The organism is Acinetobacter tandoii DSM 14970 = CIP 107469, assembly GCF_000400735.1.
GTDB lineage: Bacteria > Pseudomonadota > Gammaproteobacteria > Pseudomonadales > Moraxellaceae > Acinetobacter > Acinetobacter tandoii.
On record NZ_KE007359.1, the window covers coordinates 1 to 57,671 of the forward strand.

The 57,671-nt window shown below is 40.2% G+C and carries 59 protein-coding genes, 5 tRNA genes, 1 rRNA gene and 1 pseudogene; 23 read left to right on the top strand and 43 right to left on the bottom strand.

Annotation, left to right across the window (positions count from 1 at the left end; translation table 11 throughout):
• Nucleotides 1-330: 330 nt before the first annotated feature.
• From I593_RS00125 to def, 6 genes are all read right to left on the bottom strand, one after another.
• Nucleotides 331-406 (bottom strand) — tRNA-Ala (locus I593_RS00125).
• A gap of 48 nt (nt 407-454) precedes the next feature.
• Nucleotides 455-531 (bottom strand) — tRNA-Ile (locus tag I593_RS00130).
• A 61-nt stretch (nt 532-592) separates the two neighbouring features.
• Nucleotides 593-2,129 (bottom strand): 16S ribosomal RNA (locus I593_RS00135).
• Between the two features lie 728 nt (nt 2,130-2,857).
• Nucleotides 2,858-4,873, bottom strand: coding sequence for a TonB-dependent copper receptor (locus I593_RS00140; protein ID WP_016165585.1), 2,016 nt, complete (start codon nt 4,871-4,873; stop codon nt 2,858-2,860).
• Nucleotides 4,874-4,941: 68 nt separating this feature from the next.
• Complete coding sequence (locus I593_RS00145) at nt 4,942-5,370, bottom strand: DUF2946 family protein (RefSeq protein WP_016165586.1); 429 nt, start codon at nt 5,368-5,370, stop codon at nt 4,942-4,944.
• Nucleotides 5,371-5,459: 89 nt separating this feature from the next.
• On the bottom strand, nt 5,460-5,993 hold the full coding sequence (gene def, locus I593_RS00150; RefSeq protein ID WP_016165587.1) for a peptide deformylase: 534 nt from the start codon (nt 5,991-5,993) through the stop codon (nt 5,460-5,462).
• Nucleotides 5,994-6,112: 119 nt separating this feature from the next.
• Here def and I593_RS00155 point away from each other — a divergent pair, with 119 nt between their 5' ends.
• The 3 genes from I593_RS00155 to I593_RS00165 are packed head-to-tail and all read left to right on the top strand — an operon-like array spanning nt 6,113 to nt 9,033.
• Entirely contained in the window at nt 6,113-7,267 is a 1,155-nt protein-coding gene (locus tag I593_RS00155; protein WP_016165588.1) for a LysM peptidoglycan-binding domain-containing protein, read from the top strand.
• Between the two features lie 12 nt (nt 7,268-7,279).
• Nucleotides 7,280-8,425: a DNA-processing protein DprA gene (gene dprA, locus I593_RS00160; protein WP_016165589.1), complete on the top strand. Its 1,146-nt coding sequence runs from the start codon at nt 7,280-7,282 to the stop codon at nt 8,423-8,425.
• Between the two features lie 38 nt (nt 8,426-8,463).
• Nucleotides 8,464-9,033 (top strand): L-threonylcarbamoyladenylate synthase type 1 TsaC, encoded by a 570-nt coding sequence (locus tag I593_RS00165; protein WP_016165590.1) that lies wholly within the window; start codon nt 8,464-8,466, stop codon nt 9,031-9,033.
• 391 nt (nt 9,034-9,424) lie between these two features.
• Here I593_RS00165 and I593_RS00170 read toward each other — a convergent pair whose 3' ends face one another.
• Complete coding sequence (locus tag I593_RS00170; RefSeq protein ID WP_016165591.1) at nt 9,425-10,354, bottom strand: DMT family transporter; 930 nt, start codon at nt 10,352-10,354, stop codon at nt 9,425-9,427.
• Nucleotides 10,355-10,489: 135 nt separating this feature from the next.
• On the opposite strand from I593_RS00170, the gene I593_RS00175 reads away from it, so the two are divergent.
• The 4 genes from I593_RS00175 (at nt 10,490) to I593_RS00190 (ending at nt 13,211) form a co-directional block, all read left to right on the top strand.
• A complete protein-coding gene (locus I593_RS00175; RefSeq protein ID WP_016165592.1) occupies nt 10,490-11,248 on the top strand; it encodes an AraC family transcriptional regulator in 759 nt (252 codons plus the stop codon).
• Nucleotides 11,249-11,354: 106 nt separating this feature from the next.
• Nucleotides 11,355-11,900 carry a glutathione peroxidase gene (locus tag I593_RS00180; protein ID WP_016165593.1) on the top strand — a complete coding sequence of 182 codons (546 nt, stop codon included), beginning with the start codon at nt 11,355-11,357 and terminating at the stop codon, nt 11,898-11,900.
• 171 nt (nt 11,901-12,071) lie between these two features.
• Nucleotides 12,072-12,488, top strand: coding sequence for an RcnB family protein (locus I593_RS00185; protein WP_016165594.1), 417 nt, complete (start codon nt 12,072-12,074; stop codon nt 12,486-12,488).
• 150 nt (nt 12,489-12,638) lie between these two features.
• Nucleotides 12,639-13,211: a hypothetical protein gene (locus I593_RS00190; protein ID WP_016165595.1), complete on the top strand. Its 573-nt coding sequence runs from the start codon at nt 12,639-12,641 to the stop codon at nt 13,209-13,211.
• A 54-nt stretch (nt 13,212-13,265) separates the two neighbouring features.
• Here the strand turns inward: I593_RS00190 and adhP are convergent, their stop codons facing one another.
• The 12 genes from adhP to I593_RS00250 all read right to left on the bottom strand — a co-directional run bounded on the left by adhP (nt 13,266) and on the right by I593_RS00250 (nt 23,105).
• Nucleotides 13,266-14,297, bottom strand: coding sequence for an alcohol dehydrogenase AdhP (adhP, locus tag I593_RS00195; protein WP_016165596.1), 1,032 nt, complete (start codon nt 14,295-14,297; stop codon nt 13,266-13,268).
• A gap of 226 nt (nt 14,298-14,523) precedes the next feature.
• Nucleotides 14,524-14,817, bottom strand: a complete 294-nt coding sequence (locus I593_RS00200; protein ID WP_016165597.1) for a hypothetical protein — start codon at nt 14,815-14,817, stop codon at nt 14,524-14,526.
• Nucleotides 14,818-14,895: 78 nt separating this feature from the next.
• The gene (locus I593_RS00205) at nt 14,896-15,315 is read right to left on the bottom strand and encodes a F0F1 ATP synthase subunit epsilon (RefSeq protein ID WP_016165598.1); all 420 of its coding nucleotides are present in this window, start codon (nt 15,313-15,315) and stop codon (nt 14,896-14,898) included.
• Nucleotides 15,316-15,341: 26 nt separating this feature from the next.
• Complete coding sequence (gene atpD / locus I593_RS00210; RefSeq protein ID WP_004684425.1) at nt 15,342-16,736, bottom strand: F0F1 ATP synthase subunit beta; 1,395 nt, start codon at nt 16,734-16,736, stop codon at nt 15,342-15,344.
• A gap of 26 nt (nt 16,737-16,762) precedes the next feature.
• A complete protein-coding gene (gene atpG, locus I593_RS00215; protein WP_016165599.1) occupies nt 16,763-17,632 on the bottom strand; it encodes a F0F1 ATP synthase subunit gamma in 870 nt (289 codons plus the stop codon).
• A gap of 88 nt (nt 17,633-17,720) precedes the next feature.
• Nucleotides 17,721-19,265: a F0F1 ATP synthase subunit alpha gene (gene atpA, locus I593_RS00220; RefSeq protein WP_016165600.1), complete on the bottom strand. Its 1,545-nt coding sequence runs from the start codon at nt 19,263-19,265 to the stop codon at nt 17,721-17,723.
• 62 nt (nt 19,266-19,327) lie between these two features.
• A complete protein-coding gene (locus I593_RS00225) occupies nt 19,328-19,864 on the bottom strand; it encodes a F0F1 ATP synthase subunit delta (protein WP_016165601.1) in 537 nt (178 codons plus the stop codon).
• A 12-nt stretch (nt 19,865-19,876) separates the two neighbouring features.
• Complete coding sequence (locus tag I593_RS00230) at nt 19,877-20,347, bottom strand: F0F1 ATP synthase subunit B (RefSeq protein WP_016165602.1); 471 nt, start codon at nt 20,345-20,347, stop codon at nt 19,877-19,879.
• 40 nt (nt 20,348-20,387) lie between these two features.
• Nucleotides 20,388-20,633 (bottom strand): F0F1 ATP synthase subunit C, encoded by a 246-nt coding sequence (gene atpE / locus I593_RS00235; protein WP_000424060.1) that lies wholly within the window; start codon nt 20,631-20,633, stop codon nt 20,388-20,390.
• A gap of 85 nt (nt 20,634-20,718) precedes the next feature.
• Nucleotides 20,719-21,594 (bottom strand): F0F1 ATP synthase subunit A, encoded by an 876-nt coding sequence (atpB, locus tag I593_RS00240; protein ID WP_016165603.1) that lies wholly within the window; start codon nt 21,592-21,594, stop codon nt 20,719-20,721.
• Between the two features lie 102 nt (nt 21,595-21,696).
• A complete protein-coding gene (locus I593_RS00245) occupies nt 21,697-22,095 on the bottom strand; it encodes an ATP synthase subunit I (RefSeq protein ID WP_016165604.1) in 399 nt (132 codons plus the stop codon).
• Between the two features lie 170 nt (nt 22,096-22,265).
• The gene (locus tag I593_RS00250) at nt 22,266-23,105 is read right to left on the bottom strand and encodes a metal ABC transporter solute-binding protein, Zn/Mn family (RefSeq protein WP_016165605.1); all 840 of its coding nucleotides are present in this window, start codon (nt 23,103-23,105) and stop codon (nt 22,266-22,268) included.
• A 138-nt stretch (nt 23,106-23,243) separates the two neighbouring features.
• On the opposite strand from I593_RS00250, the gene I593_RS00255 reads away from it, so the two are divergent.
• Genes I593_RS00255 through znuB form a run of 3 tightly spaced genes read left to right on the top strand, consistent with a single transcriptional unit; the run spans nt 23,244 to nt 25,309 of the window.
• Nucleotides 23,244-23,741, top strand: a complete 498-nt coding sequence (locus I593_RS00255) for a transcriptional repressor (RefSeq protein ID WP_016165606.1) — start codon at nt 23,244-23,246, stop codon at nt 23,739-23,741.
• A complete protein-coding gene (gene znuC / locus I593_RS00260) occupies nt 23,714-24,505 on the top strand; it encodes a zinc ABC transporter ATP-binding protein ZnuC (RefSeq protein WP_016165607.1) in 792 nt (263 codons plus the stop codon). The genes I593_RS00255 and znuC overlap by 28 nt, the downstream gene beginning before the upstream one ends.
• A gap of 3 nt (nt 24,506-24,508) precedes the next feature.
• Complete coding sequence (gene znuB, locus I593_RS00265; protein ID WP_016165608.1) at nt 24,509-25,309, top strand: zinc ABC transporter permease subunit ZnuB; 801 nt, start codon at nt 24,509-24,511, stop codon at nt 25,307-25,309.
• A 37-nt stretch (nt 25,310-25,346) separates the two neighbouring features.
• On the opposite strand, the gene I593_RS00270 is transcribed toward znuB, so the two are convergent.
• Nucleotides 25,347-25,970, bottom strand: coding sequence for a LysE family transporter (locus I593_RS00270; protein WP_016165609.1), 624 nt, complete (start codon nt 25,968-25,970; stop codon nt 25,347-25,349).
• A 164-nt stretch (nt 25,971-26,134) separates the two neighbouring features.
• On the opposite strand from I593_RS00270, the gene I593_RS00275 reads away from it, so the two are divergent.
• Nucleotides 26,135-27,055: a Dyp-type peroxidase gene (locus tag I593_RS00275; protein WP_016165610.1), complete on the top strand. Its 921-nt coding sequence runs from the start codon at nt 26,135-26,137 to the stop codon at nt 27,053-27,055.
• A 91-nt stretch (nt 27,056-27,146) separates the two neighbouring features.
• Here the strand turns inward: I593_RS00275 and I593_RS00280 are convergent, their stop codons facing one another.
• The 7 genes and pseudogenes from I593_RS00280 to I593_RS00310 all read right to left on the bottom strand — a co-directional run bounded on the left by I593_RS00280 (nt 27,147) and on the right by I593_RS00310 (nt 37,752).
• On the bottom strand, nt 27,147-28,016 hold the full coding sequence (locus I593_RS00280; protein ID WP_035309652.1) for an IS982 family transposase: 870 nt from the start codon (nt 28,014-28,016) through the stop codon (nt 27,147-27,149).
• 227 nt (nt 28,017-28,243) lie between these two features.
• Nucleotides 28,244-28,858 carry a hypothetical protein gene (locus I593_RS00285; RefSeq protein ID WP_016165612.1) on the bottom strand — a complete coding sequence of 205 codons (615 nt, stop codon included), beginning with the start codon at nt 28,856-28,858 and terminating at the stop codon, nt 28,244-28,246.
• Nucleotides 28,855-31,209 carry a hypothetical protein gene (locus I593_RS00290; protein WP_016165613.1) on the bottom strand — a complete coding sequence of 785 codons (2,355 nt, stop codon included), beginning with the start codon at nt 31,207-31,209 and terminating at the stop codon, nt 28,855-28,857. Before I593_RS00290 ends, I593_RS00285 begins: the two co-directional genes overlap by 4 nt.
• Nucleotides 31,210-31,212: 3 nt before the next feature.
• On the bottom strand, nt 31,213-31,839 hold the full coding sequence (locus I593_RS00295; protein WP_016165614.1) for a hypothetical protein: 627 nt from the start codon (nt 31,837-31,839) through the stop codon (nt 31,213-31,215).
• A complete protein-coding gene (locus I593_RS00300; protein ID WP_016165615.1) occupies nt 31,826-35,140 on the bottom strand; it encodes a type VI secretion system Vgr family protein in 3,315 nt (1,104 codons plus the stop codon). Before I593_RS00300 ends, I593_RS00295 begins: the two co-directional genes overlap by 14 nt.
• Nucleotides 35,141-35,336: 196 nt before the next feature.
• Nucleotides 35,337-37,037 carry an NAD-dependent malic enzyme gene (locus I593_RS00305; RefSeq protein ID WP_016165616.1) on the bottom strand — a complete coding sequence of 567 codons (1,701 nt, stop codon included), beginning with the start codon at nt 37,035-37,037 and terminating at the stop codon, nt 35,337-35,339.
• A 431-nt stretch (nt 37,038-37,468) separates the two neighbouring features.
• Nucleotides 37,469-37,752 (bottom strand): annotated as a pseudogene (locus I593_RS00310) (DUF2798 domain-containing protein).
• Between the two features lie 185 nt (nt 37,753-37,937).
• Here I593_RS00310 and argS point away from each other — a divergent pair.
• A complete protein-coding gene (argS, locus tag I593_RS00315; protein WP_016165618.1) occupies nt 37,938-39,728 on the top strand; it encodes an arginine--tRNA ligase in 1,791 nt (596 codons plus the stop codon).
• Between the two features lie 246 nt (nt 39,729-39,974).
• Nucleotides 39,975-40,589 (top strand): SPOR domain-containing protein, encoded by a 615-nt coding sequence (locus I593_RS00320; protein WP_016165619.1) that lies wholly within the window; start codon nt 39,975-39,977, stop codon nt 40,587-40,589.
• A 51-nt stretch (nt 40,590-40,640) separates the two neighbouring features.
• On the opposite strand, the gene I593_RS00325 is transcribed toward I593_RS00320, so the two are convergent.
• The 3 genes from I593_RS00325 to I593_RS00335 form a co-directional block, all read right to left on the bottom strand.
• Nucleotides 40,641-41,285 carry a glutathione S-transferase gene (locus I593_RS00325; protein ID WP_016165620.1) on the bottom strand — a complete coding sequence of 215 codons (645 nt, stop codon included), beginning with the start codon at nt 41,283-41,285 and terminating at the stop codon, nt 40,641-40,643.
• Between the two features lie 70 nt (nt 41,286-41,355).
• Nucleotides 41,356-41,754, bottom strand: coding sequence for an OsmC family protein (locus I593_RS00330; protein ID WP_016165621.1), 399 nt, complete (start codon nt 41,752-41,754; stop codon nt 41,356-41,358).
• A gap of 15 nt (nt 41,755-41,769) precedes the next feature.
• On the bottom strand, nt 41,770-42,717 hold the full coding sequence (locus I593_RS00335; protein WP_016165622.1) for a pirin family protein: 948 nt from the start codon (nt 42,715-42,717) through the stop codon (nt 41,770-41,772).
• Between the two features lie 303 nt (nt 42,718-43,020).
• Here I593_RS00335 and I593_RS00340 point away from each other — a divergent pair, with 303 nt between their 5' ends.
• Complete coding sequence (locus I593_RS00340; protein ID WP_016165623.1) at nt 43,021-44,301, top strand: GGDEF domain-containing protein; 1,281 nt, start codon at nt 43,021-43,023, stop codon at nt 44,299-44,301.
• A gap of 12 nt (nt 44,302-44,313) precedes the next feature.
• Here I593_RS00340 and I593_RS00345 read toward each other — a convergent pair whose 3' ends face one another.
• The 7 genes from I593_RS00345 to I593_RS00375 all read right to left on the bottom strand — a co-directional run bounded on the left by I593_RS00345 (nt 44,314) and on the right by I593_RS00375 (nt 49,428).
• Complete coding sequence (locus I593_RS00345; protein WP_016165624.1) at nt 44,314-44,640, bottom strand: DUF3861 domain-containing protein; 327 nt, start codon at nt 44,638-44,640, stop codon at nt 44,314-44,316.
• A gap of 32 nt (nt 44,641-44,672) precedes the next feature.
• Complete coding sequence (locus I593_RS19690; protein ID WP_016165625.1) at nt 44,673-45,074, bottom strand: Fur family transcriptional regulator; 402 nt, start codon at nt 45,072-45,074, stop codon at nt 44,673-44,675.
• Nucleotides 45,075-45,090: 16 nt separating this feature from the next.
• Nucleotides 45,091-45,621, bottom strand: coding sequence for a PadR family transcriptional regulator (locus I593_RS00355; RefSeq protein ID WP_016165626.1), 531 nt, complete (start codon nt 45,619-45,621; stop codon nt 45,091-45,093).
• Between the two features lie 146 nt (nt 45,622-45,767).
• Nucleotides 45,768-46,391, bottom strand: coding sequence for a hypothetical protein (locus I593_RS00360; protein WP_016165627.1), 624 nt, complete (start codon nt 46,389-46,391; stop codon nt 45,768-45,770).
• A complete protein-coding gene (locus I593_RS00365) occupies nt 46,363-47,247 on the bottom strand; it encodes a DNA cytosine methyltransferase (RefSeq protein WP_016165628.1) in 885 nt (294 codons plus the stop codon). The genes I593_RS00360 and I593_RS00365 overlap by 29 nt, the downstream gene beginning before the upstream one ends.
• Nucleotides 47,248-47,252: 5 nt before the next feature.
• Nucleotides 47,253-48,821: a glutamine-hydrolyzing GMP synthase gene (gene guaA / locus I593_RS00370; protein ID WP_016165629.1), complete on the bottom strand. Its 1,569-nt coding sequence runs from the start codon at nt 48,819-48,821 to the stop codon at nt 47,253-47,255.
• A 181-nt stretch (nt 48,822-49,002) separates the two neighbouring features.
• Nucleotides 49,003-49,428 (bottom strand): DoxX family protein, encoded by a 426-nt coding sequence (locus I593_RS00375; RefSeq protein ID WP_016165630.1) that lies wholly within the window; start codon nt 49,426-49,428, stop codon nt 49,003-49,005.
• Between the two features lie 190 nt (nt 49,429-49,618).
• Between I593_RS00375 and I593_RS00380 the strand changes: the two genes are divergently transcribed.
• Entirely contained in the window at nt 49,619-50,260 is a 642-nt protein-coding gene (locus I593_RS00380; protein ID WP_016165631.1) for a DedA family protein, read from the top strand.
• A gap of 3 nt (nt 50,261-50,263) precedes the next feature.
• Here I593_RS00380 and I593_RS00385 read toward each other — a convergent pair whose 3' ends face one another.
• From I593_RS00385 to I593_RS00405, 5 genes are all read right to left on the bottom strand, one after another.
• Nucleotides 50,264-50,854 (bottom strand): LysE family translocator, encoded by a 591-nt coding sequence (locus I593_RS00385; RefSeq protein WP_016165632.1) that lies wholly within the window; start codon nt 50,852-50,854, stop codon nt 50,264-50,266.
• Nucleotides 50,855-51,068: 214 nt separating this feature from the next.
• Entirely contained in the window at nt 51,069-51,461 is a 393-nt protein-coding gene (locus I593_RS00390) for a hypothetical protein (RefSeq protein ID WP_016165633.1), read from the bottom strand.
• Nucleotides 51,462-51,475: 14 nt separating this feature from the next.
• Nucleotides 51,476-52,315 carry a ParA family protein gene (locus I593_RS00395; protein WP_016165634.1) on the bottom strand — a complete coding sequence of 280 codons (840 nt, stop codon included), beginning with the start codon at nt 52,313-52,315 and terminating at the stop codon, nt 51,476-51,478.
• Between the two features lie 83 nt (nt 52,316-52,398).
• Nucleotides 52,399-52,788: a SirB2 family protein gene (locus I593_RS00400; RefSeq protein ID WP_016165635.1), complete on the bottom strand. Its 390-nt coding sequence runs from the start codon at nt 52,786-52,788 to the stop codon at nt 52,399-52,401.
• Between the two features lie 15 nt (nt 52,789-52,803).
• Nucleotides 52,804-53,112, bottom strand: a complete 309-nt coding sequence (locus I593_RS00405) for a BolA family protein (RefSeq protein ID WP_016165636.1) — start codon at nt 53,110-53,112, stop codon at nt 52,804-52,806.
• A gap of 199 nt (nt 53,113-53,311) precedes the next feature.
• On the opposite strand from I593_RS00405, the gene I593_RS00410 reads away from it, so the two are divergent.
• From I593_RS00410 to I593_RS00420, 3 genes are all read left to right on the top strand, one after another.
• Nucleotides 53,312-53,387: transfer RNA gene (locus I593_RS00410), tRNA-Gly, on the top strand.
• A 40-nt stretch (nt 53,388-53,427) separates the two neighbouring features.
• A tRNA-Gly gene (locus tag I593_RS00415) sits at nt 53,428-53,503 on the top strand.
• Nucleotides 53,504-53,543: 40 nt separating this feature from the next.
• Nucleotides 53,544-53,619, top strand: a tRNA-Gly gene (locus I593_RS00420).
• Nucleotides 53,620-53,999: 380 nt separating this feature from the next.
• On the opposite strand, the gene I593_RS00425 is transcribed toward I593_RS00420, so the two are convergent.
• A complete protein-coding gene (locus I593_RS00425) occupies nt 54,000-54,218 on the bottom strand; it encodes a helix-turn-helix domain-containing protein (protein WP_010588955.1) in 219 nt (72 codons plus the stop codon).
• 110 nt (nt 54,219-54,328) lie between these two features.
• Here I593_RS00425 and I593_RS00430 point away from each other — a divergent pair, with 110 nt between their 5' ends.
• The 5 genes from I593_RS00430 to I593_RS00450 all read left to right on the top strand — a co-directional run bounded on the left by I593_RS00430 (nt 54,329) and on the right by I593_RS00450 (nt 57,342).
• Nucleotides 54,329-54,544, top strand: coding sequence for a hypothetical protein (locus I593_RS00430; protein WP_004985715.1), 216 nt, complete (start codon nt 54,329-54,331; stop codon nt 54,542-54,544).
• Between the two features lie 13 nt (nt 54,545-54,557).
• Entirely contained in the window at nt 54,558-55,739 is a 1,182-nt protein-coding gene (locus I593_RS00435) for a site-specific integrase (RefSeq protein ID WP_004985718.1), read from the top strand.
• Nucleotides 55,732-55,980: a hypothetical protein gene (locus I593_RS00440; RefSeq protein ID WP_004985719.1), complete on the top strand. Its 249-nt coding sequence runs from the start codon at nt 55,732-55,734 to the stop codon at nt 55,978-55,980. The genes I593_RS00435 and I593_RS00440 overlap by 8 nt, the downstream gene beginning before the upstream one ends.
• A gap of 68 nt (nt 55,981-56,048) precedes the next feature.
• Complete coding sequence (locus I593_RS00445) at nt 56,049-56,585, top strand: DUF1376 domain-containing protein (protein ID WP_026039984.1); 537 nt, start codon at nt 56,049-56,051, stop codon at nt 56,583-56,585.
• Between the two features lie 10 nt (nt 56,586-56,595).
• Complete coding sequence (locus I593_RS00450; RefSeq protein WP_004985725.1) at nt 56,596-57,342, top strand: ATP-binding protein; 747 nt, start codon at nt 56,596-56,598, stop codon at nt 57,340-57,342.
• Nucleotides 57,343-57,671: the final 329 nt, after the last annotated feature.

Sequence of the window (57,671 nt, forward strand, 5' to 3'; positions counted from 1 at the left end):
TCATCTCTTACAGTTTGTTGTCCGTGCACTTAAGCACTGTACAGCTTCAATCTAAATTCATATACCAAAACGCTTGATTCAGTGTTTTTGCTAGTTCTCAATCAACTTAGATCAAAGAATTACTTCTTCTTTCTTTGTTATTGAGTGAACAATTTATTTCAGACTCAATTTTCTAATCTGTTAATGATTAACTACAGCCTCGTCAGCTTGCAGTAAACTGTGATAAATCACAGAAGTTAACAAGACGCGCATATTACGCTAACTTCTTATTAATTTCTATAATCTAAAACTTCGTTTGCTTGTTTCTTAGCTCATTGCAATGCAATGTGATGGTGGAGACTAGGAGAGTCGAACTCCTGACCTCCTGCGTGCAAAGCAGGCGCTCTACCAACTAAGCTAAGTCCCCAGCTTATCAATAAGTCAATGTTTCTGATCTTCCGTACTTCGTCAGTAGTGGTGGGTCTGACAAGACTTGAACTTGTGACCCCACGCTTATCAAGCGTGTGCTCTAACCAACTGAGCTACAGACCCTCAGATACATTGTCATGAAGAACAACTTGTTGTGGATTCTTACCAATCGTCAATCTTTCGTTAAGGAGGTGATCCAGCCGCAGGTTCCCCTACGGCTACCTTGTTACGACTTCACCCCAGTCATCGGCCACACCGTGGTAACCGCCCTCTTTGCAGTTAGGCTAGCTACTTCTGGTGCAACAAACTCCCATGGTGTGACGGGCGGTGTGTACAAGGCCCGGGAACGTATTCACCGCGGCATTCTGATCCGCGATTACTAGCGATTCCGACTTCATGGAGTCGAGTTGCAGACTCCAATCCGGACTACGATCGGCTTTTTGAGATTAGCATCCTATCGCTAGGTAGCAACCCTTTGTACCGACCATTGTAGCACGTGTGTAGCCCTGGTCGTAAGGGCCATGATGACTTGACGTCGTCCCCGCCTTCCTCCAGTTTGTCACTGGCAGTATCCTTAAAGTTCCCACCCGAAGTGCTGGCAAATAAGGAAAAGGGTTGCGCTCGTTGCGGGACTTAACCCAACATCTCACGACACGAGCTGACGACAGCCATGCAGCACCTGTATGTAAGTTCCCGAAGGCACCAATCCATCTCTGGAAAGTTCTTACTATGTCAAGACCAGGTAAGGTTCTTCGCGTTGCATCGAATTAAACCACATGCTCCACCGCTTGTGCGGGCCCCCGTCAATTCATTTGAGTTTTAGTCTTGCGACCGTACTCCCCAGGCGGTCTACTTATCGCGTTAGCTGCGCCACTAAAGCCTCAAAGGCCCCAACGGCTAGTAGACATCGTTTACGGCATGGACTACCAGGGTATCTAATCCTGTTTGCTCCCCATGCTTTCGTACCTCAGCGTCAGTATTAGGCCAGATGGCTGCCTTCGCCATCGGTATTCCTCCAGATCTCTACGCATTTCACCGCTACACCTGGAATTCTACCATCCTCTCCCATACTCTAGCTGACCAGTATCGAATGCAATTCCTAAGTTAAGCTCAGGGATTTCACATCCGACTTAATCAGCCGCCTACGCACGCTTTACGCCCAGTAAATCCGATTAACGCTCGCACCCTCTGTATTACCGCGGCTGCTGGCACAGAGTTAGCCGGTGCTTATTCTGCGAGTAACGTCCACTCATCAAGGGTATTAACCTTAAGAGCCTCCTCCTCGCTTAAAGTGCTTTACAACCAAAAGGCCTTCTTCACACACGCGGCATGGCTGGATCAGGCTTCCGCCCATTGTCCAATATTCCCCACTGCTGCCTCCCGTAGGAGTCTGGGCCGTGTCTCAGTCCCAGTGTGGCGGATCATCCTCTCAGACCCGCTACAGATCGTCGCCTTGGTAGGCCTTTACCCCACCAACTAGCTAATCCGACTTAGGCTCATCTATTAGCGCAAGGTCCGAAGATCCCCTGCTTTCCCCCGTAGGGCGTATGCGGTATTAGCATTCCTTTCGGAATGTTGTCCCCCACTAATAGGCAGATTCCTAAGCATTACTCACCCGTCCGCCGCTAAGCTAAGGTGCAAGGCCACCTCCCCCGCTCGACTTGCATGTGTTAAGCCTGCCGCCAGCGTTCAATCTGAGCCATGATCAAACTCTTCAGTTTAAAATCAATAGTGCTTTATTCTAAACACCAAATCTGGCTCATCAATTTTCTGACATTAATTTCTCAAATAAACTTCGAGTAATTTCTACCATCAATCAATGAAAATAATTTCGATCAATCAATCAGTAAAAATCCACACAAGTTGTTCTTCATAATCTCTTAATGATCTTCTCGATGATTCGTCATCATCAAGCTAGGTCGGCTATGTTACTCTGATTTATATCAAAGTCAACAGGTAATTTCGATATTTTTAAAACTCATCCAATCAATCTAAAAATTTAACCACTAAGCTAAATCCTTGTTAATCAACAAGTTTTTATCTGCATCACCGCCGATGGATGTGCATTCTACAGCATTTCAGATGTGTTGCAAGCATATTTCAAAATTAATTTTATCGTGTGCATATTTTTCAAACTATAAAAAACATATGCTATTGTTTTTTATATTTAATTTATTTTAATAAAAATTAATAGTTTTTATTCAGTGCTCTAAAGCACGCTAATTGAGCGCACCGTATTTAATTTAAGTTATTGTTTTAATTTTAAAATATTTTTTATTTATTTAAATTTATATATTTCTCTAGTTTAAATTGCTTCTTTAATCTTCAATTTATGTATATTTTCCACCCTAAATGTATATTTTTATATCATTTTCTAGTCATCCTATATTTCAAAAGCAAAACAACCACTCTTAGAAAAGAGTGGTTGTTGTTTATTTTAGGCTTTTCATTAGAACTTCATGCTAATGCGTGCCCAATAGTTTCGCCCGATATTATTAAATTGCTCAGTTGCAGCATAGCCAAAGCCTGAACTTCCTAATTTATTCAAATGTTCGGCATAGTTCTTGTCAAAGACATTGTCCACACCAACAGAAAGATCAACGCCTTTTTGCAGGTTATAGGTTCCATTTAAGGACAATGTGCCGAAGCCTTTACTGTCTTCCACATCATAGCCAATAATATTACCTTCGCGATAACTGGTCCGATCTTGTGCTGCAACCACACGCCACAATAAACCAAGATTATATTTGTCTTGAACATAACGTAAATTGAAACGCCCTTCTAGCGGCGCAATTTGCGGTAATGCGCGATGGTCTGTGGTATTTTCACCCCACGCATATATGGCACTGACATCGGCTTGAATCTGATCCGTCAATTGATAACTAATGCCTGCTTCTGCCCCTGCAATCGTCGCATCGACATTACGGCTTTTGGCTTCCAATTTTCCCATAGAACCCGTTGGTGTGTATGCCACCAAGATGTAATCTTGAATCAGCCCTGCATAAACCGAAGCCCATGATTTAAATGCACCCTGTTCATATTGATAGCCTGCATCAAACTGTGTGGTTTTTTCATTGTTTAAATGATCGAAGGTTGTCCCTGTTTGGTAATATTGGGTACTGAATAATTCCCAGTAATCTGGTACACGCTCAACATAGCCCAAACCTACATAGGTTTTCACCTGATCCTTAAGTTGACTTTCTAGGCGGACAAATCCACTCGGTAGCGTTTCTTTACGTTCCGTATCCATCTTCAGATTATCAATTTGAGTTTGATCAATACGCGCGCCCGTGACCAACTTATTCTGATCACTCAATTGATAGCTTAACTCACCAAAAGCACCATAAGATTCAAAATCCATGTCGGTCACTCTTGGTTTATCTTTATAAGTATTCATCATCCCTTTACGAGCGCTATGCTTATTATTCTGCGCATCAACACCAGAGACTAGACTCCAATTATCCCATTCTGTTGTTATTGCTACGCGAGAGTTTAATGTTCTTCGAGCTACATTCGATGCCATCGGCATTGACATACCATCAACAGGAGTGAATTTACGAAGACTAAAATTATCCATGACATGATCGTTATAGCTATAGTCCACTTGTGCTTCGATCTTCTGAATCACTTCATTGATATTTTTCTTTTCAACATGTAAACCTAGGCTTTCTCGCGCAAACTTGGAACCATCCATACTTCGCCCAGCATAGACTGCCTCTCCATCACTCTTACCGCCCTTCAGTTCCACCCACGTATCTTCATTCGGTGTCCAACCAAATGCCAGATCAGCATTCCATTTTTCCCAGTCCGATGGAACTGTATGTCCAGCACCATCTTGATAACTATCGGCAACTGAACGGTTGGCATTTAAACGTACATATTTAGTTTCATCACCCACAGCTGTTTCAATATTATGATCCAGACGTCCATAAGAACCCACCATGACACTGGCTTGCCCACGATAAGGTTTTTCGCTAGTCAATTTCTCGGGTTCACGTTCAAAAATGACCGTTGCCGCTGAACCTGTATGTGCATATTGCACCGTTTGCGGTCCCTTTATCACGGTAATCTTGTCATAACTTTCAGGTGAAATATAAGAGGTTGGATTATCCATACGACTAGGGCATGCACCCAAGTTTTCGGTGCCATCGGTTAATATTTTAATACGTGAACCGAACATACCACGGAAGGTCACATCGCCATTGGCCCCGCCATTTTTAATTTGATTAAAACCAACAATACTTTGTAAATAAGCAGCACCATCTACAGCTGGAATTGGCTGTGTCGGTTGTTTTGGATCTGCATGAACAATTAAGCCATTGGCATCATTGCCTTGCTGGGCGGTCACGACAATAGGAGTCAAAATTTGAGCAGGTTGTACTTCTGTACTATAAGCCGCGACTGAATAACACGCGACACAAATCGCAGCCGATAAAGGCTGTAACAAGAATTTAGGCTGAGCCATATCAATCTCTCTAAAAACATAAATAACACTGTGCCTAAGTCATAAGACCCAAGCGAAAGAAAGCGGATTTATGCCAAGAGTGGCGGTGCCCGTCCTTGTGGAATCAGAAAGAGTTGTTGTAGAACAAACCAAACATGCGCAAAGGCTTTCTGAAAAGCGATTAAACGCACTTGAATACGATCAAGTATTGGCTTTACATCAAGTTCAGGCGGCAAGACTAAATTGCCATATACGGTACAGTACTGACATTGATGATGGACATCATGATGATCATGTGCAGGTTGCTCTTGATGCTGCATGTGCATATGCGAATGCTGATCATGTACAACTGAAGTTTGAACGGCGTGTGCCGCCTGAGAAGGGAGTAATAATGCACGCGTAATGGTTTCACAGACCGGAGCAACTTGATATTGCTTCGGCAACAAAGGCTGTAGAAAAACAGCAATCTGTAAAAAAACTGCGACACATGCCAGCAGCAAACCACCACGGAAAAGCAAAAATAATCATCCTGCAATTTGTGCGGCGCCAGTATAACAAAACCCAATCGGAATTGGGTTCATACTTAAAGATGATTTTTAATGAGAAATTATCCGCGCTTGACTGCAACTTTCTCTTTTTGACGCTGACGCGTCACTTTTTCCACTTTTTCACGCGCACGCTGACGCTTGAGTGGTGATAAATAGTCAACAAATAATTTGCCGTTTAAGTGATCCATTTCATGCTGAATACAAACAGCGAGAAGTTCGTCTGCTTCAATTGTAAAGGACTGACCTTCAAGGTTAATTGCCTCAATTTTTACACGTGACGGACGCTCAACTTTGTCGTATATTTGAGGCACTGATAAACAGCCTTCTTCATAGGGCTGGGTTTCTTCAGTCAATGGGGTAATTTTGGGGTTAATGAACACCATAGGCTGATCTTTATGTTCAGATAGATCCATAACAATCAACTGAATATGGCGGTCGACTTGGGTAGCGGCTAAACCAATGCCTGGCGCTTCATACATGGTTTCAAACATATCTGCAGCTAACTGACGAATTTCATCAGTAACTTCTTCGACTGGTTGTGCAATGGTACGAAGACGGGGATCGGGGAAACTTAAAATAGGTAATAAGGCCATAAACATCCTCACTTATGCCATTGATCAAAAAACCAAATGAAGGAATGCTTGATCAAAAAAATGTGTGTAATATCGTTATTATAACGTAAATTACGTACATAATTTTAGGAATTATGATAATGAAAAAGGTTTTGAAGGGCATGCCATCTTTTAGTGCCTTGGGGTTTAAACAGCAATTGTTGGCACTGACTGTCGGTTTGGCGATCAGTGTTGGTTCTATCGCAGTGGTTGAAGCTGCACCAGCTCGTAATGTTAATCCACCTTCATTAAAAGCGGGTGCTCCACAAGTTTATGTAGTGAAAAAGGGGGACACCCTCTGGGATATTTCGGGGAAATTTTTAGATAAACCTTGGCGCTGGCCTGAAATTTGGGCCAGCAACCGTCACGTGAAAAATCCACATTGGATTTTCCCGGGTGACAAGCTACTCCTGTGTAGCTATCAGGGCAAGCCATTGATTGGTAAAGACGAAGGTGACGGCTGTGACGGCATTATCCGTCGATATGCTGGCGGCACCAAACTACAACCTCAGGTCCGCGTCGAATCCTTAAATGATGCTATTCCTGTAATTCCATTGGACAATATTAAACAATGGTTAGAACATTCAACGATTGTTGCTCCTGAGTCAGTGGACAATACACCTTATGTACTGGGTACTGCTGATCAACGCGTATTGGCAGCCAAAGGGCAAACCATCTATGCGCGTGGCAATGGCTTAGAAGTGGGCCAGCAATATGCAGTTTATCGCGAAGGCGACCCGTACACCCTCAGCAATGAAAAAGGCAAAAAGTATAATGCTGGACTTGAGCTGAATCAGGTGGCGACGGGCATAGCTGTTGCAAGTGAAAATGACATTACAACACTGGAACTCACAGATAGCTTTAATGCCGAAGTACGTCGTGGTGACCGTGTACTCCCTGTTTATGACCCAATGTTGCCTACCCTGTTCTATCCAACCATGGCTGAAGATGTAACGGCTGGAGGACAAATTGTTCGCGTGATGGGTTCTATTGGTACGGCTGCCCAACACAGCGTCGTGACAATAGATCGCGGTAGTTTTGAAGGCGTGCAAGTGGGCCATGTATTTAGCATCAACCAAAAAGGTGAACAGGTTCGAGACCCGAAAACCAAAGAAATGGTGCAATTGCCTGGACAAAAAATTGGTAACTTAATGGTGTTCAGAACTTTTGATCACTTTAGCTATGGCTATGTGCTTGACAGTTCCTTACCTATCAAAATCGGTGCTTATATTCAACCACCATTAATGGATGATTAATTCGGAGTTGCTATGCTGAAACCATTATCACAAGTGCAAATGGACACCATTACCTTGTGGTATTTGGTTCAGCACTCGCTCAGCAGTTTTTATAAACTAGAACAACACTTTGGTAGCATCCATAACGCAGTACAACCCCAAAATTTGCAAGATTGGTCAAAATTAGGTTTACATAAAAATCATATTCAACGTGCACAACAATTTTATACCCAGTCTGAACAAAGTAAGTTTCAGCACCTTATTCAAGAAATTGAGCGACATAGTGATTTCGTACTGAGTTATCACGATCCCGAATATCCACAACAATTGCTGCCTTATAGTGATAAACCCCCAATTCTATTTGGACAAGGACAACTTTCGCTGTTGATGCAGCCACAAATTGCCATTGTCGGCAGTCGTAAACCCAGTCCACATGGTCGCCAAATTGCCTATGATTTTTCGTATTATCTCAGTGAAAAGGGTTTTGTGATTAGCAGTGGCTTAGCACAAGGGATTGATGAGGCTGCACATCAAGGCGCTTTATCTCATCAACGTACACTGGCAGTCATGGGCACAGGACTCGATCAAACTTATCCCGCACAGCATCGGCAACTTCGCCAGCAAATTTTGCAGCATTCAGGTGCCATTATCAGTGAGTTTTTACCCCATACTCCGCCGCTACGACAACATTTTCCACGCCGAAATCGGATTGTCAGTGCCCTTTCTTTGGGAACTCTTGTGGCAGAAGCAGGTTTAAAAAGTGGTTCAATCTCAACAGCCACATTTGCAGCAGAACAAGGAAAATTAATTTTCGCAATTCCCGGACATATTTATAGTGAATTCCATCAAGGTTGCCATCAACTGATTCGCGAAGGCGCAATTTTGGTCAGCCATCCTGAACAAATTTTAGAAGACCTTGCTTTACCAACACAATGGCAAACACAGCAGCAATCCCAAAGCGACTCAACCTCACATTCTGTCCTTGCAAAGCCTGAGATTCCTGAGCATTTAATACCACTTTATAATCAACTGAACTGGACAGGATCTCCGCTAGACCATTTGGTCATTCATCTTAAGCAAGATACCGCGACATTGACTGCCCAGTTGATGGAATTGGAGCTTTTAGGTTTATGTATGCAACAATCTGGAGTGTATTTGCGTTGTCGTCCTAACCAATAAGGTTCAGAATAGGCCTTTGCTTAAATTAGGACAAGAAAATGATTACCACCTCTGTTGCCGAAGCTGCCGATAGTTTAAAACGCGGACAGGTCTTGGCATACCCAACAGAGGCAGTATGGGGATTAGGTTGTGATCCTTATAACGAAGCTGCATTTAATGAGATTTTGAAGTTAAAACAACGCCCTATTGAAAAAGGTGTCATCTTATTGGCTGGGCATATTTCCCAAGTTGAACACTTGCTGGCCAGACTCACTCAAGAGATGCGTGACACCGTGATCGCCTCTTGGAGTAACCGTAGCCCAACCGAGCGTGCTACCACTTGGTTACTGCCTGCGAGTGAAGACATCCCTGCCTGGATCAAAGGTAATCACCCCAAAGTTGCCATTCGCGTGACTACACATCCTTTATGTGTGGCGCTTTGCAATGCCTTTAATGGTTTTATTGTCTCGACCAGTGCAAACCCCGCAGGTCTTGAACCCGCACGTTCGCTGCAAGAAGCCCATAAATATTTTAATCATCATTTAACCTATTTAAACGGTGATTTAGGTTTAAGCCAAGAACCTAGTCGTATTTTAGATGCTGAAACGGGTCAAATTATTCGTGCATAAGCGAATAAAACAATCAATTTTATAGAAAATTTGGACAAAAAAAAGCTCAATCAAATAGGTTGATTGAGCATAAAAAGGATGTGTGTTAATCACATCCAGAGGGTTCGAAAATTTTGCGGAATGTTAGACTTAAAGTATTATTAAGAAATACTTAACTAATCATTCTTGATGTGAACATTATCTAATATTTCAAATCAAAATACAAACCCCTTATCTCCGCCATTTTTTTGATTAAATGCATGATTAAAATGTTAAATTTTCTCAAAAAGTCAAACTATCCTGCTATTTTTAAAATATTTTTAAATAAATAATCATTTGACAGTATGAAAATTTACACTTATAACTGGTAGTTTAGTCCAAAAAAAATAAATCAATAAAATTTACTGTTTGATTATTTATTAATCATACTGGTTGACTCTATTGTCTCAGATTGTACCTGCCGTGCTTTTATTTGTGCCATAACAATCCCCGTAATAATAATAATTCCCCCTATGGTGTGATGCATCGTCCACGCTTCATGCAACCAAAAATAAGCCAATATTGCTGTAAAAATGGGCATCAAATTCATAAAAATACTGGTCCGATTAGGTCCTAAACGCTCTACAGCAAGCATCCATACCCAAGGTGCAATCAGGGATGCAAATAGGCCCGCATACAAAACACTTGCGGTATTCTGCATATCCAAACGGTCTATGCCTAACCAAAGTACGAACGGCAAATGGTAAATCAGAGAAAATCCTATTTGAACGTATAGACTAATCATGAGTGGGACTTTCAGTTGCCATTTCTTTAAAAACACCCCGTAAAAAGCATAAAAGAACACGGCAATTATCATCAGCAAATCACCCCAGTGCCCACCTAAATGAAGTAAGGCTTGAAGTTGTCCTTGAGCAATCACATAGAGTAAACCCAGAAATGACACCAAGCTCCCCATGACAGCAAAACGATTAGGCACTTCTTTTAGAATAATGATGGAAACAAAAATGGTAAAAATTGGAATAAAGGCATTAATAATTCCCATGTTGGTCGCAGTGGTATAATGCGCAGCGCTATATGCTAACCCTTGATAGAGCAACATACCAAAGGCACTGAGTATTGCAAATTGCCTCCAATGTAATGCAACTAACTGACGCTGCTGCCACACTTTAGGCAGCATGACTGGCGTGAGGACAATAAAAGCCACCAACCAACGATAAAAACTAATGCTCACTGGAGAAATGTAATCCGCGACATAACGCGTCACTGCGATATTCAGCGACCAGATAAACACTGCAATTAAGGGCAGCATCACTGCCAATTTCACCCATTTGTTTTGCTGCATTTCCCCACTCATTTACAATATCTTGGATGACTATTGTGCTAAAAGTCTGAAATAATAGACATACGTTTTTTCAGACATTGATATGGCAGATTCAACCGTCCGACATCCATTCCTCCTTCATAATGGGCATCTTGCATGAAAAGTTATGCAGACACTGATTTATCTCAATTGATAGAAGTGCATGAATATTTTTATGCACAAAATGATGAAATTGCAGCGCATAGTTGCATATGGGGCGATTTTAATTTTAGTTTAAATGGTATTTTGGATTATGAAATTGAAGGAATACATCATTTATCGCCTCCAAATTACGGACTTTGGATTCCAGCCCATACTGCTCATGCTTGCATTGCGCGTGAGATACAACCTACCCATTATATTTGTATTCATCTCCATCCTGTGCTTTGTAACTACTTTCCCACAACGACAAAAGCCGTCGAAATCAGTCCTTTTCTCCGCCATTTAATTAAAGAGATTCTACGCCAAAAGCCCGCAACAACCGCTGTGGAATACGAACATTTACTTCAGGTTTTACTCGATCAACTGCGTACCGCACCTGCTTATGAGCACTACCTACCACAAACACAACACCGTGTTTTAAAGCCAATCTTACAGCAACTGTCCAATCCACAATGCTTCGCTAAAAGTTTGCAACAAATCCTCCATAAATTTCAGTTTACCGAAAGGCATTTACTCCGCTTAAGCCAACAGGAGCTACAACTCAGTCTCGCAGAATGGCGCAATCGGGCAAAAATTCTGTATGCGATTGATCAACTGCATGCAGGATCGACAGTTAAAAAACTGGCTTATGATTTGGGTTATCAACATAGTTCTAGTTTTATTGAATTCTTTAAGCGCTATACAGGACAAACACCCGCTCAATTACGTGAATAAACCAGCAGCTCCACGCTCTTTTTACCTCACTTGCAGGATTCAACTTGAAGTTGACGTGAATTCTCGTTACAACATCTACACCCGATAAAAATCAATGGATCTGTGTATGAACCAGTCTGTATATGACATTCCTGTAAAAACCATTCAGGGAGAGAACATCACCTTAAACCAATATCAAGGCAAAGTCCTTTTGATTGTCAATGTGGCATCAAAATGTGGCTTAACCCCGCAATATGAAGGTTTAGAAAAACTCTATCAGCAACAAAAAGATCAGGGCTTAGAAATTTTAGGCTTTCCTGCCAACAACTTTTTGGCACAAGAGCCTGGTAGCGATAGTGAAATTCAAGAATTCTGCTCACTCAACTACCAAATTGATTTCCCTTTATTTTCCAAAATTTCTGTCGCAGGCGAAGATAAACATCCACTCTATGAAACCTTAATCCATGCTATTCCTGAACGCATTGGTGAAGGCCCGTGGTGGAAAGATTTGGTCGATTATGGTCTCACCCCAAATGAACCACCTGAAGTGTTATGGAATTTTGAAAAATTTCTAGTGAACAAACAAGGACAAGTGGTGGCACGTTTTGCACCCGACATTACCGCAGATGATCCGCGTATTCTGGATGCCATTCAAACTGAGTTACAAAAATAATAAACCATTCTGAGCATCAAGCAGTCATTTATTGGCTGCTGATGCCTTAAAAGCCTTCTTAATTTCTTCATGATTTTAATATTTATACAACATTAAATTCAAACTAACTCAAAGACTTACTGCTTTAATAACAAGATCAGAACAAGATAGTAAGTTTAAGGTTGGTAGATCATGAATCGTTTAGTACAAGCTGTTGTTTTCTCTTTATCCACTGCATTAGTAGCTGCGCCCGCTTTTGCTGCTCCACAGAATTCACAAGATCACAAACAACACGCAACTCAGAATCACAATGATGCAAATCATCAAGGCATGCATCATGATTCTTCAAGCCATCATGCACAAGATCAACATAAACCCGCAAGCAATAATAAAACTGGGAATAAACAAATGACTCGCCCATCGGCGACATGGAAACCAGGCAATCCTGTTCCAGCACAATACCGTGGTCAGAGTTACAAAGTTGACCACAGCAAATACAAAAAATTAAATAAGCCAGGCAAAAATGAACAGTGGATCAAAGTGAATGGTGATTATGTCCTTACCAATGTGTTAAATCACAACATTATTAAAATTGTTCCAGGAATGTAAGGTTCCACATAGATCACAAGAGTGCTTTCAGCACTCTTTTTTATATCCAACCTTTTTGTTGTTGCTTTGCAGCCTGACTTTGGAAAATGAGGCTGCCATTTTATAATTCTGTTAAAGCAATTCAATGCTAGATTGAGACCATTCAAGATTATGAAAAAACTTCTGCAAGGTGCCTTACTTCCTTTTGGTATTTTTGTTGCTGCAATCAGCTTACTTGGCTGTAATCAGGCGACAGAACATGATACCCAAACAGCTAATTCCACTGACGTAGAAGAACACAGCACTTCTCATAATAATCCTGCGACCGAATTAAAAAATGGCAACATGATTTATGTGGTTCGTGATGTTGCCGACATGCAATTAAAAGCAGGTGACTACGTCCAACAGTTGAAGCAAACTCAAACTGACTTAGAGCAAGCTTTAGCAGATAAAGACCAGCAATCGCTCCAAACATCAGTCAATGCTTTACATCAACAACTCACTGACTTCAACCGTGCTTTAAATAGCTTAGATTTAAAAAGTCAGGAAGTTGACTCCATTCGACAAAACATCATGTCTACTAATCAACAAGTCCTCGATTTACCTTATTTAAATGGTAAAGTTGACCTTCAATCTGTCGATTTGCATAAAATTGAACAACAAATGACGTCGGTACAAACAGAAATGCTTAAATTGGCAAAAATGTTACTGTCACAACCCGACTTTAGTGAAAAATCATCATAAAAACATTAGAGGATTCATCTGTTATTTTTAATGAGATGAATCCTCAACCTATATTTAAAGACTAAAATCGATCACGATTCGACCATCAATCTTACCCTGCTCCATCCGCTCAAAGATATCATTGATATGTTCTAAAGGCTCTACATGAATATGTGCCTTTACTTTACCCCGTGCCGCAATATCTAAGGCTTCTTTCAAGTCTAGACGTGTCCCGACAATCGACCCCCGAACAGTAATCCCATCCAGAACCATATCAAAAATAGAGAGGTCAAACTTTCCAGGTGGTAAACCATTGAGCACCATGGTTCCGCCACGACGTACAATTGAAACTGCCTGTTCAAATGCTTTTGGTGATACCGCAGTCACTAAAACCCCGTGACACCCTTCACCCGTCGCTTGCAATACTGCATCTTTAACATTCACGTGCAGTACGTTCACCGCAACATCTGCGCCTAACTGTTTCGCCAGCTCAAGCTTTGTATCATCAACATCAATCGCCACCACATTAAAACCCATCGTTTTAGCATATTGCACTGCAACATGACCTAAGCCACCAATACCAGAAATTGCAACCCAATCCCCTGCTTTTGCCTCCGTCATTTTAAGCCCTTTATAGACCGTTACACCCGCACATAAAATCGGCGCTATGGCGAGTAAATCAACTCCCTCTGGGATGACGCCAACATAATTACCGTCAGCCAAACAATATTCGGCAAAGCTGCCATTAACGGAATACCCTGAATTTTGTTGCTGTTTACATAGGGTTTCCCAGCCTGCATAGCAATAATCGCAGTGTCCGCATGCCGAATAAAGCCAAGGAATGCCCACCACATCACCGACTTTTAAATGATGAATCCCTGCCCCTATCTCGACTACTTTACCTACACCTTCATGACCAGGAATAAAAGGGAGATTCGGCTTGATTGGCCAGTCCCCGTGCATGGCATGTAAATCGGTATGACAAACACCCGTTGCGATCATTTTGACCAACACTTTACCTTCACTTATTTTTGGAATTTCAATGTCTTGGATTTGTAAGGGTTGGTTAAATGCCGTAACGACTGCGGCTTTCATTGTATTTGCCATTTTCATTCTCCATATACTCATGTTTGAGTAAAATTCTTATGTAACAATCTCATTCAGGATTAACATAAAAACTGGAAATGAAAGGTAAGCATTTGGTGTGTTTTTTGATCAAAATTGCAGCGACCTACTGAATTAGCACAAAACCTGCATCTTTAGAAACCGTATAGATCATTCATGCGTTTAATCGATACGCATCACTATCAATAACGCTTATGTAAAACTAATTTTAACCCGCTCGCCATTGTTGAAAGGCTGTCTGCATTGCCTGTGTTTGTGCTGAAGACACCTGATGTTGATGTAAATAACTAAAATCACCACGGTAAACAGCATCCACTATAGTTTTGGCTAAAGCCACAATGCTTTCTCTACCTTGCAGTCGATAGGCGTGAATCTGTTCAGGAGTTAGAAAAATATCCCAACAAGAAACTACTGAACTCATGTCCACCGCAATTCCCAAATAGTATTGATGATCATCTTGATAAAGTTCCCAAAAATGTGGTTCTTGTTCTATCAGTTCCATGCGTTTTTACTGAGCAAAATTATTTTATAGCATAAAAAAAGCCACCTTTCGGTGGCTTTTTCAATCTTAAACCGTCTCTTATTGAGCGCGGTTTTTGATTTTGCGGATGGTTTCCAACTGAGCAGCAGTTTCTGCAAGAGCAGCCAAAGCAGCAGCCGAGTCCAAATCGCTCTTTTGATTGGCAAGCAATTGCTCAGCGTGTTTACGCGCTTCAAGAATTGCCGCTTCATCTAAGTTTTCTGCACGGACTGCAGTATCTGCAAGAACCGTAACAACATGCGGTTGAACTTCTAGAACACCACCAGATACATAGATTAACTCTTCTGTACCGTTTTCCAACAGAACGCGAATCGCACCCGGTTGAAGTAAAGTTACTAATGGCGCATGACCGGGCATAATACCCAATTCACCACCAGCACCTTTAGCAATTAGCATCGTTACCGTGCCAGAGTACAAAGACTCTTGAACACTTACAACATCACACTGCATAGTCGCCATGAGAATCTCCTAAATTAGGTAACTAATTAAAGTTTCTCAGCTTTAGCAATTACTTCGTCAATACCACCAACCATGTAGAACGCTTGTTCTGGAATGTGATCGTATTCACCAGCTAAAAGACCTTTAAAGCCACGAATCGTTTCTTTAAGCGGTACAAGTTTACCAGGAGCACCAGTAAACACTTCAGCTACGTGGAACGGTTGAGAGAAGAAACGTTGGATTTTACGCGCACGGTAAACAGTCAACTTATCTTCTTCAGCAAGCTCATCCATACCAAGAATCGCGATGATGTCTTTCAATTCTTTATAACGTTGAAGAACGTTTTGAACTGAACGAGCGATCTCGTAATGCTCAGCACCCACAACTAGTGGATCTAACTGACGTGAAGTTGAGTCAAGTGGATCGATCGCTGGGTAAATACCAGAAGATGCGATGTCACGGCTCAATACAACTGTTGCATCTAAGTGAGCAAACGTAGTTGCAGGCGATGGATCTGTTAAGTCATCGGCAGGTACGTATACCGCTTGGATTGACGTAATAGAACCAGACTTAGTCGATGTAATACGTTCTTGAAGAACACCCATCTCTTCTGCAAGTGTCGGTTGGTAACCTACTGCAGATGGCATACGACCTAGAAGTGCTGATACTTCAGTACCTGCTAGTGTATAACGATAGATGTTGTCGACGAACAATAATACGTCACGGCCTTTACCGTTTTCGTCTTTCTCGTCACGGAAGTACTCAGCCATGGTCAAACCAGTCAACGCTACGCGTAAACGGTTACCCGGTGGCTCGTTCATCTGACCGTAAACCATTGCTACTTTGTCAAGAACGTTTGAGTCTTTCATCTCGTGATAGAAGTCATTACCTTCACGAGTACGCTCACCAACACCAGCAAACACAGATAAACCTGAGTGAGCTTTCGCGATGTTGTTGATCAACTCCATCATGTTTACAGTTTTACCAACACCGGCACCACCGAACAAACCAACTTTACCACCTTTCGCAAACGGGCAAAGTAAGTCGATGACTTTAATACCAGTTTCTAAAAGGTCAGTAGACGCTGCTTGCTCAGCATAAGAAGGTGCTTGACGGTGAATTGGCAAACGCGCTTCAGTCGCAACCGGACCAGCTTCGTCGATTGGGCGACCAAGAACGTCCATGATACGACCTAGAGTCGCTGTACCTACTGGTACAGAGATCGGTGCGTTAGTATTCGTTACGTTCAAACCACGCTTAAGGCCTTCAGTAGAACCCATTGCAATAGTACGAACTACGCCATCACCAAGTTGTTGCTGAACTTCTAAAGTAGTTTCAGTGCCATCAACGTGGAGAGCGTCATAGATCTTAGGAACGCTGTTACGTTCAAACTCGACGTCGATAACCGCGCCGATGATCTGAATGATACGACCGCTACTCATTGCTGTCTCCTCAATTCAAAATAATGTTAAACGGCAGCGGCACCACCAACGATCTCAGAAATTTCCTGAGTAATCGCGGCTTGACGCAGCTTGTTATAAATAAGTTGTAGGCTCTTGATCAATTCACCTGCGTTGTCAGTTGCAGCTTTCATTGCAACCATACGAGCTGACTGCTCACACGCGATGTTTTCGATCACACCTTGGTATACCACAGACTCGATATAACGAACCAATAAGCCATTTAAAAGCTCTTCAGCTTCTGGCTCATAGATGTAGTCCCAACCGTATTGACGGTTAAGGGTCTTGTTTTCTTCAGCAGTCGCTAAAGGCACAAGTTGTTCGATCTTTTGATTTTGAGTCATGGCATTGACAAAGCCGTTTGATACGAGATAAATACGATCTAACTCGCCTTTATCAAACGCATCTAACATCACCTGTACAGAACCAGATAACTGTTCAAGGCTTGGTGTATCACCGACATTTGTCGTAGCACCGAGCACTTTACCGCCGTAGTTTTTAAAAAACGAAACCGCTTTTTGACCAATTAAAGCAAATTGAACTTCAATTGACTGCTCTTGTTGCTGTTGGACGTGTTTAACCACTTTTTTGAACAAGTTAATGTTCAAACCACCAGCAAGGCCGCGATCTGAAGACACAATGATATAGCCAACGCGCTTAACTGGGCGTTCAACCATATAACGGTGTTTGTATTCAGGGTTCGCTTGAACCAAATGAGCAATTACACGGTGCATATTTTCGGCATACGGACGGCCTTGAGCCATGCGCTCTTGCGCACGACGCATCTTAGAAGCTGCTACCATCTGCATCGCGCGAGTAATTTTCTGCGTGCTTTTGATACTAGCTACTTTGGCGCGAATTTCTTTTAAATTTGCCATACGCTTAACCTAGTATTCGAAGGCCCTTTCGAGCCCTCGAAGGTTGATCCGTGAACCAAACCAAAACTAAATCCAACTGAAGTTGAAATTAGTAAGTTTGAGTCGCTTTAAAGCTTTCAATACCTGCTTTGATTGCAGCTTCGATGTCCTTGTTGTAATCACCAGTAGCATCGATGTTTTGCATTAACGCAGCATGTTCTGAACGGAAGTAAGAAATTAATGCAGCATCAAAGTCTACGATTTTCTTCACTTCAACGTCAGCCATGTAGCCTTCGTTAGATGCATAAATTGAAACAGCTTGGTCAGCAATTGAGTAAGGAGCATATTGCTTTTGCTTCATTAACTCAGTTACACGTTGACCATGTTCGAGTTGCTTACGAGTTGCTTCATCAAGGTCAGAAGCGAACTGAGCAAACGCTGCCAATTCACGGTATTGCGCCAAAGCAGTACGGATACCACCAGACAATTTTTTGATGATCTTAGTTTGCGCTGAACCACCAACACGAGATACAGAGATACCCGCGTTCACAGCAGGACGAATACCTGCGTTGAATAATGATGTTTCAAGGAAGATCTGACCGTCAGTGATCGAAATTACGTTCGTTGGTACGAATGCAGATACGTCACCCGCTTGAGTTTCAATGATTGGTAATGCAGTTAATGAACCAGTTTGGCCTTTAACTTCACCTTTCGTGAATTGCTCAACATAGTCAGCTGAAACGCGCGAAGCACGCTCAAGAAGACGTGAGTGAAGATAGAATACGTCACCTGGGTACGCTTCACGACCTGGTGGACGACGTAATAACAATGAAATTTGACGGTAAGCAACAGCTTGCTTAGACAAATCATCATAAATGATCAGTGCATCTTCACCGCGGTCACGGAAGTATTCACCCATTGTACAGCCAGAATATGGAGCCAAGTACAACATTGCTGCTGGATCGGCTGCAGCTGCTGCTACAACAGTTGTATACGCCATAGCGCCAGTTTCTTCTAGCTTGCGTACAACGTTCGCGATGGTCGATTGCTTTTGACCAATTGCTACGTATACACATTTAATGCCAGAGTTTTTCTGAGCGATGATCGCATCGATCGCCATAGCTGTTTTACCAGTTTGACGGTCACCAATGATCAACTCACGCTGACCACGGCCTACTGGAATCATTGTATCTACTGATTTATAACCAGTTTGTACAGGTTCATCCACTGATTGACGCCAAATTACGCCTGGTGCTACTTTTTCAACAGCATCAGTTAATTTTGCATCAATTGGGCCTTTACCATCAATTGGGTTACCCAAAGCATCTACGACACGGCCTAAAAGTTCTGGACCAACCGGAACTTCTAATACACGACCTGTGCAACGTGCTTTTTGGCCTTCTTGAAGGCTTAAGTAGTTACCTAAAACAACGACGCCCACTGAATCCTGTTCTAGGTTCAGTGCCATACCGTATAAGCCGCCGTCGAATTCGATCATTTCACCGTACATTGCATCAGCAAGGCCGTGAATACGCACAATACCGTCGGAAACCATAACAATGGTTCCTTCGTTTTTAGCGGTCGCGCTGGTGTCCAGATCGCCGATACGCTGTTTAATGAGCGCACTGATCTCGGATGGATTCAGTTGTTGCATTGCGCTATACCTCAATCTTTATTAAGTTCAGTCTTCTAATACGCAGCTTTTTTCAAGCCTTATTACGCAAGAAGACGAGTCCGCATTTTTTCAAGCTTGTTAAGCGCAGAATCATCTATCACTTGGTCGCCTGCACGAATAACTACACCAGCAATAAGCTCTGGTTTAACTTCTACAGTTACATTTACTGCAGCTTCGAATTTTTTCTCTAAAGCATGTGCAAGTAATTGTTCTTGTACAGAAGTCATAGGGAATGCAGATTCAATCACTACATCCACCGTATTGTTATTCTGTGATTTGAGCTGTTCGTATTCTGCAGAAATTTCAGGAAGAAGAACCAAACGGCTATTTTCCGCAAGCAATGTCAAAAAGTTTGACACTGCCGCAGTTTGGTCTTCGCCTAATACTTTTGCAAAAAGACTTACCTGCTCAGCAGGAGTAAGCTCAGGGCGAGTTAAGAAAGCTGAAAATGCTTCGTCTTGCACCGCAGCACTGAGCAAGTTCAATGCAGATGACCAAGCGTCAGTTGCATTTTGCTCAGAAGCGTAAGCAAATGCTGCTTTAGCGTACGGGCGTGCCAACGTCAAGAGTTCAGCCATAATCCGCCTCTCTTAAAGTTTAGCAGCCAGCTGAGTCAGCATGGCATTGTGAGCTTCTGCATCAACTTGCTGGTTCAGGATTTTTTCTGCACCAGTAACTGCAAGAGCAGCAACTTGTTGACGTAATTCTTCGCGAGCAGCATTGATTTCAGTGTCAACAGCTTCTTTTGCTTGTTGACGAATACGCTCACCTTCAGCCGCAGCTTGAGTACGCGCTTCTTCTACCAATTGTGCACCGCGACGGTTCGCTTGTTCGATCAATTGAGCCGCTTGTGCTTTTGCTGCATCTAATTCAGCTTTTACTTGAGCTTGCGCATCCGCAAGATCAGCTTTCGCTTTTTCAGCAGCGTTTAAGCCATCAGCAATTTTACGCTGACGCTCACTAATCGCATTGATTAGTGGTGGCCACACGAATTTCATGCAGAATGCGACAAACATCGCAAATGCAATCGCTTGACCAATCAATGTGAGGTTGATATTCATTTCGCTATTCCTCAATAGTTTAATTTAGGAATTAAGCTGATTAACCTACAAATGGATTAGCGAAGATGAAGAACAAGCCAATACCAACACCGATCATAGGCACAGCATCAAGAAGACCCGCGATTAAGAACATACGAGTTTGAAGTTGTGGAGCCAATTCTGGTTGACGAGCAACAGCTTCAAGGAAGCGACCGCCTAAAAGACCAAAACCAATCGCAGTACCTAAAGCACCAAAAGCGATCAAGATAGCAGATGCAATTGCAACTAGACCTAAAGTGAGTTCCATGATAATTCCTCAGAGGTTAGGTTTATACCAAATTAAAGTAAAAAAATTTTAAGCCCAACCATCCTTTGATAGTTAGGCAATACCATTAATGTTTTTCGCTTGCCATGCTCAAGTATACGATAGTCAGCATCATGAAAATGAACGCTTGTAACGTAATAACAAGAATGTGGAAGATCGCCCAAGGCACAGACAGCGCCCACTGGATCCAGAACGGTAATAATGCGATCAAGATGAAGATCAACTCACCCGCATACATGTTACCGAAAAGTCGCAGAGCCAATGAAACTGGTCGTGCAAGGAAGGTTACTAATTCAAGAATTAAGTTCACTGGAATCAGTAACGCTTTTGCAACTGGGTTACTTGGATTAAATGGGTTAAGTGCCAATTCGCCAACGAAACCACCAATCCCTTTTTCACGGATACTGTAGAACAAGATCAGTACGAATACAGATAAAGACATACCAAGGGTAATGTTTGGATCTGTAGAAGGTACAACCTTAAAGTAAACGTGATGAGGATCCATACCAAATACACTTGCACCAATCTGTTGAGCTAAATAAGGAATCCAGTCAACAGGAATTAAGTCCATTGCATTCATGAGGAAAATCCACACGAAAATGGTCAATGCAAGTGGAGCAATTAAGCGTGATTTGCCATGGAAAGTGTCGCGAACACTTGAGTCCACAAACTCAATGATCATTTCAATTGCAGACTGGAACTTGGTCGGAACACCAGAGTTTGCAGCTTTCGCTACACACCAGAATAACAAACAGAAAATCACACCAAGAGTGATAGACCAACCCATTGAATCCAAGTGAATAGCAGTGAACCCCATCTGTTGAGCTTCAGCACCAGTCTCAGCCAATTTCCATGTCCCGTCTGGCATTTTGCCATAGGTCATATTGGTCAAGTGATGCTTGATATACTCGGTCGAAGTAAGGGCATGTTCTTCAGCAGCCATAAATCACACCTGGTCAATGTCAAATACAAATAGAGTAAGCGAATATCGCATGCTGCGTGATATCTCGCTTATCTCCAAAAAAACTTTTCAATTTAGCTGCGCTTAAACTCGTTTTTGTAGACGTGACACCCAAAAAGGAGCGACCCACGACATGGTTTGAACGAGGATAAAACCACAAAACAACGCCCCCGGAGATAACGGTTGGACATTGCTTAAAATTAAAATAAATCCGACGATCACAATCGTAAACTTGCCCATCATCCCTCGGTACATATTTGCAAGTACCTGTTTGGATGCTCTCGCTCCTGCAGCTCGAAACGACTGCCACGAAAAATAACAACTTGCCAGCCAGCAAACACCCGCACCAAGTGCGGCACTTAAAGCTGCCGTTGCATCTTTCACAACCCACGCTAACAAGGCTGACACAGGAATCATAAATGCTTGCAAGATGACTAATGCTTTCGCTAATCGTCGGTCAATCATGCGACTAGTTCGGCTCATTATTTATCCACTCACAGCATAAATGCTTGACAAGTTTAGCTGATGATCGTTTTTAATCGCAGGCATTATAGAGTTACACCCCTGAACATGCAATCATTTCCCGACCTAAGTCGAGTTTTTTTCAATACAATAAATGTCTAGCAACTGATTAAATATTGATTATTTTGTCTTCATTGACGCGCAGTTAATACACAATTTTTGACTTGTTGCGCCAAATCTGACCATGCTGAAATGAAGTTATTTTCTGCTGTTAAACTTTCGTCAACCGCTTGAAACACAATAGGCTGCAGTTTTTGATACTGATTGGCACTGGCATGAGCTTCTGCCAGTAAGCACATTTTCTTTTGCCCACGATGATCATTCAAATATTTGATTTGTGCCAGTGTTGGCGCAATATGTGGATCATCAGTCATTGATCCAGCAAGTTTTAAGTGTAATGGGCGTTCTAAGTACTGATAAGCATCGTGATAGGCCCAATACGGCTGCACTGCACCTTGATTTTGGAATTTTTGCGCTATACCAAACATCTGCTTGGCAAAGACTTGTGCATTGTGCCAATACTTATCACGGTATTGAGGTTGTTGCTGTGAACGTAATGCTGCAATAAAGAAACCAATACGCACCGCATTGTTTGGGTCTAACCAAACATGGGTATCGACCGTGTTGGCTAAAGGTGCGCCACGTGTACTGCGTTGCGGTAAGGTTTTAACTAATCCTGAAGACAAGATAGAAACCGCTTTAGGATTATTATGCAGTAATTTATCCAGTGGAGCTTCATGGGCTTTGCCGAGCCAAATCACCAATCCAGCGTCTTGTATCGCCTTACGATGTGCAGGTGTTAAAGATACATCATGCCCAGTTTGGTTTTCCAAGAGTAAAACTGGTTGCTCCACCCCTTTTGTGACTTCTTGTGCAATCAAATATAACGGATGCGTTGAAACCACAAGACTTTGAGTCCACCCCACAGTACTTAGAATGGACAGTAAACAAAAAGCGAATAGACGAGACATGATCAAACAGCACTAAATTTTATCTAGTGTTATAATATAACAATTTAATAAAAATACCTACGTCTAATCGTAACTTAAAGCGGTTCATGTTAAAATTTAATGTCAATTTTTCTATTTCAAGCCCGAACTGAGGTTGCTATGAGCTTATGTTCGCATGAACACCACAATGCATTACATGGCGTACATGATCATCATAATGTCGCAACACGCCTTGCGGAAGCAGAAAGCCTCTGTGCAGCCACTGGCGCGCGCTTAACTCCACTTCGTAAAGAAGTACTCGAACTGATTTTGACTGCGCATGGTCCAATGGGGGCTTATGATTTACTCGCAAAAATCAAAAGCGAATCTGATCGCCCAGCAGCCCCACCGACTGTTTATCGCACATTGGATTTCTTATTAGAAAAGGGACTGATTCATCGGTTGACTTCAATCAACGCTTATATCCCCTGCTGCCACCCTCGCGAAGGTCACCAAGCCGCATTTTTAATTTGTACAGAATGTCATATTGTGAAAGAAGCATCTTCTGAAGGTCTACTACAACAATTAGATGCGCTTGCCACTTCTGATCATTTCACTGCACAACACAGCATTATTGAGATTTCTGGAAAATGTCAGAATTGCAGCCAAGCGAATTAAGCACTCCTGTACTCATTGCTTTAGAGCAAATTAGCGTCCGTATCGATGACCGTGACATTCTGAAACAGATTGACTTTTCGATCCATGAACAAGAAATTGTCACCTTAATTGGCCCGAACGGTGCGGGGAAATCAACCCTAATTAAAGTGCTACTAGGCATTTTAAAACCCAATACTGGACAAGTATCGTCTACACGTAAACTTAAATTTTCTTATGTACCACAGAAATTTAACCCATCGCACAGCCTACCCTTACGTGTGAAAGACTTACTTGATTTAGAGTCCTGCCCTGCTGCAATTAAACAAGAAATTATTCAAGACACAGGCATTGCCAAACTGCAAGATTCAAAAGTACAACAACTGTCTGGTGGTGAACGACAACGTGTGTTATTAGCGCGGGCCTTACTGCGCCAACCTGACCTTTTGGTCCTTGATGAACCAATGCAAGGGCTTGATATTCAGTCTGAAGCTGAACTGTATGATTACGTTCGTAGCCTGCCTGAAAAATATCGTTGTGCGGTATTGATGGTGTCGCATGATTTACAGTGGGTGATGCAAGGTACGCAGCGCGTGGTCTGCTTAAATAAGCATATTTGCTGTAGCGGTTTACCTGAAAATATTCAACAGCATCCAGAATACCAAGCCATTTTTGGCACCAACCGTGTGTTCTATCAACACCATCATGATCATTGTGCTCATGGAGATAGTGCCACAACCTGCCAACATGATCCTCGCCCTCATATTCACCCTGAACCGGAAGCCTAATAGATGTTGGAATGGTTAGATCTGCTATTACCCGCTTGGACCATGGGGACATTATTGGTGTTCTTAACTGCACCTTTGGGCTGTTTGATGCTTTGGCGTCGTATGTCGTTCTTCGCAGACACCATGGCACACGGGACTTTGTTGGGCGTAGCGATTGCAGGTGCCCTCAGTTTACCGTTTTGGGTCGGTGTCACTTTATTGGCATTCATGCTGGTCGCCATTTTATGGGTACTGCATGATCCGCGTTTACCCAATGATGCCTTGCTAGCCCTCTGTTCAGCCACTTTGCTGTGTGCAGGCTTAATGCTGATTCAACATTTACCAAGTTTAAGACCTGAATTACTCAGTTATTTATTTGGTGACTTGCTCACGATTGCTTGGTCTGATTTACCTATGTTTGCGATTGTGATTGCACTGGCACTTGCAGTACTGTTCAAATACTGGAAAGCGCAAATCCAAATTGCAATTGATCCTGACATTGCAATTAGTGAAGGCGTGAATGCCAAATGGCAACGTTTGGTATTTATGCTACTTTTAGCAGTTTTCACGGTCTTGGCATTGCGCGCTGTGGGTTCACTGTTAATGGGAGCGCTTTTAGTGATTCCAGCACTTACTGCTCGTCTACTCGCACACTCACCTAAGCAAATGGTGATTTGGGCTTTTATTGCAGCTCAATTTGGCGTCAGTGTAGGTCTATGGTCAAGTGCTGCGCTCAATACCCCAACAGGTCTCAGCATCGTGCTGTGTATGGCGTTGGTTTTTGCGCTGATTTTTGTAGTTCAAAAAGTGAGAAAAATGGCTTAATCCATCATCTCTCATAAATAATCTTGATCGCTCTCTATTATTGATGTACCAAACTTAAAAGTCCCGCAGCACAACTAAATAGCACAGCAAAAGTACGATTCATGTATTTTTGCTGTTTTGGAGATTTCAACAGTTTCAACACCTTCGCCGCTAAACCTGTATAGCCCGCCATCACAATCAAGTCGATACTGATCATGGTCACAGCCATCATTACATACTGAATCCACTGTGGCTTAGACAAGTCTAAGAACTGGGGCAATACTGCCAATAAAAATACGATTGCCTTTGGGTTGCTCATATTGACCAAGAAACCATAACCCACCAGTTTGGGAATCGACTTTGTTGCTTGTTGTTCTTGCTCAATTTCAATGGACTGTAGAGGTGCCTTCCACTGCAAGTAAGCCAAATACAATAAGTAGCCCACACCAAACCACTTCACCAACAGAAAAGCCCAAGGTGTAGTGGCAAAAAGCACCCCGACCCCAGTGGCAACAATCCCAATTTGCACCAACAGCGCCAGTTGCAAACCAATCGCATTCCAGTAACCACGACGAAATCCATAGTTTAAACCACTCGACATCGAGGCAATTGCCCCTGCTCCAGGTGAAACACTAATCACCCAGCATGCCAACATAAACGCCATCCAAACTTGAAAAGACATCGTCACACCACCTCAGAAAAACAGGTCATTATATGACTTTTCACACATTCAATGTGCTGAGAAATTCTCACTCAAGAATAATATAGTTTAGGCTATTCAGCTATGCATGGATCAGGCACAATAAAACCCAGCCACACATTGAATAAAAATCAAAGGAGCTATAAATGACCGCACAATCCGTAATTTTACCCTTACCTTCAGATCATGCCCGCTTTATCGTATTACGTTTAAAAGATTTAACGTTGCCTGAACTAAAAGAAAAGATCGAAGATTTACTGGACACGCGAGATCGTTTAATTACTCAACATCCAACTGCAGAAATTAAGACCGCGATTGCCTTTGGGCCTGAACTTTGGACAAAACTCTATACACAATCTCCTGAGGGATTCAAACAACTTGCTCCAATTCAGGGTGCCTTTGAAATGCCAGCTGTACCCGCGGATGTGCTGATTCATATTGCCTCGCAACGTAGTGACATCTGCTTTACTTTAAGCCAAGCTTTCTTCGATGGGATTCAAGATAAAGTTGAAGTTTTGGATGAACGTGTATGTTTTCGCTATTTTGATGGGCGAGATTTAACAGGCTTTATTGATGGCACTGAAAACCCACAATTTCCTGATGATCGCGCAGAAACAGCACTTTTAGCAGAAGATGCAGGTATTTTTGCAGATGGTTCTTTTGTATTTGCACAGCGCTATATACATGATTTAGATAAATGGAAACGTCTAAAAGTCGACGCACAAGAAAATGTCATGGGCCGTTCCAAACTAGAAAGCATTGAAATGGATGATGACGTCAAACCAGAAAATGCTCATATTGCACGTGTTGTGATTGAAGATGATAAAGGCGAAGAGATGGAAATTTTGCGCCATTCTTTACCTTATGGCGATGGTAAAGGTGAGCAAGGCCTGTTCTTTATTGCTTATACCAAAAACCTTGCCATCATTGATAACATGTTAGAACACATGTTTGGCACAACTGGCGATGGCATTCATGACCGCCTATTGCATTTTGTGACCGCGGTAGATGGTGCTTACTTCTTTGCTCCGAGCGAGGAGTTATTGGAAGAGGTTTTGGCGGATTAACTAAAAAATTATGAATAAGCAGTTTATTTCTACTGCTTATTCAAAAGCCAATATCATTTTTGATTATATTTTTAAATAACCCGAATCCTGCTTAAGCCGATATTTCCATAATACGAATCATCGGTTTATTTTGATGACATATTTGATAAGCACATAAAGATGCATAAATACCAGCTAAATAGCCTGCAACACTTCTAGCTCTAGTTGTCACTAGATTGTACGTCCCTTTCAGCAAACTGAATAAAGTTTCTATTTTATTGCGTTGTTTTAGATGGTATTCATCTGCTTTTAATAACTGTATAGATTTCATGTTCTTTCGGTGATAAGTAATTAAATCAACACCTTGTACTCTTAATCTACTCTTTAATTCTTGACTAATATAGCCACGATCAGCATACAATTTTGCAGTCATTCCTTTGACTAGTTGTTCCACCATTTTGATATCTGCTGTATGTCCATTGGATAAAACCGTATTTACTATTCCACCTGATTGATTCATCAACAAATGCAGCTTACAGCCAAAGAACCATCCCATTGAGCTTTTACCTCGTGTTGCAATCGTAGACAGGGCTTTATGCCGTTGTATTCTCTGGTTTTTACAGACAGGTAATATGGTTGAATCAATCCATAAATAATTGCTTTGCTGATCTTTCATCAAAGCAAAATGTAGGGCATGTAAAGCCAGTTGATGTGTATTCATCAGATGAATCATGCGTTGATAACATGGTAGATGTTTAAATAGATGGCTATTGTTATATTTTAACGCTGTGAAGAATGCTTTGAAATTATTGAAATGAGAGCACTTATACCAAATTGCAATAAAGGTAATTTCAGAAATACTGAGCTGAGCAGGGCGAACTCTTGAGCATCGAAGATTCTGCTTTAAGAAATTCCAATAGATTGATTCAAATTTTAGAAAGAAATCATCAATTATGCAGAATAATTCGGTACTATTGAACATCAGGACTAGAGCTTTAAGTTTGGTGTGGTAACTCAACTGATGGCTCTAGTCCTTCTCTTTTTCAAGTCAATTTCTTATCCGCGATTCAGGTTAAATAAAATATAAGTAAACACTGATTTTAAAATAAAAATTTTATTACATTTAAATACTCATCTTAACCAAAGATAATTTATAACTAATAATGTAAGTACAATTAATCTCACACTAGTATTAGAAAAGCCTCTGAGTCAATTGACTTCTTTAAAATAAACTTTTTTACCATCCGAACACACTCCATAAAAAATCCCATAAAAGTTATCTTTTACAGATAAGTTATTTAAATAACTATTGCATTCTAAAACTAAATCTCCGGCAATTTTCTTAAAAACTATTTTTTGCTTTTGATAATATGGAGCACCTTCATAATTATCATCTAAATAATAGAATCCTGATTTAAAGTTCTTTGATTCAGCTTGTTTAGTTGCATATCCATTCTTTATAAAATCAACCCCACCTAAGGCCAAGTTAATTTTATCAATATTTAAATTCAACTCATTATTATTTTTATCCACTTTAGCTTTTGCCCATCCAACTTGAACATCTTCACTATAAACATTTTTATAATATAAAGTAAAATTACCATTATTATCTTTTATGTAAAATTCATCATATGCAGGATCAAGTCTTTTAAATAAATAATCATCTACTTTTTTTGTAGGTGTAAAATTCTTACATTTTCCTGACTTTTCACAGATTCGATATGAAAAATAAAGTTTTGTATTACTTGACTTATGTTGAACTGCCTCTGTTGTACACGCATACATCAAACTAATTACAAATAAAAGAAATAATCTATTCATCATTGCATAATCTCTATGTGCATGGCGCCTTCACCAGGTACATCTGCTGAAATAAAACCTGAAATAATTCCATCTTTTAAAGCTTTCTGACAAACTTCTTTAAATTTTTTTCCTACACTGTTCAAAGTATTTCCTGTCCCAAAACCATTACTGTTCGTACCTAAATCAATAATATTATTTTTTCTATATTGCTCTTCTGAAACGCAATGTTTCGAAACTCTCTGCCCTTTTTTTTGGAACTCAATAATTTTATCAACCATTTTCTGAATAGTTTCTTCTTTTCCAAGCCCCTTAGCAATACAATCTGCTTTAACTTTTTTCACAGCCTCCCCAGGTCCTGCATATTGCGTTGCCTTCAAATACATTGCTTCTGCTTGAGCTCTTGGGCTCCTTATTGTACTTGTAATAAAAAGCCTATTCATATTTGCTTCTTTAGCTAAGTAAGCTAGTACATTTTTCGTTTTCTGGCTGACGATTACTTGTCTTTCTTGCTCATTAACACCTTTAAACCCAATGGTTACATCTGATACATTCGGGATAGCAGGTCTATCTAATTTTAACTCAAAGGCTTTCATTCCTTTACTAATTTCGCCATCAAAAAAAATATATTCCCTTCCCGCACTAATCACTGTAATTTTTATCTTTTGACCAATTTCACCTTTATGTATTTTCTTACCTAGACCATGCATGCCACTTGAGTGGCTCTTTTTCTTATCTTTATATTCAATCGAATAATTTCCTCCACTAAATAATTGATTAGTTTTTTGATCGTATGTATATACTGTAAATTCAGTTTCACCATTGTCATTAACTAAAGTTTTTGGGTGACCATCATCACTCGTTGATTGCTTTTGATCTCTTCTAAGGGTCTGATCAGCTCCTGACTTTGGTCTAGAGACTAATGTAGATTGAGTTGTATTACTTTTTTGTGGAGTATTTTTACTAACATCTGTCTTTAACTTTTCTGATGCTGATTCAATAGCACCCTTTTCAATATAAATCTCCCTTTGTGCTTTATTCTTATCTACTTTTAAAGTACTAATATGAGTACCATCTCTTAATTTATAATTTAATTCAAATCCAGGCATTGCCTTGACTGTAATTTTACCATTACTATTAGTAACTTTAGATTTAGTTTTTCCTCTATAAGTCTGTACTAAATTTAAATTACTTATAGGCTTCTTTAAGTTATCATCATGATAAAATATTATATCAAATGAATGTAAATCTATTTTTATTAATTGTTCTTTCATTCCTTGTGAAACAGTAAAAGATTTAAGAATTTGACGAGAATCCTTCCCACTTATTTCAACAGAAATTTTCTCTCCTGATGTAGCAACTATATTTTTTTCAATCCCATCAATTCCAACTGAATGCTTTTTATCATTTCCTTTATATTTTATGAAATATGAAAAATTGGGTATTATCTTATTTTCACTATCTATTAATTTAAGATCAAAAATAACATCTGATATATTATTAAATATTTTATTTTGATCTATTTTTTCCTCATTGCTCTGAGAGTTATCCGTACTTATGGGTTGTTTGGATAATGGAGGTGGCGTTTGATTATGTACATCTGTTTTCGACTTAATACCACCCTTCCCATTATTTACTACAATAACTGATGCATAATTTTTTCCATCACCCAATAAAGAGATTTCCTTATTATTCTTATCTTTTACTAAAATACCATTAACCTTAAACCTAGCACCCATATAGCTACAAACCTTAACCTTCTTTATCTTTCCTTTTTTATCTGTAATTAAACCCTTGAATAAAGGTACTGGTTCTTTATCTTTATATACCACATCAACTGTTACACCAACTAATGGATTACCAGCATTATCAACAAATGAAACATCGAATATTGAAGTTATAACTTTATACCAACGCATATCATCTTTTTCAGTCCCTGATATTTGAACTTGTTGAGTAGGATTCGATTTACTTACTACAAAATCAGGAACTAAAGAAGGGTAATTAGAAGGGTCAGATTTATGTAATTGTGCCTGTGCCTTAGGACTATAATAATATACAACACCACCTGTAAAATCAGGCTCTGTTCCATTAAATATAGGTTCTACTGCTTTAATCAAACTCATCAGCTTAGATGAAATATCACCCGAATCTAAAGCTTTTTTTGCTCTTTTATAAGGTGAATTTTTCTGAGTATACGCATCGTATCCTGTTTTTGTAACGATTTGGATAATATTGCTCCAGGATTTCCAGTTTGCAAACCCCATTCTGTTTCTCATTGTATGGGCAATAACTTTCCATGAAGTTTCACTACAATTTTCAGCTTCACCATTAATAGTTGCAACAAATATTTTAAAATCTTCGCTATAGCTCATTTATTACTCACAAGTTTTCTTAATTATTTTATTAAAATATAAAATATTACCTTTTTTATCCACATCCGCCAACATTGCCACTAAATGTAATTGTCCTTTATCATCAAAATATGATTTTTCTTGAAATGAGTTATATATAGCGCTATCTATTGGAACATTATTAAATTCTTTATTTTTCAAATTAGCTATTATTTTTTTATTTTTATTAAACAACATTCTAGCATAGATAATATTTTTTTCAGAATCACTTTCAATTAAACAATTATTTTTTTTATCTATGACAATAAACTCTTTAGTTTGATCTTCCTGTGTTTTACTTATAAAAAAATGATATTGACATGGTGAACCACAACTACCATAAGCATGAAAAATATTTTCATTTACTTTATCAACTTCAGGATATCTCATATTTCTTAAAATGAAAGTAGTTTTATTATCAGAATTTTTTACAATATCACAATATTCTTGATCATGCCCTTTACATTTCAATTCAACATTAAATATATCTTTTGCATAGACAGTCGAACTAATAATAACTCCACAAAAAGCAAGAGCTAAAATGATTAAGCTATTAATATTAAATAAATAAAATTGTGATCTCTTACTTTGTAAAATTTCAATCATGTTCATGCTCTTCTCCACAACCACAGCTATCAATATCGTCACCATCTAATGATTCAGCTTCCTGTTCAGAAATTAACTCTTTAATTTCTGTTAAATAAACTCCTGGTACTAAAGCGAGTTCTACATTATCAACAGAATCACTATAAACTCTTGCGCTACTTTCTTGCTCAAACTCATATACAGCTTCAATTTTCTTAGAATGATTAATTAATTTATATTCCATATTTTTTAATATTTTAATATCAAATATTTGACTTAAATCAAATCTCATACTGTACATTCCTGTTTCCGGCATTTTCGGCAACTCAGCATTTACTGTTGCCCCACTCGTAAACAAATGCTGCCCAGCTTTACTCTCAAACTTACCGCCTGTAGTTGAAAATACGCCATCTGCATTAATTTTGAGCTGAGACCCACCCGCTGTTAGTACAATTTCTTTTGGGCTTGTAAGCTCGATTTTATCTTCAGTAGAAATCAGTTTAATGACCTTCTTGGCGATTGCATCAATCGCATCATCCTGTGCTTGTAACTCCAATTTCCCTTTTGCAGCATAAGCTTTAAAGCCCTTTTGTGCGGCAAACAAACTGATTTTGTCCTGTGCATGCCCAATAATATTTTTCTGAGCACTCAGGTTAATTGAACCACTGGCACTCTCCGCAATATCCTGCGAAGCTTGTAGAATAATGTTTTCAGGTGTTGTTAAAGCAATCCCATTAGGTGATGCTAATAACATCAAGGCCTGTCTAAAAATCTTGCCTTGTTCTTGCTGCTTTGCATCAGAACTACTTTCTAGACCTTGGGTATACCCCTCCATAAAGTCTTGCAAAGAATCTAATGCTTTGGATGGTGTAACTTCCAATTTATTTCCTTTGCGAAAAGTTCCACATGCACTCATCAAGTCAAAATCTTGAATATCAACATTGGCTAAAACTTTTCCTACTTCCTGAATACTCTCAAAAGGGTTTTGCTGAATTCGATCCTTGATACTTGCCAGTTTACCTTTAACCAGATCAGCACCATGTTCTTCAACATTTTCAATAAATGCTTTTAAATTTTCAGCAGCATCCTTGGCATCACTAAAGAATGCATTGAACTCCTCTACAACGGTTTTGGTATCGCCCCCTAATGCCCCGATGTCTGCAATAAAACCGCCACAATCCTTTAATGCATGAATTGGATCTTTATTCATACTTTCTTTGAACAGATTTAATGTGCTTTCTAGCGCTTGCCCTGTGGTTTTTAACTCGAGTGATTGAATAAACTTCGGCAACCGATGAATCACATTCAAAGCATCTGTTTGCTGTTTCACTGCAATTTCGCTCAGTACATTCATACTGTCGTAGCCCTGTGAAAGCAAAGACTGCGCTTGGGCTGCTTCTAAGTGGTCAGCAATCGCTTGCTCTTGCGCATAAGTACTAATCAGCATGCCTTTGCCAGCACGCACCGCTCCCCAAGCATCAGTTCTGAGTTCGAAACCCTCGCCTCGACCACTGCTTTGCTCAGTTTCTTTAGGATGGCTAAGATTACCCAAATTCAGCTGGGTTGCAGCATGGCTGCTTTGTAACTGGGCACTGATCTGACCCGTCGTATCGTCAAAACGCAACTGATTAAAACCGCTTCCGTCCACTTCTTGAGAACGTATTCCACTTAATTTCTTCGTCGAAGGTAATTGTCCTTTTACATCAAAACGCGTTGGATAACGTTCGGCTTCGTGGATCCGCCCCGTCACAAAAGGCCGATCAACACTGCCATCAAAGAAGTCAATCACCACCAATTCACCGACACGTGGTAGAAAACGGACGCCATAGCCTTCGCCTGCCCAAGGCGTTAAAACATCCACCCATGCTGAATCGGTGTCATTTTGATTGCTGCCTGCACCTTCGTCATGCTGATGATCGGAAGATTGGGTAAAGAGAAAACGAACTTTAATTCGCCCCCATTCGTCCACATAAATTTTCTCGCCTTCTGGTCCAACTACACGAGCATGCTGCGGGTAGGCCACGGGGCGATGTGTTAAAGGATTGTATTCAGGTAAAACTCTTATTTGTCGACGGACCAGTGTCAGCTCATTGGCTTGACGCTCTTCAGATGATCTGCGAGAAAAATGACTAGATTCGAGCAAATGACGCAATTGATTGTGTAATTCAACGGGCAAATTGTTTTGGTTATAAAACTGCTTTTCGTAAATCAAAAACTGCCTATCAGCACCTGTGTGTTGGTCAATTTCAGGATGTCCTTGCAATTCAAACCAATACCCCACTTGCGCATCACGCACGCTCGTCTGCGCTTTAAAATATTTAGCGCAAGCAGCTTGATACTGCCCCAAATTCGCATTGAGTTTTTCTAATTGTTGCGTCCCCGATGCCGTGGTCTGATCGGCGCCTGTCAGGTCTGAAATCCAAGCAGGCGTAATTGACCATGCCTGTTCCAAACTGAGGCTTTCATTGGCATAACTTTCACTCTGCTGATGGCTGCTCAACAATGAGCCACTTCCATCATCCTGTTGCAAAGTATCCGCTTGCCAACGTTGAACCGAACTGGCTGTCGACTGTAATTGTCGATGCGCCACCAAACTGGTCATACTATCAAAACGCTCGGTAGCATGACTGCGATGAAAACGGATAATGCCCCGATTCAAAGCAGTAAATTGCAACTGATCATCTATCAATCTTAACTTTTGTGACTCAATCGCTTGCAAAGCATGGCTAACGATCAGACTGGTTTCATCGACCAGCCAATTAATACCCTCACTACGCCATAGACGGGTTAAAAAATCATAATCGGTTTCGTTCGCCTGCATCACAAATGGACGAACATCATAATTTTGAGTTAAACCTGAAAGATTTAGACTCAGGCTAGCATTAAACAGCGTGCTTTTTTCCTGCCATTCCTTAAATAGAATTTCACTAATTTCAGGCACGCTTTTATTCATAAATACTCGACTGTTACGTCGCTTATGCCAAAGTGCCGTTGCATCTTGCAACACCAATCGATAAACCGTAAAAGCACCATCGCTTTGTAATTGGCTGGCTTGGGTAATGATGCCTGTGATCCGTGCCAATTGCCCCATATCGGTCACTTGGTCAACTGCCACTTGGCAACCTATAAATTGCTTTAAGGCCAGATGAGCATTGGTCGATAAACAGATTAATTCGAGTTCTAAGCCAACATTGAGCGCATGTTTCCCCTCAATACGCTGTAGAAAGACCTGCGTATTCAACTCCGCATTGGAAAATTGGACGTGAATAGCCCTTTTTAGTGTCGTTAGACCCAATTGGTCTAAAACACGATGAATATGATTCAACATAGTTGTAATTCGTTATTAAAAGTTATACGTATATTAAGCGCGACATTCTAATGAACCGCTCAAATCAACGTCTAGCTCTTTTTGTAGTATTTTTATTCCATGTTTAAACATACTTTCGAGAAATGTTTTAGGCTCAACACCTATCCATAAAAAAAAGAGACTTACGCCTCTTTTTTATTAAAACCTTTCGATTGGATTAAAAGGTAATCCGACGATATTGACGGTATTCTGGTTTCCAGAAATTCGCTTCAATCGCTTCATGTAATAGTTCATCGCTGACCATCGGTGCAACGCCTGCATCCATGGCTGCTTTTGCCACTTTAAATGCAATGATTTTAGAAACCTTTTGAATATCATTGATATCTGGCAGTAAATCTGCATCAGCGTTACTGAGTTTAGGGGAGCAATCTGCCAAGGCATTGCTTGATGCCATGAGCATACTGTCCGTTACACGAGTTGCGCCTGAAGCCACCACCCCTAAACCAATCCCCGGGAAGATATACGAGTTATTGCATTGTGAAATGTTATAAATTTTGCCTTGATAATTCACAGGTGCAAAAGGACTTCCTGTGGCAATCAATGCACGACCTTCGGTCCATTGCACAATATCTGCAGGCACTGCTTCCACACGCGAAGTTGGATTCGATAAAGGCAACACAATTGGAGATTCGCAATTACTCGCCAAGGTCTTAATCACTTCTTCAGTAAATAGACCTGGTTGACCCGAAACACCAATTAATACCGTCGGTTTAGCCTGCTTAACCACATCCAATAAAGAAATATGTTCTTCAGCATTACCCCAAGTCGCAATCACTTCAGGTTTTTGCGCCAATTTACGTTGGAAATCAAGCAAGTTAGGCTGATTTTCAGTGATCAAACCAAAACGATCCACCATGAACACACGTCCACGCGCCTCAGCTTCAGTTAAACCTTCTGCTACCATTTGCGCAACGATTTGCTCTGCAATACCACAACCTGCTGAACCTGCACCCAAAAAGGTAATAATTTGGTCTTTGAGTTGCTTGCCTGCCGCACGCGATGCCGCAATCAAACTGCCCACTGAAACCGCTGCAGTGCCTTGAATATCATCATTAAAGCAGCACACCTCATCGCGGTATTTGTTTAACAATGGCATCGCATTATTTTGCGCGAAATCCTCAAACTGAATCAGTGCTTTCGGCCAACGACGTTTGATCGCTGCCATCACTTCATCCACAAAGCTATAGTACTCTTCACCACTGATTCGTGGCTGACTCCAACCCATATAGATAGGATCATTCAGCAATTGTTGATTGTTGGTACCCACGTCAAGCGTAATTGGCAAAGTATAAGCTGGGCTAATTCCGCCACATGCAGTATAGAGGGAAAGCTTACCAATCGGGATGCCCATACCACCAATCCCTTGGTCCCCCAGACCTAAAATACGCTCACCATCGGTAATCACAATCACTTTGACATTCTTTTTATTTACATTGTGTAAAATATCATCGATATGTGCACGATCAGGGTATGAAATAAAAATCCCACGATGACGGCGATAGATATCTGAAAAACGCTGACACGCTTCACCTACAGTCGGCGTGTAAATAATTGGCATCATCTCACTTAGATGATTTTCAATCAGATGATAAAACAAAGTCTCATTGGTGTCTTGAATATTGCGCAGGTAAATATGCTTATTAATTTCATCATTGAAAGCACAGTATTGTTGGTATGAGCGCTGGCTTTGCTCTTCAATCGACTCAATCACATGCGGAACCAAGCCATGTAAATTAAAGCGCGTGCGTTCTTCTTCTGTAAAAGCAGAGCCTTTATTTAATAGTGGGAGTTCTAACAGAGTGTTTCCAGCGTACGGGATATATAAAGGGTGTTTCGTCTTCAATTGTGCAGTTGTCATAACCAGTCTCAGTGCGCGCAATCCTCTCAGCAGGATTACTTTACGTCATCAAATTTCTTTTGATTCGGTGTATAGCTTAGACCTATTTTCCCAGCAACGTATATTTAGATACGTGATAATGGTATTAAGATAATTTCGCTATTAAATGGAGCATTATTTATTGTTTTTTTGTATTTAAAATACATACCAATTTCATTAATATTGCTGATATATTTATAATATATAGATATTTTAGCAAGTTAAAACTTAAATACACCTAAATCAGTTATCATTATTTTCTATAATTTAGTTTTTTAACACTCAATTCCATTTAATTCACTTAGTATTTTTTAAAATGATATTAAAATCCAAGAAAATAAAAATATTATTATATAAAACAATATCTTATAAATATTAAGACTTTTGGCTAATTTCTTCGTGAGTTTTCATCCTTATTTGGGTGGTTGATTAGGTGGCATCTCTACCAATAGCCCAGTCAACTTACGCACCAATGGCAACATCACCAACACTACGGATAGGCAATTGCCCATGACATCATCCATGCTGAAAACCAAAGTGATAAAAAGGTATCACTCCAACCCAAATTACGTAGCATGTTGATAAATGAAATAATACCACTCATTAAACAAGAGAGAAAAAAGGGCATCACCCAACCGACAAATTTGGCTGGCAGCTTCGGAATATTTCCAATAATTTTAGGACGTTCTGTAGTCATCTATTGCTTCCAAAATTTTGTATTTAATCACTATGCCATAGTTTCTCTGACAAGATGTGATGCAGCTTATAAGAGCCTTATGAAAAATTTCAAGGCGAATAAAAAACATTCTATAGAAAGGACTCACCTTATGGTCCGAAATTTGCTATATTTGCTGTTTTTCTGCGACATTTATTTTCGACTCTATGAACACGGCAATACAAGCAGCGCTCGATCATGCAGTGCAATCCCTTCAAGCGGAAGGCGTACTCCCATCTGACTGGAATAACAACAGTACTTTGACGCGTACCAAAGACCGAAGCCATGGGGATTTCGCATCAAATATCGCCATGATTGGTGCAAAAGCTGCGGGTATCAAGCCACGTGATTTGGCCGAAAAAATTCTCGCAGCACTGCCTGAAGTAGCTGACATCAGCAAAGCAGAAATTGCAGGTCCAGGCTTTATTAACTTCTTTTTAAATGCCGATCAGCGTTTTGCTGTACTTGATCAAATTCAAGCACAAAACTCACAATTTGGTCGCACCCAAGTGAATGCAGAAAAACGCATCCAAGTCGAGTTTGTTTCCGCCAACCCAACATCTAGCTTGCATGTAGGCCATGGTCGTGGTGCAGCTTATGGCATGACGGTTGCGAACCTGCTTGAAGCTACAGGTGCAAAAGTTGACCGCGAATACTATGTCAATGATGCAGGCCGTCAAATGGACATTTTGGCAACCTCCACTTACTTACGTTACCTAGAGTTGACAGGTCAAGAACTAGTGTTCCCGAAAAATGCCTATCAAGGGGACTACGTTAAGGAAATTGCGCAAAGCATTATTGATAAAGATGGCAATGCCTATGTTCACCCTATAGCAGACGTCTATAAAGATGTACCTGAAGATGTGCAATATGCCGAAGAACTTGATGCTGAAGGCAACAAAGTGGTACTTTCTGGCGACAAAGAAAAGCATATTGATGGTTTAATTTTTAATTCACAACAATTGACGGGCAAAGGTTATCGCGTTTTCCATCAAGCTGCCCTCAAAGCCATTTTAGATGATATTAAAGATGACCTAGGTGAGTTTGGTGTGACCTTTAATCACTGGTTCAGTGAAGCCTCTTTAACTGAAAAGATTGATGAAGCACTTCAAACCCTTGATCAACGTGGTTTCCTCTACGAAAAAGAGGGCAATATCTGGTTTAAATCGACTGAATTTGGCGATGAAAAAGACCGTGTGGTCAAACGCCGTAACGGTCAAACCACGTATTTTGCCTCTGACATTGCTTACCACCTAAACAAATTACAACGCGGTTATACTGACCTGCTTGATATTTGGGGTTCAGACCACCACGGTTATATTTCACGTGTAAAAGCTGCTATTGATGCAATGGGTTATGACTCGAAGAAACTGACTGTCCTTTTAGTTCAGTTCGTGAGCTTGTGGCGTAGTGGTGAAATGGTGCAAATGTCTTCGCGTTCAGGTCAATTCGTGACTTTACGTGACCTGCGTAAAGAAGTCGGCAATGACGCTGCACGTTTTTATTATGTGATGCGTAAATCTGAACAACACATTGATTTTGACTTGGACCTTGCAGTTTCACAAAGCAAAGACAATGCGGTGTACTACATTCAATATGCCCATGCCCGTATCTGTCGTATGCTTGAAAAAGCGACCACAACAGGTGTCAATTTCAATGCTGAAACTGCCCGCCAATTTGCCAATAAATTGGACTTGGATGCAGAAACAGAAATTCTTGCCAAACTTGCTGCTTACCCAGAAGTGGTTGCACGTGCTGCCAATGCTTACGAACCACATCAGGTCGGTAACTACTTGAAAGAATTGGCTGCTTTATTCCATGGTTGGTATAATGAGCACAAAGTACTGAATGATGATGCTGAACTTACACAAGCACGTCTATTACTTTCAGTAAACGTACAACAAGTATTACGCAATGGTTTAGAATTATTAGGTGTATCTGCACCTGAGACGATGTAACAGGTAAAGTAACGCTTTGCACATCGTCGGATCAAGAGCCATGCCTGAACTGTAAGACCGAAAGCTACGCACTTGAAAGTGGCTATGTAAACACTGATGTATTTCTCGCTTTGTGAAACTTGAGTTTTGCAAAGCGATTGTTTATTTTGATACGACACACCTCTCTCAATCCATTGAGGCCGTGTATTAAAATAAAGAAATAATAAGTCAGTCCTTTGTATTGATGAGAAGAAAAGAGGTTTCCACGTGTTTGGAAAAACGCAACGCGGTGTTTCAGAACGACCAAATAAACCGAAAAAACCACTGATTCCAGCGTGGTTGGGTACGCTTGTGGTTATTCTTATCGTACTTAGTTTTGCAGTTGCTTTAATGCTATGGAAACCGTGGGCACCTGCTCAACCTAAAAATCAGGTGACATCTGAACACTATCAAGAAGAAACCAACAAGGATTATCGTTTTTATGATTTGTTGCCACAACAACAAGTCACCCCGATTCCCGAACAGGCTATTCCTGAAAATAAAGATTCAGGCACTGTGGTGATTGTGGAAGCACCTCAAGCAGAACAAGCGGCAAGCAGCACCGCAACTGATACTACAGAAGCTCAAATCAATCCAACACCAGCAGAACGTACACCAAGCTATATTTTACAAGTTCGTAGCTACCCCGATCCTGACAGTGCTGATGCGCGCCGTGCTGAAATTATCTTGAATGGTTTATCCGCAGATGTGGTGAAAACTGTTGAAGGAGGTAAAACTTGGTACCGTGTGGTATCTGGGCCTTATGACTCACAAGAAGCAGCCGTCATTGCACAACAAACTTTACAACATAGCGGTATCGACTCCATTGTCGTCAAACGCTAAGTAACATAAAAAAAGATGCTGATGTAGCATCTTTTTTTATGCCCTCGACCCTTATAAGGCTTGCTCTTTGCCTTGTGCACGGAGATAGGCTGGACGCTGAGCAATACGCTGGATAAAGGCTTGAATATTAGGATATTTCCCCTGAGTTCTCGACACTAATGCCTGCAAAGGAAAACTCATCTGAATATCTGCAAAAGAGAACGTACCCGCAAAATAATCATGAGTAGCCAAATAGCTTTCTAAAAATTGCACATGATCTTTTAAGCGGGGTTGAATAAATCCTGCTTTCACCCCCGCAGTAATTTTCTTCGCGACAGGCTTAATCAAAAAAGGAACATGCTGCGGTACATTGGTCATCACCAATTGCATCACCAACAGCGGCATTAACGAACCTTCTGCATAATGCATCCAATAACGGTATTGTTGTTTATTGGCATGGTCCTGCGGTTTGAACTGTTGCTGTGTATCATATTGTTCTTGTAAATACTCTAAAATCACAGCAGATTCGGCAATGCTTCCCTCTCCATCCGTCAAAACAGGCGCCTTACCCAAAGGATGTACCAGTTTCAGTTCAGGAGGTGCAGCAAACGTTGGCAAACGTCGGTAAAACTGAATCTGATAATTCAGATTTAACTCCTCCAAAGCCCATAAAATGCGAAAAGAGCGGGATTGCTCCAAATGATGTAAGGTAATCATGCCCTAGCCTCAATTTACCAATATCGGAATTACTTAACTTCAGCAATTCACCTGAATATAAAAAGCCTGATTACATCAGGCGAGTGTGTATTTCTAAACTACGTAATAAAGTTTTGGTGACAGGAGTCTTTTCACTAATCTCAAGGACTTTCTGTTGTAATTCTTCTGATAAAAGCTGTTGAAAGGATAAACGACGCTCAATCCATTCCTGCCCGTCCTTATTACCATGAAACTCTGCTTCCACGCTAAAATCACCCAAATCAATTTGCTTATGCTGAGCGTACATACGCAAAGTAATCATGGTACATGACACCAAACCTGAACAAAGAAAATCATAGGGTGCTGGTCCCAAATCTTGCCCCCCAAATGAGGCTGGTTTATCTGTGAGAAAATGATGTGTCCCACTTGAGATGTCACCTAACCAATGTTCCGCACGTGTGCGAACCTGTGCTTGCGCAATAATACTCATCTTATTGTTCCTTTGTTATTTTGATGCTTTCATTTTGTCTGGGAAAACAGGGGCTTCTAAACGAGGCCCATCATAATCAGGAATACTTCCAAAGCGCTCATCTTGATTGACCCACTGTTCACGTGCTAACTGCAACTCTTCTTGGGTACGCCCTACAAAGTTCCACCACAGTAAAATTGCCGATTCAAAGGGTTCTCCACCAAGCAATAAAATACGCGCTCCCTCATGCAATTCCACTGTAATTTCGGTTACACCTGGTTCTAGTGCCAACATATTGTCATCATTTAATTCATGACCATTAACAACAGCGGTGCCTTCTAATGCTAAAAAACCATATTCAAACTTTGGATTAAGTCGTAACCGTGTTGTAGTCGACGCCAAGGCTTTCATATCGACACCCAACAGTTCGGTATGCACTTTTACATGGGAAACTACATTTAAGAACTCACCCACCAACACTGTAAACTCAACTTGATCTTGTTCTAAAGTAGGCAATTCTGGGTAATGATCGAAACGTGGTGCAATATTCTGCTTATCATCAGGTAAAGCAATCCAGAGTTGCGCTGCGTGCATATGGGTTTCTGTTGCAGGAGCAACTTCAGTATGTGAAATTCCATAACCCGCGGTCATTAAATTCACCTGTTTCGGGCGAATTAGCTGTTTCGAACCTAAACTATCCGTATGCATCATGGTGCCTTCAATCATCCATGTGAAAGTTTGCAGGCCAATATGTGGATGAGGTCCTACATCCAAACCATCCCCTTGAGGAAAACTGACTGGGCCTGCATGATCCAAGAAGCACCATGCTCCAATCATACGTTTATGCCGACTTGGCAAAGCACGTTTAATAACAGTTCCTTGACCAATTTCTGCTGAACGTAGAGGAAACTCTTGAATAAATTGGTTAATATATTTTTCACAATCATCTGAATCTGAAAGTTCAATATAGTTACTATTCGTCATATTGTTATCCTAAAATTATGTTTTCCAATCACATCAGCATAGCGATAACCTCTACAAACGACCAGTTCAATTTAAAATTTACCTGTAAATCTTTATCTGAAAGATAAAAATTCCATACAATAAAATACGGCTGTCTATATAATGGATCGCATTTATCTAATAAAATGAAAGAATATGAACAAGAAAAACGAATTTGGTTTCACATATCTATTTCAACAAAAAGTGTGCATTTTATATACAAAACTGTGATTAATGTTTATTATTTCATAAGAATGCATTGTAAATACAATGGAGCAGTAGCCTATGATTAAAGGAGGATATGGACAAACTGAATTGGGTCATAAGCACAGCATTGGATTAGAAAATCGCAATAAAACTCAACATACCCCTGATACTTACATTTTACCCTCCCAATTATGCGAACCTGAAAATCGTGTCGCCATCGTCAATGCATTACAAGATCGTAACGCTCCAATTCCTCCACAATTTGAGGAGTGTTATTACAGTTATCAAAATGTGCATCAACGACACCATTTAAGGCAAATTAATTTTTTAGCACAACTGTCCTTTCTCTGTTATTTTTTTGCGGATTGGTTTTTATTGCCAGATATTGTCTATATTTCAGGCATAGCACGTACAAGTGCAGTCTCAAGCTTTATGCTGTTGAATTGGGCGATGTTTAAATACTGTAAAAACATTCTAACTTTAGACTTATTGCTACCGATCTCGAGTGCTTTCGCTGCCACAGTATGGTTCTGGCTACTCCATCAATCCGAAAACTCGAGTGTTTATTTTTATCAATATGCTTCAGTCATTTTTATCTTGTTGGGCTGCTTATCTATTCAAGTCCGCTTTCGGCCTTCAGTATTAACGGCATTACTCATCAGTGCTGTCATTATTTCTGGCGTCATACATCTTAATAACACGCTACAACAAACGATTATCTTTTTACTGGTCTATATTCCAATTCTTATCTTTAGCTTATATATCAGCTGGAATAACACTTTAAATGCGCGCCGCACCTTCTTACGCTCTATGTTAGAAGAATGGGATCGTCACATGTTGCGTGAACTGGCACACACTGATGAACTCACCCAATTAAACAACCGTCGCCAATTTGAATTGATTGCTGATCAAAAAATCCATCAATGGCCGCAATATCAATCTATTTGTTTGCTCATGTTTGATGTCGACTTTTTTAAACGCATTAATGACAGCTATGGTCATGATATTGGCGATCAAGTTCTACAGAATATTGCGGAAATCGCGCGCAAAGAAATGCGGCGTGAAGATGTCTTGGCACGTTTTGGCGGTGAAGAGTTTGTTGCGCTTCTTCCCGAAACTGCACTCGAAGATGCCATGATGATTGCCAACCGATTAAGACAAAAAATTGAATCCTCTACAGTGTATATTGGCAATAATATTAAACTTAATTTCACCATTTCAATCGGTGTTTCACAGCTTGATCCTGAAGACGTCGATTTACATCTACTGATTAAAGAAGCCGATGTTGCCCTTTATCGCGCCAAACAGAATGGCCGCAATCAAGTGGTCTGTTTTGATTCTTTACCGAATGAAGTCTAAGGTAGTCCCCGATTATTCTTCTCTTACCTCTTGAACTGTGGTCTGCTGTGCCAATGTGTGTTTAAGATGTTTCATAAATTGCCCAAACTGCGGTAATAGCTGTTCAAATAAAGGATGCTGACGATTTTCCAATAGCGTTTCACCAAACAGCTTTAAACCGAGTGCAAATGCAGCAGTGGCATCTTTATCAAACAATTTTGCCTGTTGCATACGCTCGACAATTGCCAAAATATCATCATGATTACCTACATTGAATGCCAATTTTTCAGTATAGGTTGAGGGTTGTCCCTTGGCATCACAAAGATGTTGCACTGTAATATGATATTGATGTTGTTTCATTGTATTGTCCTTTAAACGAATAAATTTAAAACTCAGCTTTTGAGTTGTACATGTAAGATGAGTTCAACTTTGACCAGTTGTTGTTGCATAACATCAGCCAACTGGTTGAGATAGTTGGATAAATCTTGATGTTCAAATGCTTCGACTTGCCCATTTTGCAGGTGTAGGATTTGACACTGCGCTCGTTGTTGCCGTATCACAAAACTGGCTTTGGCACGCTGATGGTATTGTCGTTCAATCAATTTTGCTTGTTCTAGCTCTGTCAGTACGCGATAGATCGTAGCCAAACTCAAACCACTTTGTTGCTGATGTAGCTGTAAATATAGATGTTCTGCACTACACGCTACTCTAGCATCCAATAATTGCTGCAAAATCGATGTTCGAGCTGAAGAGACTTTTAAATGTGCCTGTTTCAATAATTCCTGACTTTGCATACTAGGCTCGAGATCCTTAAAGTCGACCAATTGCCACGGCAGCAGCATCAATATGCGCAGCAATCTGACGTATGGTTTCAACATCAACCGATTTAGCATTTAGTTTTAGGCGTAGTGAAGTCTTTAAGTTTTCCATAGCACGGTGAATATCCATCAGCTCATCTTTACTTTGTATATCTCGCTTGGTTTCCAACTTCTCTAATAGCTGCTGAATCACGGAATGCTGTTCTTTTAAATGTGCGTTTCCTGCATCTGTAATATAGAACTGCTTACGATCCCCTTCAGTCAGTTGCACTTGAACAAAACCCATATCTTCCAAATAAGTTAAAGTCGGATAGATGGTGCCTGCACTTGGACTATAACCACCTCCTACCAATTCACTAATATCTTTAATCAGTTCATAACCATGTTTGGGGGCTTGGGCAATCAGATATAGCACCAATAATTTCATTCGACCTGCTTCAAATAAACGACCACGACGTCCACCATGCGGGCGTTCTGTATAATGGGAGTACGACTCATAGTCATGATGGGAACCCTGTTTCATAATATTTATTCGCTTTATAGATGAATTTATACTTATTAAGATATATCTTTATATATCTTAAATCAACTATTCTTCCTTATTTCAAGCCATAAAAAGGACGCTTACGCGTCCTTAAAAGTTATCTTCATCAAACCGATCTTGGTCTATTATTTATCATTCTGCACGACATCATAGACATAAAAAGACTTAATTATTTCTACCGCTTTAGGCTTTTCTAGACTAATAGAACCTAAAAACTCAATCATTTCATCAAATGATGCTTCATCCCCTAATACAATGTCGTCAATTCCTAACAGATCACCCTCTTTTAACTTTTTTTCTAATCTTATAGCTTCTGGTTTATCCATAGTGACTAAGTAACACCTAGCTTTACGGTGTACATACTTTAAAGAAACAGCCTCTAAATCAGCCTGTTTGTATCTTTCTCTTAAAGATGTCTTAGCCGAAATTGATATTGGTCCAAATTCCTTACTATAAACTATCAAATCAAAATTCACATTTGGAACAAAAACAACGTTAGCTTGAGAAAAAATTGGTCCAATTCCGTTCTCAAGCATTACTGTCGCAATAATTGCCTCGAATATTTTACCATTAATATTATTATTGTTTGGACAACTGTCTTTATATGCTTTCCACAAAACTCGCAATTGCTCATGTGGTTTTAAATTTTGAATATCTAAACTATTTTCAAGAACCAATTGAAAGGCCTTAAATACAGCTCCTTGCTTAACAATATTATATTTATTTAACAAGTGTGAATTGTTCTGCACTTAGTTTTTCCTTAATTTTCTTATAAAATGCTTCTATGGCATCAACCGATACAGAGTTTCCTAACTGCTTCATTGCTTCTATTTCAGATACAGGAAAAATAAAATCTGAAGGAAAACCTTGCATCAGAAGACCATGTTTAGAAGTTAAACGTCGAATCTCACCATCAACTTTATAAAACTCCCAGTTTCGTCGATCACCATAAACTGATCCACGCCCACCAACTCGTAATGTAAATCCAACTTCTTTTTCACAATTTCCTGAAAAAATATCACTCATCGTATATTTCAATGGGAGTTTTTCTGGCTGTTCTATTTTAGTCACACCATCTCGAAAACCAATCATAAAAAGACGAGGCCGATGCTGTGGTAAACCATAATCACTTGATTTGACAACAAAACTTTGAAAGCTATAACCAAGTGCCTCTAGTTTTTCTTGAATAACTGAAAAGGTACGTCCATTATCATGTTTAAGTAGTCCTCGTACATTTTCCAAAAAATAGGCTTCAGGCTTTTTTTCTTCTAAAATTTGCAAAATATTAAAAAACAAAGTTCCTCTAACATCATCGAAACCTTTTTTTTGCCCCGCTTGACTAAACGGCTGGCATGGAAACCCTGCACACAAGACCTCATGATCAGGAATCTGCTGTGGTTCAATTAATGTAATATCACCATGCCAAGCACCCGCATCTAAATTATGATTAGCTAGATATGTTTTCTTAGCATTCTCATTAATTTCTGATGCAAAAACACATTGTGCGCCTTGTCGCGCAAGGGCTAGATGAAAACCACCTATCCCTGCGAACAAGTCAATAAAGCGAATCTGTTGCATTTGATCAAAAAACTGCAACTGTTGCACTTACTTTATTCCCACTCAATTGTTGCTGGTGGCTTAGATGACACGTCATACACAACACGTGAAACATCTTTAATTTCATTCATAATACGCGTAGAAATCTTGTCAACCAATTCATACGGTAAGTGCGCGAAACGAGCAGTCATGAAGTCCACAGTTTCAACAGCACGAAGTGCAATTACCCATGCATAACGACGACCATCACCGACTACACCAACTGATTTAACAGGTTGGAATACTGCAAATGCTTGCGCAGTTTTGTCATACCAGCCGCTGTCACGAAGTTCTTGCATGAAAATGTCGTCTGCAAGACGAAGAATGTCCGCATATTCTTTTTTCACTTCACCCAAAATACGCACGCCCAAACCTGGACCTGGGAATGGATGACGGTAAATCATGCTATGCGGTAAACCTAGAGTTGTACCTAGTTTACGTACTTCATCTTTAAACAAGTCACGTAATGGTTCAACAAGGTCAAATGCTAAATCTTCTGGTAAACCACCCACGTTGTGGTGTGATTTAATCACGTGCGCTTTACCTTGCTTGCTTGCAGCAGATTCAATTACGTCTGGATAGATCGTACCTTGAGCCAAGAATTTCACGCCATCAAGTTTACGTGCTTCTTCTGCAAATACTTCAATGAACTCACGACCAATGATCTTACGTTTTTTCTCAGGATCAACTTCGCCTGCCAACGCTGTTAAGAAACGCTCTTCTGCATCGGCACGGATCACACGGATACCCATGTTGTCTGCGAACATTTGCATCACTTGATCACCTTCGTTTAAACGAAGTAAACCGTTGTCTACAAATACGCAAGTCAGTTGGTCACCAATCGCTTTATGTAATAAAGCAGCCACAACTGATGAATCTACGCCGCCAGATAAACCAAGTAGAACTTTTTCATCACCAATCTGTTGACGTAGTTGTTCTACACGAAGATCGATAATGTGTTCTGGTGTCCATAAACCGCCACAACCACAAATTTTGTGAACAAAGTTAGATAATAACTCTGCACCTTTTGCAGTATGCGTAACTTCTGGGTGGAACTGCACGCCATAGAAACGACGGCTTTCATCAGATGCCGCAGCGAATGGGCAGCTTGGTGTACTTGCAGTTGTTGTAAAACCTTCTGGAAGACGGCTCACTTTGTCACCGTGGCTCATCCACACGTGTAATTGGTTTTCACGGTCTTGAAGCTGACCAATTAAGTGGTCGCGCTGTTGAATATCAACTTCAGCATAGCCAAATTCGTGTACTGTACCCGCTTCAACCTTACCACCGAGTTGTTCAGACATGGTTTGGAAACCGTAACAGATTCCCAATACAGGCACACCTAATTCAAACACCACTTGCGGTGCACGTGGACTGCCTTCTTCATGCACACTTTCAGGTCCACCCGATAAAATAATACCGTTTGGATTAAACGCACGGATGTCTTCTTCAGACATATCGTAGGCATACATTTCAGAATATACACCCGCCTCGCGTACGCGACGTGCAATAAGCTGACTATATTGAGAGCCGAAATCCAAAATAAGGATACGATCTTCAGTAATTTGAGAATTGGTAGTCATGACAAACAACTATGATAGGCAAACGAATATAAGCGCCATATTCTACCATTTTTCCAGTTATTAAGCACACTATTTGGACAACCAATAAATATACATATAAAACAAATATTTAAATAAAAAGCACCGAACTTATCGGTGCTTTTGACTTGTAACAGGATTCTGCAATCCTACCACCTATAATTTAAACCTCTGATTTTTCAATGAGGGCATCAAGACTGAATTTTCCCGCACCATGCAACATCAAGAAAAATAAGCCACCTGCCATAGCAAAGTTTTTCATAAAGTTGATGGCATCTTCTGCACCAGCGTGGAAAATGAACGCGGTAATAATGCTAAATACGCCTAGACCAAGTGCGGCAAAGCGCGCTTGAAAACCAAATAACAGCGCTAAACCACCGCCAAATTCAACCAAGATGGTTAAAGGCAATAGTGCACCTGGCACCCCCATTGCTTCCATATAACCAACAGTAGCGCTATAGGCAGTCAATTTGCCCCAGCCCGCAACCAAAAAGATATACGCGAGGAGCGCACGGGCGATTAAACTCACGGCATTATCAAACGCAGGTTGAGTCACGATATTTTTCACAACAACATTCGGATTAAACATAATTGAACCTTTTCTTAATTTTGTGGATAGGCACAGCTTAGTTTTTGTTGATAATAGAATAAATATACATTTTCCAGACTTATCGTTTTATATTTAGAACGATAGATGGCTAAAATTAATTACGTTTTTATACTGACTTTCCGTATATGGGCTGCTAGGATTTGGCTACATTTTCGCGATGTTTTACCCCATGGAACTCATTGATTTTATTTTACACGTAGATGACCATTTACTCGAATTTATTACAAATTATGGGGTATGGATTTACGCTATTTTATTTTTAATTATTTTTGTCGAAACAGGTTTAGTGGTCATGCCATTTTTACCGGGCGACAGCTTGTTATTTGCTGCAGGGGCGTTGGCAGCGTCTACAGGAGCAATGGATCCTTGGGTCTTGGGCATTTTACTGTTTATTGCAGCAGTTTTAGGTGACACCCTGAATTATCATATCGGTAAATATATTGGACCACGGGTATTTGAACTTGATTCGCGTTTTATTAATAAACAGCACTTGGTTAATACTCAAAAATTCTTTGAAAAACATGGTGGTAAAACCATTATTTTTGCCCGCTTTGTGCCTTTTGCCCGCACCTTTGCACCCTTTGTCGCAGGTGCAGGACGAATGAATTATAAATTCTTTTTAACCTATAATTTAATTGGTGCTTTTTGCTGGATTGCCTCGTTTATTACACTCGGCTATTTATTTGGCAATATGCCTGTAGTCAAAGACAATTTCACCCATTTAATCTTCGGGATTATTATTATCAGTATCTTACCGGGCATTATCGGTTTTATTCGTCAGAAACTAGCAAAAAACAAAGTAAAAGCATAAGCGTTAAAAGAATCGAATTACCACTGGCAACATACAGATAATCAATAACATAGCCGATCCTTTATATAAGTGATCGGCTTTTATTTGCTTTAAATTTCCCGCCAAAATCGCTTTGCCAAAGACCATCCAGAACAATGCAACTGGAATCAAAATTAAAGAAAAGACCAAAAAAACCAAGCCTACACTCAAACTACTATTCCACATTTCTAACGGTAAAATTCCTGCGGCAAAAAGTAGTGCTTTCGGGTTTTTAAGCGTGGAAAAAAACAATTGATGTGGTCGAATATGAGGATGCTTTTGATGATGCGATTGCAAATGTGTCGACTTCCACAAATGAAATGCAATCCAGAACACATACAATGCACTCAACACATGCAGTAAGGTAATCAAATGCGGCCAGACAGGATGAGTCAAATGGATAAACAGCGACCACAAGCTAATTGCATAGATGTAGCCCAATAATTCGGCCGGAATAAGTAAACTGGTTTTAGGAATACCTTGTTGATGTGCAGAGCTTGCCAGTAATGCATTGGTCGGTCCTGGAATCAGGAACACCGCAATCATCGCAAATACAAATAGCCAACTCTCAATCATAAAAACCTATTACTCAAGCTTAAAGTGTTGCACACCTTATCTGAAACTCCCCCCAAAGGACAAGCCAAACTCAGTCTAAATTGAGAACCGTTAAGTTGTATACAACGCAATAAACCAAGATAAGTCTTTATTTATATTATATTTTATATTGAAATATTTTGAAAAACTTTCACCCTTTATCATTTCAGTGGTGCAATGACAAAGGGTGAAATAGCTATTTTGCAGTTCTTGGCACCACTTTAATTGGACAATTTTTAAACTGAGCCGCCTGAAAAACAGCATCTTGCTGCCCCATCAAACGAGAGATTTCGGTCTTTTTGGTGTTTGAAGACTGTCCCATATTTAATGAAACACTTGGACCAAAGCCCCAGCCTCCTCCACGGCTCCAACCACCACCTAGTCCAACATCGACTCCCATTCCCGTACTTTTGGGTACTGAAACACCTTGGTCTAAATATTGTTGAATACGGTCATACTCTGCCTGCAATTGTTGACAGTTCAATGACTGATATTGTGTAGGCGAAACATAAGTCGGTTTAACCGTGGTTGCACACGCTGTCAGCAATACGCTACTTGCAGCAAGGATAGATAAAGCAATTTTTTTCATCTGTTTTCTCAATCTTATTTTTGCTCAATTTCATTGAACAATGAAAGATAGGCCTGCGTCAATTTATGATCTTTGGCTAAATAGATTAATGGCTGGTTTTGATGATGGGATTCTTTCATCAGCACTGAAGGTGGCAACATATTTTCCAATACTGGCAAGCCTTCATCTTTTAGTTGCTGCACCACTTCACGCGGCAACTTGGCTTGTGCTTGGTACTGATTCACCACAATGCCTTCAATTTCCAGTTGGTCATTATGATCATCTTGGGTTTCAATCACATTTTCAATCAGGCTTTGTAGGGCGCGTTTTGAGAATACATCACAATCGAACGGAATCAACACGCGATCTGCGGCAATTAATGCCGACAAAGTAAAAAAATTAAAGGCTGGTGGAGTATCAATATAAACACGGTCATATTTACCTTCGAGTAACTTCAAAGCATCCCGTAATTTATAAATTTTATGTTTGGCTTCTAAAGCATGGGCCAAAGCCCCTAAACTCGGACTGGCTGGAATCACATCAAGTTGCTTAAACGGGGTTTGATGCACATAACTTTCCAAACCTTTGGAACGATTTTTTAGTAAAGAGCCAATCGCATTGCCCAATAAACCTGCTTTGCTTTGGGTTGCTCCCAACACTTCTTCAAAGTAGTTTTCGATATTCGGTTCCAGTGCAGGCTTATCCACTGAATACGTCGCATCATCTCCCAATAAATACTGACTGGAGTTGGCTTGCGGATCCAAATCAATCACCAGTGTTTTTAAGCCCTGATAAGCACTAATCGCAGCCAAATTGACTGTAATACTCGACTTGCCTACGCCACCTTTCTGATTAAACACCACACGTGTCCGCATATTCCCCCTCCCTCAATTTTTATCGGTGATCGTTCAGCAGTGTAAACGATCATTTTTTTATCGTTATCGAAAATGTCTGACAATCAACCAAAATTTGGCTGAATCATCACCAAGCCTAAAATTGCAACAAACGCCACTACAGCTAAAAACAAGCCTGCACGGCGTTGTGCCAAAACGATCTGATCCTGCTTCTTATAGGCTTTGCTTAAAGAAGATAACAGCACGAAAAACAGAATGATTTTGGCATAAAACCAAGACTGCACTTCAAAACCTTTCATCACCAACAAGGCAACACCCGTCAAAATCAACAAGGTCATAGCACTGTGCTGAAAAGCCACAAAGAATTTACGTGCAGATGGATTCGGCAAATTACCTTCGGTGCCCGAAAATAAACTCCGCGCGCGAATCACAATTGCCACACCTGCCAGAACAACAGCCAACCAATGCAGCATTAACAACATTTGAGCATCCATAACAAGCCAATATCCTTAATGCTTAGGTGCATGTGCACATTCAGGGCTTGACGTGTCTTGTCCCTGCCATTCCGATTCTACAAAGGCATGAATTGCCAGTGCATGAATGCGACTCGGTGCCAATAAATCCCCCACAGCGGCATATACTTTTTGATGACGTTGCACTAAACGTAAGCCATCAAAGGCTTCGCTGACAATCACCACTTTGAAGTGGGACTCTTTGCCAGGAAAATAACCACCATGCCCCGAAGATTCATTCACAATTTCTAAATAAGTCGGTGCCAATTGCTGTAAACGGTCACGCAGTTGTAATTCTAAGCTCATGAGAATCTGCCTTTATCTTATCTATTGTATACAGTATAGCTGTTCTACCTCTATGTTTTGTATTCAGAGGTGACTTTTAGGGTTTCAAGCGCAATTTTTTAGAAAATCTGGCATAAAATGCTTGTATTTTATGCAATTGATACAAGTTTTTTCAGAAACATATTGACCATCATTTTTCATACTGTATTATACACGGCATGCGGGAATAGCTCAGTTGGTAGAGCACAACCTTGCCAAGGTTGGGGTCGCGAGTTCGAGTCTCCTTTCCCGCTCCAAATTTTTTAGTGTAAGTTTTTAGAAAAAACTGCTCAATATGCGGGAATAGCTCAGTTGGTAGAGCACAACCTTGCCAAGGTTGGGGTCGCGAGTTCGAGTCTCGTTTCCCGCTCCAAATTTTTTAGTGTAAGTTTTTAGAAAAAACTGCTCAATATGCGGGAATAGCTCAGTTGGTAGAGCACAACCTTGCCAAGGTTGGGGTCGGGAGTTCGAGTCTCCTTTCCCGCTCCAGATTCAAAAAGCCCTCATCGAAAGATGGGGGCTTTTTTCTTGTTGATTATTAATAATATTTTTTCTAAAACCTATATGTTCCAGCTTTGGAAGAAGCTCTAAAAATTTTAGAAAAAGTATTGTATAAGCTCGCTGCGTGACCAAAAGTGCCCTAAACGTGCCTTCCCTTTATCATATACGAATCAATTCATTCGCTATTCTGGTATTTTTTTAATCAATTTCAGTATAGATAATCAGAACACCTTCCCCATACACTTGACTTCCCTTTTTTCCATCTATTTTAGTATTTTTTTATTTGCTTTATTTTGATGGTGACCAAATTTGGTCACCAAAAATACATAGTTAAAACATTTACTTATGATCAAAAAACTCAATTTTAATCAATCATTCTGCTCTTCATTTTTCTTAAATTTTAATAAATCACCCACTTCAACATTAAGTAATACACACAATTTTTCTAAGGTCTCAAAATCTATTCGAGTCGATTGACCATTATATAACTTATGCAATGTTGTCTTACTCATTCCAGTCGCTCGAACTACATCCGCAACTTTCATTCTTCGCTCTGCCAAAAGCACTGGCAAGTTACAAACTATCATTAATTACCACCATTGTGTAATAAAGTACTTGCATAGTGTCTTAAATGCATTTATTATCGCATTGTGGTCTTAAATAACACCATTGTGATACTTTATAAAAGGATACAAACATGAATCTTACTTATATTACTACAAAAGAATTGGCGGAACGAATCCATTATAACGAACGTACTATCCGTAATCAGTTAAAAGATAGCGTTTTGATCGAAGGCATTCATTACATTCGCCCTTTTGGTGGTCGCAAAATTTTATATGTATGGGAGCGTATTGAAGAAGATATGACTAAAACAACTTTAGGCTCGCTACACAGCCTACAACTTCTGTAAGGAGAACATAATTATGGCTGCTATTCGTACTAGATACGGTAAGTTATGTGTCGATTTTCGATACTTAAGTATCCGTTGCCGTGAAACCACCGCTCTTGAAGACAATGCTCAAAATCGAAAAAAGCTTGAAAAAGCGATTGAACGAATGGAGGCAGAAATCTTATTGGGTATTTTTGACTATGCTAAATACTTTCCAAAAAGTTCTCGTTTGAAAGAAATCAAAAATGCAGAAAACAGAGTAAATGAAATCAGCTCAAAAACACCTCTATTTTCTAAGTTCTGTGAAATCTGGTTCACTGATAAAGAAATAGAATGGCGTACAAGCTACAAGGAAAAAATTCAAATTGTGATCAGAAAGTACTTAATTCCTTTTTTTGGCACAATTCCGGTTATTAATATCAAAAAGTCAGACATTCTTGGATTCCGTTCATCCCTCGCCAAAGTGACTCACGGGAAAAACCAAGAATGCCTTTCACCATCAAGAATCAACCAGATTATGATAGCACTTCGTATGATACTCGATAGTGCTGCCGAACGATATGACTTTGACAGTCCTTATAAGAATATCAAGAACTTAAAGCAAGGGAAAATTGAAGTCACGCCTTTTTCATTAAAGGAAGTACATGCAATCTTGGCCACAGTTCGTGATGATTTTAAGCCTTATTACACTGTTCGGTTTTTCACAGGTATGCGCACCAGTGAAATTGATGGGTTGCAATGGAAAAATGTGGACTTGCAACGTCGGGAAATCCATATTCGTGAAGCCTTGGTGAATGGGGAACTGGGTGGAACCAAAACCTATGGTTCTGACCGCACAATCCAGATGAGTGACCGCGTTTACCAAGCCTTTCTGCAACAGAAAAGCTTAAATAATGGTAAATCAGAGTTTGTTTTCTGCAATCGTGATGGTGGACCTCTCGATTACCGTTTGGTGAATAAACGTGTCTGGCATCCGATCTTGCGCTTTCTAGGATTAAAGCCTAGAAGAGCCTACCAAACACGTCATACAGCAGCAACGCTCTGGCTGTCGGCAGGAGAGAATCCGGAATGGATCGCACGTCAATTGGGACATTCAACGACTGAAATGCTATTCCGGGTCTATAGCCGTTACATCCCCAATGTTACCCGTCGTGATGGCAGTGCATTTGAAGCCATGCTGGAAAAACTAAATACAGAGGAGCTTGCACATGAATAGTAAAGCTTTCTTTGGTGGTGTGGTCGTCAGTCCTGAAGCGGATACGGTCGCTCGTGAATTAATCCATGAGCTACACATTCCCAAACTGCACAATCTGGCGTTTTTGCTGGAGATCAACAAATGCTTCGATGATCACCAGGCGTTAAGACTGTGGCTACAGCGACTGCTGGATGATGGACAAGCCCATTACGATGACCTAGCCCAACAGGCTCGCCTCCGGTTAATGAGCTTAGCTCCCTGATCAAATAAATATACAAGGTCATCTGATTGATGACCTTAGCCCTCTATACCTATAAAAAAGGTGAACACATGCATAAACATATTTCAATTTGGATGCCACTCTATATTGGCGACCTACAGGCGAAATTTGCACGAATGACAGCAGAACAAATTGGTGCGGCACTGCTGTTAATGATGGATTTCTGGAAAAACGGTGCTATTCCTCATGACCTAGCTACGGTATGTAGCATCACAAAATTATCGCAACATACCAAGGCTAAAACTTTGTTGAATACGCTAATAGCCCTGGAATTGTTTGAAATCGAATCTGAGCAAATTCATTCAAGTTTTTTAACCAGTTTAAAAAGCCAGGCATTGCAAAATCAGCAAATGAAATCTGATAAAGCTAAAAATGCAGCTCAAGCACGTTGGGGAAAATCCGCAACTAATGCTCAAGCATCAGCCAAGCAACGAAAAGTAAATGCTCAAGCAGCTCCTGAGAAGAGCCCGAGTATTACTCAAGTCATGCTTGAACCATGCCCTTCATCTTCATCTTCATCTTCATCTTCATCTTCAAATTTTGAAGAAAAAAATGAGAGTTTTTTAGAAAATTCAAAATGGATTTAGGAGAACAATCATGAATACCATGCTTAAAACGCTCCAGTTTCGCGCAGAAACAACAGAAGCACTCTGCCCTACCCATCATATACCCCTGATGGAAATCGCCGGTCACAGGCTTTGCAAATTGTGTGCAAAAGAAATGGTCCATCGCTCACATGCAGCCTATGCAGATGAGCTGCAACAACGGTTGCTGCAACAGAAAATCAAAAACTCAGGGCTCAATAAACGCTACCTGGACCGTGGCTTCAAGAATTATGTAGTTGCATGTCCTGCTCAAGACAATGCCATAAAACTATGTCAGGCTTTTGCACAGCAAATTATTTCTGACCATTATCCAAACCTGCTGCTCATTGGTACACCAGGTACAGGAAAGACTCATCTGAGTGCGTCAATCATTCGCAACATTCTGCATAACAGTACAAAATCTGCACGCTACTATACCAGTGCAGAAATTGCTCAAAAAATGATGGACACCTGGTCAGATGCTTCACGCTCTGAAAAGGAAGTTATCGAGCATTTCTCCAGTTTTGATTTATTGGTGATAGATGAATATGGCCTGCATGACCGACATGAAAAACGCCTGGAGATGGTGCATAAGGTTTTATATAGTCGTTATGACAATATGAAATCTACACTGCTGATTTCCAATTTCACAATCCAAAATATGCAGCGGGATTTAGGTGCCCGATTATGGTCACGGTTACATGAGAACAATTTGATTGTAGTGCCATGTTATTGGGATGATCTAAGATTTAATCAGTAAAATAATTTAGATTTAGAATCTATATAAGTGTAAAACCTATAAGTATTGGTTTTACACTTAATATCAAGATAATTAGAAGTAGTAAGAATTCTCTCCATCCAAATTCAATACCATCTAATTTTCAAATATAACAAAATTAATTTAACAATATCAAAAATTGCTTTTTTAAGAGTTAAATCTATACTACCTTTTATGAAAATTGGTTCATATTTTTTCATCAAATTGAGAAAATAAAAATCGAAAATAACCCTTATCAATTTCAGTTAAATTTTTAAAATCATGTTAAAAAATTACATATTTTTTGTTATTTTCAACATAACTTATAGTAT

Bases quoted from the DNA above. Each gene is read 5' to 3' on its own strand.
- I593_RS00205 (WP_016165598.1), bottom strand. From the start codon at position 15,315: ATGGCGACTATGCAGTGTGATGTTGTAAGTGTTCAAGAGTCTTTGTAC.
- I593_RS00300 (WP_016165615.1), bottom strand. From the start codon at position 35,140: ATGTTGAATCATATTCATCGTGTTTTAGACCAATTGGGTCTAACGACA.
- I593_RS00335 (WP_016165622.1), bottom strand. From the start codon at position 42,717: ATGACGAATAGTAACTATATTGAACTTTCAGATTCAGATGATTGTGAA.
- I593_RS00255 (WP_016165606.1), top strand. From the start codon at position 23,244: ATGAGCTTATGTTCGCATGAACACCACAATGCATTACATGGCGTACAT.
- I593_RS00430 (WP_004985715.1), top strand. From the start codon at position 54,329: ATGAATCTTACTTATATTACTACAAAAGAATTGGCGGAACGAATCCAT.
- I593_RS00345 (WP_016165624.1), bottom strand. From the start codon at position 44,640: ATGAAACAACATCAATATCATATTACAGTGCAACATCTTTGTGATGCC.
- I593_RS00140 (WP_016165585.1), bottom strand. From the start codon at position 4,873: ATGGCTCAGCCTAAATTCTTGTTACAGCCTTTATCGGCTGCGATTTGT.
- I593_RS00185 (WP_016165594.1), top strand. From the start codon at position 12,072: ATGAATCGTTTAGTACAAGCTGTTGTTTTCTCTTTATCCACTGCATTA.
- I593_RS00355 (WP_016165626.1), bottom strand. From the start codon at position 45,621: ATGAAACAGGGTTCCCATCATGACTATGAGTCGTACTCCCATTATACA.
- I593_RS00380 (WP_016165631.1), top strand. From the start codon at position 49,619: ATGGAACTCATTGATTTTATTTTACACGTAGATGACCATTTACTCGAA.
- I593_RS00280 (WP_035309652.1), bottom strand. From the start codon at position 28,016: ATGTTCAATAGTACCGAATTATTCTGCATAATTGATGATTTCTTTCTA.
- def (WP_016165587.1), bottom strand. From the start codon at position 5,993: ATGGCCTTATTACCTATTTTAAGTTTCCCCGATCCCCGTCTTCGTACC.
- I593_RS00405 (WP_016165636.1), bottom strand. From the start codon at position 53,112: ATGAGCTTAGAATTACAACTGCGTGACCGTTTACAGCAATTGGCACCG.
- guaA (WP_016165629.1), bottom strand. From the start codon at position 48,821: ATGACTACCAATTCTCAAATTACTGAAGATCGTATCCTTATTTTGGAT.
- I593_RS19690 (WP_016165625.1), bottom strand. From the start codon at position 45,074: ATGCAAAGTCAGGAATTATTGAAACAGGCACATTTAAAAGTCTCTTCA.
- I593_RS00190 (WP_016165595.1), top strand. From the start codon at position 12,639: ATGAAAAAACTTCTGCAAGGTGCCTTACTTCCTTTTGGTATTTTTGTT.
- I593_RS00270 (WP_016165609.1), bottom strand. From the start codon at position 25,970: ATGTCTTTTCAAGTTTGGATGGCGTTTATGTTGGCATGCTGGGTGATT.
- I593_RS00450 (WP_004985725.1), top strand. From the start codon at position 56,596: ATGAATACCATGCTTAAAACGCTCCAGTTTCGCGCAGAAACAACAGAA.
- I593_RS00170 (WP_016165591.1), bottom strand. From the start codon at position 10,354: ATGCAGCAAAACAAATGGGTGAAATTGGCAGTGATGCTGCCCTTAATT.
- I593_RS00305 (WP_016165616.1), bottom strand. From the start codon at position 37,037: ATGACAACTGCACAATTGAAGACGAAACACCCTTTATATATCCCGTAC.
- I593_RS00330 (WP_016165621.1), bottom strand. From the start codon at position 41,754: ATGAGTATTATTGCGCAAGCACAGGTTCGCACACGTGCGGAACATTGG.
- I593_RS00445 (WP_026039984.1), top strand. From the start codon at position 56,049: ATGCATAAACATATTTCAATTTGGATGCCACTCTATATTGGCGACCTA.
- argS (WP_016165618.1), top strand. From the start codon at position 37,938: ATGAACACGGCAATACAAGCAGCGCTCGATCATGCAGTGCAATCCCTT.
- I593_RS00390 (WP_016165633.1), bottom strand. From the start codon at position 51,461: ATGAAAAAAATTGCTTTATCTATCCTTGCTGCAAGTAGCGTATTGCTG.
- I593_RS00400 (WP_016165635.1), bottom strand. From the start codon at position 52,788: ATGGATGCTCAAATGTTGTTAATGCTGCATTGGTTGGCTGTTGTTCTG.
- atpB (WP_016165603.1), bottom strand. From the start codon at position 21,594: ATGGCTGCTGAAGAACATGCCCTTACTTCGACCGAGTATATCAAGCAT.
- dprA (WP_016165589.1), top strand. From the start codon at position 7,280: ATGCTGAAACCATTATCACAAGTGCAAATGGACACCATTACCTTGTGG.
- I593_RS00200 (WP_016165597.1), bottom strand. From the start codon at position 14,817: ATGGAACTGATAGAACAAGAACCACATTTTTGGGAACTTTATCAAGAT.
- atpD (WP_004684425.1), bottom strand. From the start codon at position 16,736: ATGAGTAGCGGTCGTATCATTCAGATCATCGGCGCGGTTATCGACGTC.
- I593_RS00295 (WP_016165614.1), bottom strand. From the start codon at position 31,839: ATGAACATGATTGAAATTTTACAAAGTAAGAGATCACAATTTTATTTA.
- I593_RS00230 (WP_016165602.1), bottom strand. From the start codon at position 20,347: ATGAATATCAACCTCACATTGATTGGTCAAGCGATTGCATTTGCGATG.
- I593_RS00155 (WP_016165588.1), top strand. From the start codon at position 6,113: ATGAAAAAGGTTTTGAAGGGCATGCCATCTTTTAGTGCCTTGGGGTTT.
- I593_RS00285 (WP_016165612.1), bottom strand. From the start codon at position 28,858: ATGATGAATAGATTATTTCTTTTATTTGTAATTAGTTTGATGTATGCG.
- I593_RS00290 (WP_016165613.1), bottom strand. From the start codon at position 31,209: ATGAGCTATAGCGAAGATTTTAAAATATTTGTTGCAACTATTAATGGT.
- znuC (WP_016165607.1), top strand. From the start codon at position 23,714: ATGTCAGAATTGCAGCCAAGCGAATTAAGCACTCCTGTACTCATTGCT.
- I593_RS00275 (WP_016165610.1), top strand. From the start codon at position 26,135: ATGACCGCACAATCCGTAATTTTACCCTTACCTTCAGATCATGCCCGC.
- I593_RS00425 (WP_010588955.1), bottom strand. From the start codon at position 54,218: ATGATAGTTTGTAACTTGCCAGTGCTTTTGGCAGAGCGAAGAATGAAA.
- I593_RS00395 (WP_016165634.1), bottom strand. From the start codon at position 52,315: ATGCGGACACGTGTGGTGTTTAATCAGAAAGGTGGCGTAGGCAAGTCG.
- atpA (WP_016165600.1), bottom strand. From the start codon at position 19,265: ATGCAACAACTGAATCCATCCGAGATCAGTGCGCTCATTAAACAGCGT.
- atpE (WP_000424060.1), bottom strand. From the start codon at position 20,633: ATGGAACTCACTTTAGGTCTAGTTGCAATTGCATCTGCTATCTTGATC.
- I593_RS00440 (WP_004985719.1), top strand. From the start codon at position 55,732: ATGAATAGTAAAGCTTTCTTTGGTGGTGTGGTCGTCAGTCCTGAAGCG.
- I593_RS00325 (WP_016165620.1), bottom strand. From the start codon at position 41,285: ATGATTACCTTACATCATTTGGAGCAATCCCGCTCTTTTCGCATTTTA.
- I593_RS00225 (WP_016165601.1), bottom strand. From the start codon at position 19,864: ATGGCTGAACTCTTGACGTTGGCACGCCCGTACGCTAAAGCAGCATTT.
- I593_RS00385 (WP_016165632.1), bottom strand. From the start codon at position 50,854: ATGATTGAGAGTTGGCTATTTGTATTTGCGATGATTGCGGTGTTCCTG.
- I593_RS00180 (WP_016165593.1), top strand. From the start codon at position 11,355: ATGAACCAGTCTGTATATGACATTCCTGTAAAAACCATTCAGGGAGAG.
- I593_RS00250 (WP_016165605.1), bottom strand. From the start codon at position 23,105: ATGTCTCGTCTATTCGCTTTTTGTTTACTGTCCATTCTAAGTACTGTG.
- I593_RS00435 (WP_004985718.1), top strand. From the start codon at position 54,558: ATGGCTGCTATTCGTACTAGATACGGTAAGTTATGTGTCGATTTTCGA.
- I593_RS00175 (WP_016165592.1), top strand. From the start codon at position 10,490: ATGAAAAGTTATGCAGACACTGATTTATCTCAATTGATAGAAGTGCAT.
- I593_RS00165 (WP_016165590.1), top strand. From the start codon at position 8,464: ATGATTACCACCTCTGTTGCCGAAGCTGCCGATAGTTTAAAACGCGGA.
- I593_RS00245 (WP_016165604.1), bottom strand. From the start codon at position 22,095: ATGAGCCGAACTAGTCGCATGATTGACCGACGATTAGCGAAAGCATTA.
- znuB (WP_016165608.1), top strand. From the start codon at position 24,509: ATGTTGGAATGGTTAGATCTGCTATTACCCGCTTGGACCATGGGGACA.
- adhP (WP_016165596.1), bottom strand. From the start codon at position 14,297: ATGGCAAATACAATGAAAGCCGCAGTCGTTACGGCATTTAACCAACCC.
- I593_RS00375 (WP_016165630.1), bottom strand. From the start codon at position 49,428: ATGTTTAATCCGAATGTTGTTGTGAAAAATATCGTGACTCAACCTGCG.
- I593_RS00340 (WP_016165623.1), top strand. From the start codon at position 43,021: ATGATTAAAGGAGGATATGGACAAACTGAATTGGGTCATAAGCACAGC.
- atpG (WP_016165599.1), bottom strand. From the start codon at position 17,632: ATGGCAAATTTAAAAGAAATTCGCGCCAAAGTAGCTAGTATCAAAAGC.